Annotated in this window: 54 protein-coding genes (2 of these 54 cut by a window edge); 33 read left to right on the forward strand and 21 right to left on the reverse strand. The window is 65.9% G+C overall.

Annotated elements, in window-relative coordinates; all coding sequences use genetic code 11:
- Together DT069_RS11200 and DT069_RS11205 are read right to left on the reverse strand one after the other, a co-directional pair.
- Positions 1-1,138 carry the beginning of a transglycosylase domain-containing protein gene (locus DT069_RS11200; RefSeq protein WP_119460458.1) on the reverse strand. It extends 1,883 nt beyond the left edge of the window, so the window shows 1,138 of its 3,021 coding nt (coding positions 1-1,138); the start codon lies at positions 1,136-1,138; the stop codon falls past the left edge of the window.
- 195 nt (positions 1,139-1,333) lie between these two features.
- Positions 1,334-1,693: a response regulator gene (locus DT069_RS11205; RefSeq protein ID WP_119460387.1), complete on the reverse strand. Its 360-nt coding sequence runs from the start codon at positions 1,691-1,693 to the stop codon at positions 1,334-1,336.
- Between the two features lie 260 nt (positions 1,694-1,953).
- Between DT069_RS11205 and DT069_RS11210 the strand changes: the two genes are divergently transcribed.
- The 4 genes from DT069_RS11210 (at position 1,954) to DT069_RS11225 (ending at position 7,138) form a co-directional block, all read left to right on the forward strand.
- Complete coding sequence (locus DT069_RS11210; RefSeq protein ID WP_119460388.1) at positions 1,954-2,841, forward strand: N-formylglutamate amidohydrolase; 888 nt, start codon at positions 1,954-1,956, stop codon at positions 2,839-2,841.
- Positions 2,838-3,398, forward strand: coding sequence for a GNAT family N-acetyltransferase (locus DT069_RS11215; RefSeq protein WP_119460389.1), 561 nt, complete (start codon positions 2,838-2,840; stop codon positions 3,396-3,398). Before DT069_RS11210 ends, DT069_RS11215 begins: the two co-directional genes overlap by 4 nt.
- 459 nt (positions 3,399-3,857) lie before the next feature.
- The gene (locus DT069_RS11220) at positions 3,858-5,939 is read left to right on the forward strand and encodes a sensor histidine kinase (protein ID WP_162913134.1); all 2,082 of its coding nucleotides are present in this window, start codon (positions 3,858-3,860) and stop codon (positions 5,937-5,939) included.
- 26 nt (positions 5,940-5,965) lie between these two features.
- Entirely contained in the window at positions 5,966-7,138 is a 1,173-nt protein-coding gene (locus DT069_RS11225) for an aminotransferase class V-fold PLP-dependent enzyme (protein ID WP_119460391.1), read from the forward strand.
- A gap of 5 nt (positions 7,139-7,143) precedes the next feature.
- On the opposite strand, the gene DT069_RS11230 is transcribed toward DT069_RS11225, so the two are convergent.
- The 4 genes from DT069_RS11230 to DT069_RS11245 all read right to left on the reverse strand — a co-directional run bounded on the left by DT069_RS11230 (position 7,144) and on the right by DT069_RS11245 (position 10,567).
- Positions 7,144-7,884: a hypothetical protein gene (locus DT069_RS11230; protein WP_119460392.1), complete on the reverse strand. Its 741-nt coding sequence runs from the start codon at positions 7,882-7,884 to the stop codon at positions 7,144-7,146.
- The gene (gene dgcA, locus DT069_RS11235; protein ID WP_119460393.1) at positions 7,881-8,891 is read right to left on the reverse strand and encodes an N-acetyl-D-Glu racemase DgcA; all 1,011 of its coding nucleotides are present in this window, start codon (positions 8,889-8,891) and stop codon (positions 7,881-7,883) included. The genes DT069_RS11230 and dgcA overlap by 4 nt, the downstream gene beginning before the upstream one ends.
- Before the next feature lie 14 nt (positions 8,892-8,905).
- Positions 8,906-9,907 (reverse strand): N-acetyltransferase DgcN, encoded by a 1,002-nt coding sequence (gene dgcN, locus DT069_RS11240; protein ID WP_119460394.1) that lies wholly within the window; start codon positions 9,905-9,907, stop codon positions 8,906-8,908.
- A gap of 201 nt (positions 9,908-10,108) precedes the next feature.
- On the reverse strand, positions 10,109-10,567 hold the full coding sequence (locus tag DT069_RS11245; protein WP_119460395.1) for a hypothetical protein: 459 nt from the start codon (positions 10,565-10,567) through the stop codon (positions 10,109-10,111).
- A gap of 227 nt (positions 10,568-10,794) precedes the next feature.
- Here DT069_RS11245 and DT069_RS11250 point away from each other — a divergent pair, with 227 nt between their 5' ends.
- From DT069_RS11250 to DT069_RS11270, 5 genes are all read left to right on the forward strand, one after another.
- Positions 10,795-11,280 carry a YajQ family cyclic di-GMP-binding protein gene (locus DT069_RS11250; RefSeq protein ID WP_119460396.1) on the forward strand — a complete coding sequence of 162 codons (486 nt, stop codon included), beginning with the start codon at positions 10,795-10,797 and terminating at the stop codon, positions 11,278-11,280.
- Between the two features lie 2 nt (positions 11,281-11,282).
- Positions 11,283-11,627, forward strand: coding sequence for a hypothetical protein (locus tag DT069_RS11255; RefSeq protein ID WP_119460397.1), 345 nt, complete (start codon positions 11,283-11,285; stop codon positions 11,625-11,627).
- Between the two features lie 27 nt (positions 11,628-11,654).
- Positions 11,655-12,647, forward strand: coding sequence for a hypothetical protein (locus DT069_RS11260; RefSeq protein WP_119460398.1), 993 nt, complete (start codon positions 11,655-11,657; stop codon positions 12,645-12,647).
- A gap of 99 nt (positions 12,648-12,746) precedes the next feature.
- Positions 12,747-13,667 carry a glycosyltransferase family 2 protein gene (locus tag DT069_RS11265; RefSeq protein ID WP_162913135.1) on the forward strand — a complete coding sequence of 307 codons (921 nt, stop codon included), beginning with the start codon at positions 12,747-12,749 and terminating at the stop codon, positions 13,665-13,667.
- A gap of 121 nt (positions 13,668-13,788) precedes the next feature.
- On the forward strand, positions 13,789-15,009 hold the full coding sequence (locus tag DT069_RS11270; RefSeq protein ID WP_119460400.1) for a glycosyltransferase: 1,221 nt from the start codon (positions 13,789-13,791) through the stop codon (positions 15,007-15,009).
- 40 nt (positions 15,010-15,049) lie between these two features.
- On the opposite strand, the gene DT069_RS11275 is transcribed toward DT069_RS11270, so the two are convergent.
- Positions 15,050-15,859, reverse strand: a complete 810-nt coding sequence (locus DT069_RS11275) for an alpha-1,2-fucosyltransferase (RefSeq protein ID WP_162913136.1) — start codon at positions 15,857-15,859, stop codon at positions 15,050-15,052.
- Between the two features lie 752 nt (positions 15,860-16,611).
- Between DT069_RS11275 and DT069_RS11280 the strand changes: the two genes are divergently transcribed.
- The 4 genes from DT069_RS11280 to DT069_RS11295 all read left to right on the forward strand — a co-directional run bounded on the left by DT069_RS11280 (position 16,612) and on the right by DT069_RS11295 (position 19,458).
- Positions 16,612-16,965 (forward strand): response regulator, encoded by a 354-nt coding sequence (locus DT069_RS11280; RefSeq protein WP_119460402.1) that lies wholly within the window; start codon positions 16,612-16,614, stop codon positions 16,963-16,965.
- Positions 16,966-17,190: 225 nt separating this feature from the next.
- Positions 17,191-17,892: a Crp/Fnr family transcriptional regulator gene (locus tag DT069_RS11285; RefSeq protein ID WP_119460403.1), complete on the forward strand. Its 702-nt coding sequence runs from the start codon at positions 17,191-17,193 to the stop codon at positions 17,890-17,892.
- A gap of 216 nt (positions 17,893-18,108) precedes the next feature.
- Entirely contained in the window at positions 18,109-18,867 is a 759-nt protein-coding gene (locus tag DT069_RS11290; protein WP_162913137.1) for a sensor histidine kinase, read from the forward strand.
- 147 nt (positions 18,868-19,014) lie between these two features.
- Positions 19,015-19,458, forward strand: coding sequence for a hypothetical protein (locus DT069_RS11295; protein WP_119460405.1), 444 nt, complete (start codon positions 19,015-19,017; stop codon positions 19,456-19,458).
- Between the two features lie 7 nt (positions 19,459-19,465).
- Here the strand turns inward: DT069_RS11295 and DT069_RS11300 are convergent, their stop codons facing one another.
- Together DT069_RS11300 and DT069_RS11305 are read right to left on the reverse strand one after the other, a co-directional pair.
- Positions 19,466-20,359 (reverse strand): phytanoyl-CoA dioxygenase family protein, encoded by an 894-nt coding sequence (locus DT069_RS11300; protein WP_119460406.1) that lies wholly within the window; start codon positions 20,357-20,359, stop codon positions 19,466-19,468.
- A gap of 64 nt (positions 20,360-20,423) precedes the next feature.
- A complete protein-coding gene (locus DT069_RS11305) occupies positions 20,424-21,713 on the reverse strand; it encodes an MFS transporter (RefSeq protein WP_119460407.1) in 1,290 nt (429 codons plus the stop codon).
- A 121-nt stretch (positions 21,714-21,834) separates the two neighbouring features.
- Here DT069_RS11305 and DT069_RS11310 point away from each other — a divergent pair, with 121 nt between their 5' ends.
- Positions 21,835-22,752, forward strand: coding sequence for a transcriptional regulator GcvA (locus DT069_RS11310; protein ID WP_119460408.1), 918 nt, complete (start codon positions 21,835-21,837; stop codon positions 22,750-22,752).
- Here the strand turns inward: DT069_RS11310 and DT069_RS11315 are convergent.
- Positions 22,708-23,115, reverse strand: a complete 408-nt coding sequence (locus tag DT069_RS11315; RefSeq protein WP_119460409.1) for a hypothetical protein — start codon at positions 23,113-23,115, stop codon at positions 22,708-22,710. The two genes, DT069_RS11310 and DT069_RS11315, sit on opposite strands and share 45 nt — an antisense overlap.
- A gap of 132 nt (positions 23,116-23,247) precedes the next feature.
- On the opposite strand from DT069_RS11315, the gene DT069_RS11320 reads away from it, so the two are divergent.
- The 8 genes from DT069_RS11320 to DT069_RS11355 all read left to right on the forward strand — a co-directional run bounded on the left by DT069_RS11320 (position 23,248) and on the right by DT069_RS11355 (position 32,073).
- Complete coding sequence (locus tag DT069_RS11320; RefSeq protein ID WP_119460459.1) at positions 23,248-23,700, forward strand: MarR family winged helix-turn-helix transcriptional regulator; 453 nt, start codon at positions 23,248-23,250, stop codon at positions 23,698-23,700.
- A 72-nt stretch (positions 23,701-23,772) separates the two neighbouring features.
- Positions 23,773-25,185, forward strand: coding sequence for an amidase (locus DT069_RS11325; RefSeq protein ID WP_119460410.1), 1,413 nt, complete (start codon positions 23,773-23,775; stop codon positions 25,183-25,185).
- A gap of 419 nt (positions 25,186-25,604) precedes the next feature.
- Positions 25,605-26,396, forward strand: a complete 792-nt coding sequence (locus DT069_RS11330; protein ID WP_162913138.1) for an IclR family transcriptional regulator — start codon at positions 25,605-25,607, stop codon at positions 26,394-26,396.
- A gap of 85 nt (positions 26,397-26,481) precedes the next feature.
- Complete coding sequence (locus DT069_RS11335; RefSeq protein ID WP_119460412.1) at positions 26,482-27,168, forward strand: cyclase family protein; 687 nt, start codon at positions 26,482-26,484, stop codon at positions 27,166-27,168.
- 247 nt (positions 27,169-27,415) lie between these two features.
- Complete coding sequence (locus tag DT069_RS11340; protein WP_119460413.1) at positions 27,416-28,801, forward strand: short-chain fatty acid transporter; 1,386 nt, start codon at positions 27,416-27,418, stop codon at positions 28,799-28,801.
- 70 nt (positions 28,802-28,871) lie between these two features.
- Positions 28,872-31,235 carry a molybdopterin-containing oxidoreductase family protein gene (locus tag DT069_RS11345; protein ID WP_119460414.1) on the forward strand — a complete coding sequence of 788 codons (2,364 nt, stop codon included), beginning with the start codon at positions 28,872-28,874 and terminating at the stop codon, positions 31,233-31,235.
- A gap of 284 nt (positions 31,236-31,519) precedes the next feature.
- Entirely contained in the window at positions 31,520-31,678 is a 159-nt protein-coding gene (locus DT069_RS11350; protein WP_119460415.1) for a YqaE/Pmp3 family membrane protein, read from the forward strand.
- Positions 31,675-32,073 (forward strand): DUF4112 domain-containing protein, encoded by a 399-nt coding sequence (locus DT069_RS11355; protein ID WP_119460416.1) that lies wholly within the window; start codon positions 31,675-31,677, stop codon positions 32,071-32,073. The genes DT069_RS11350 and DT069_RS11355 overlap by 4 nt, the downstream gene beginning before the upstream one ends.
- Positions 32,074-32,088: 15 nt before the next feature.
- Here the strand turns inward: DT069_RS11355 and DT069_RS11360 are convergent, their stop codons facing one another.
- The 5 genes from DT069_RS11360 to DT069_RS11380 all read right to left on the reverse strand — a co-directional run bounded on the left by DT069_RS11360 (position 32,089) and on the right by DT069_RS11380 (position 41,393).
- Positions 32,089-34,782 carry a phosphoenolpyruvate carboxylase gene (locus DT069_RS11360; protein ID WP_119460417.1) on the reverse strand — a complete coding sequence of 898 codons (2,694 nt, stop codon included), beginning with the start codon at positions 34,780-34,782 and terminating at the stop codon, positions 32,089-32,091.
- A 23-nt stretch (positions 34,783-34,805) separates the two neighbouring features.
- Positions 34,806-35,693, reverse strand: a complete 888-nt coding sequence (sucD, locus tag DT069_RS11365; RefSeq protein WP_119460418.1) for a succinate--CoA ligase subunit alpha — start codon at positions 35,691-35,693, stop codon at positions 34,806-34,808.
- A gap of 13 nt (positions 35,694-35,706) precedes the next feature.
- Entirely contained in the window at positions 35,707-36,888 is a 1,182-nt protein-coding gene (locus tag DT069_RS11370) for a malate--CoA ligase subunit beta (RefSeq protein WP_119460419.1), read from the reverse strand.
- A gap of 324 nt (positions 36,889-37,212) precedes the next feature.
- Positions 37,213-40,284, reverse strand: coding sequence for an efflux RND transporter permease subunit (locus DT069_RS11375; protein ID WP_119460420.1), 3,072 nt, complete (start codon positions 40,282-40,284; stop codon positions 37,213-37,215).
- A 5-nt stretch (positions 40,285-40,289) separates the two neighbouring features.
- A complete protein-coding gene (locus tag DT069_RS11380; RefSeq protein WP_119460421.1) occupies positions 40,290-41,393 on the reverse strand; it encodes an efflux RND transporter periplasmic adaptor subunit in 1,104 nt (367 codons plus the stop codon).
- Between the two features lie 138 nt (positions 41,394-41,531).
- Between DT069_RS11380 and DT069_RS11385 the strand changes: the two genes are divergently transcribed.
- Positions 41,532-42,107, forward strand: coding sequence for a TetR/AcrR family transcriptional regulator (locus DT069_RS11385; protein ID WP_119460422.1), 576 nt, complete (start codon positions 41,532-41,534; stop codon positions 42,105-42,107).
- Positions 42,108-42,129: 22 nt separating this feature from the next.
- On the opposite strand, the gene DT069_RS11390 is transcribed toward DT069_RS11385, so the two are convergent.
- Positions 42,130-43,131 carry an inorganic phosphate transporter gene (locus DT069_RS11390; protein ID WP_119460423.1) on the reverse strand — a complete coding sequence of 334 codons (1,002 nt, stop codon included), beginning with the start codon at positions 43,129-43,131 and terminating at the stop codon, positions 42,130-42,132.
- 8 nt (positions 43,132-43,139) lie between these two features.
- Positions 43,140-43,793 carry a DUF47 domain-containing protein gene (locus DT069_RS11395; RefSeq protein ID WP_119460424.1) on the reverse strand — a complete coding sequence of 218 codons (654 nt, stop codon included), beginning with the start codon at positions 43,791-43,793 and terminating at the stop codon, positions 43,140-43,142.
- A 215-nt stretch (positions 43,794-44,008) separates the two neighbouring features.
- Here DT069_RS11395 and DT069_RS11400 point away from each other — a divergent pair, with 215 nt between their 5' ends.
- The 4 genes from DT069_RS11400 (at position 44,009) to DT069_RS11415 (ending at position 46,137) form a co-directional block, all read left to right on the forward strand.
- The gene (locus DT069_RS11400) at positions 44,009-44,497 is read left to right on the forward strand and encodes an EF-hand domain-containing protein (RefSeq protein WP_162913139.1); all 489 of its coding nucleotides are present in this window, start codon (positions 44,009-44,011) and stop codon (positions 44,495-44,497) included.
- A gap of 114 nt (positions 44,498-44,611) precedes the next feature.
- The gene (locus DT069_RS11405; RefSeq protein ID WP_119460426.1) at positions 44,612-45,202 is read left to right on the forward strand and encodes an RNA polymerase sigma factor; all 591 of its coding nucleotides are present in this window, start codon (positions 44,612-44,614) and stop codon (positions 45,200-45,202) included.
- Positions 45,199-45,648, forward strand: a complete 450-nt coding sequence (locus tag DT069_RS11410; RefSeq protein ID WP_119460427.1) for a hypothetical protein — start codon at positions 45,199-45,201, stop codon at positions 45,646-45,648. The genes DT069_RS11405 and DT069_RS11410 overlap by 4 nt, the downstream gene beginning before the upstream one ends.
- Before the next feature lie 3 nt (positions 45,649-45,651).
- Entirely contained in the window at positions 45,652-46,137 is a 486-nt protein-coding gene (locus DT069_RS11415) for a periplasmic heavy metal sensor (protein WP_119460428.1), read from the forward strand.
- 44 nt (positions 46,138-46,181) lie between these two features.
- Here DT069_RS11415 and DT069_RS11420 read toward each other — a convergent pair whose 3' ends face one another.
- Entirely contained in the window at positions 46,182-46,679 is a 498-nt protein-coding gene (locus DT069_RS11420; RefSeq protein ID WP_119460429.1) for a PAS domain-containing protein, read from the reverse strand.
- Positions 46,680-46,757: 78 nt separating this feature from the next.
- On the reverse strand, positions 46,758-47,534 hold the full coding sequence (locus DT069_RS11425; RefSeq protein ID WP_119460430.1) for an alpha/beta fold hydrolase: 777 nt from the start codon (positions 47,532-47,534) through the stop codon (positions 46,758-46,760).
- A gap of 151 nt (positions 47,535-47,685) precedes the next feature.
- Between DT069_RS11425 and DT069_RS11430 the strand changes: the two genes are divergently transcribed.
- A complete protein-coding gene (locus DT069_RS11430) occupies positions 47,686-49,167 on the forward strand; it encodes a M20/M25/M40 family metallo-hydrolase (RefSeq protein ID WP_162913140.1) in 1,482 nt (493 codons plus the stop codon).
- Between the two features lie 28 nt (positions 49,168-49,195).
- Positions 49,196-50,767, forward strand: coding sequence for a S10 family peptidase (locus DT069_RS11435; protein WP_119460432.1), 1,572 nt, complete (start codon positions 49,196-49,198; stop codon positions 50,765-50,767).
- A gap of 26 nt (positions 50,768-50,793) precedes the next feature.
- On the opposite strand, the gene fhuF is transcribed toward DT069_RS11435, so the two are convergent.
- Positions 50,794-51,531, reverse strand: coding sequence for a siderophore-iron reductase FhuF (gene fhuF, locus DT069_RS11440; RefSeq protein ID WP_162913141.1), 738 nt, complete (start codon positions 51,529-51,531; stop codon positions 50,794-50,796).
- A 60-nt stretch (positions 51,532-51,591) separates the two neighbouring features.
- Positions 51,592-52,512 (reverse strand): GntR family transcriptional regulator, encoded by a 921-nt coding sequence (locus DT069_RS11445; protein ID WP_162913142.1) that lies wholly within the window; start codon positions 52,510-52,512, stop codon positions 51,592-51,594.
- A gap of 183 nt (positions 52,513-52,695) precedes the next feature.
- Here DT069_RS11445 and DT069_RS11450 point away from each other — a divergent pair, with 183 nt between their 5' ends.
- The 4 genes in view from DT069_RS11450 to DT069_RS11465 are tightly spaced (at most 45 nt apart) and all read left to right on the forward strand, a layout consistent with a single transcriptional unit that may run on beyond the window.
- Positions 52,696-53,826, forward strand: coding sequence for a C45 family autoproteolytic acyltransferase/hydrolase (locus DT069_RS11450; protein WP_425450161.1), 1,131 nt, complete (start codon positions 52,696-52,698; stop codon positions 53,824-53,826).
- Between the two features lie 45 nt (positions 53,827-53,871).
- Positions 53,872-54,813 carry an ABC transporter permease gene (locus DT069_RS11455; RefSeq protein WP_119460435.1) on the forward strand — a complete coding sequence of 314 codons (942 nt, stop codon included), beginning with the start codon at positions 53,872-53,874 and terminating at the stop codon, positions 54,811-54,813.
- 14 nt (positions 54,814-54,827) lie between these two features.
- Positions 54,828-55,661: an ABC transporter permease gene (locus DT069_RS11460; RefSeq protein WP_425450162.1), complete on the forward strand. Its 834-nt coding sequence runs from the start codon at positions 54,828-54,830 to the stop codon at positions 55,659-55,661.
- Positions 55,661-56,655: the 5' portion of an ABC transporter ATP-binding protein gene (locus DT069_RS11465; RefSeq protein ID WP_119460437.1), read on the forward strand. It continues 676 nt past the right edge of the window; 995 of the gene's 1,671 nt are visible here — the first part of the coding sequence; the start codon lies at positions 55,661-55,663; its stop codon lies beyond the right edge, outside the window. The genes DT069_RS11460 and DT069_RS11465 overlap by 1 nt, the downstream gene beginning before the upstream one ends.

A 56,655-nucleotide genomic window follows, 5' to 3' on the forward strand; every position in this document is an offset into this window, starting at 1 on the left:
AGGACACCGGGGCCGGGGTCGGCCGGTCCTGACGGAAGCGCAGCTCCGCCGCGAGGGCGGCGTCGCGCAGGCCCTGGTCGATAATGCCGGCATGGGCGAGCAGGCGCAGGTAGGTATCGGTCAGCCTGCGCAAGGCCGCGCCATCAGACAGCAGATAGAAGGATGGCCGCCGCTGCGCCAGCAACAGGCTCAAGACCTGCTTATAGGCAAGCGCGCGCCGCTCGATCTCGGAGCCCGTCAGGGCCAATCCCGCTGGGGCCGGCGCGCGCAGCAGCCGATTGACGGTCTCGAAATCGGCGCCGTACCAGGCCCAAAGACCGTCGCCCAGGCCATGGACCTCGCCGAATCCGGCCCGCGCCGTCAGCGGTGTGGAATTCAGGTAGTCTGTGACGATCCGCCGCCGCACCGTGGTCGTATCCGGACCGTCGAGATAGGCGCGCAGGCTGGCCGACACCATCTGCCGCAGCTTGCCCTCGGCATTCAGGGTCTGCCCCTCGGGGGAATGGCGATATTTCTCGATCTGGGTGGCGAGCGTGCTGCCGCCGGCGATATTCAGCCCCGGATTCCCGATCTGACGCACGAAGTCGACGATCACCGTCGCCAGCCGATCCCATTCGACCGCCGGGTTGCGGTTGGGATGGCGCGGATCGAGCAGCTCGCGGTTCTCGATGAACAGCAGCGTGTCCGTGACCAGCGACGGAACCGTCTCGAAGCTCGGATAGACCCGCCCCGGATAGGACTCGTGAAACAGGGTGGCGCCGCTGCGGTCGAGCAATCGAAGCCCCGCCTGGGTCTTCTCGTGGAAGACCGGAAAACCGCCCCGCGTGATGAAGCTGGAGAGCTGCGGTGATAGCTGCGCCTGCCGATCGATCACGAAACCGCCGGCGGTCAGGGATTGGATGAAGGACGGCAGCCTGGCGTAGCCGAGGCGTTCGTTGTAGGGCCCTGCCGTCGGAAAATATATCGACGGACTCGCGCCCGCCCCGACGGAAAACTCGAAATCCTGAGCGAACCGCGACAGAATCAGGGCTTGCAGCCGCGAAGTGCGAATTTCCGCGGCGATCCCCCAGGCCGACCCGGCGATCACAGCGAGGATCACGCCGAACTTGAACACGTGCCGCCACCCGAAGCGACTCATGACGCCCAACTTTTCTGTTCGGCCGCGTCGCAAGTCGGCGAAATGCCGCCTGAATGTGGCGAACATTCGTCCGCCCTCGGCCAAAATTTATTTCAAATTATAGCAGATCGCCAAGAGGAAGGCCAGAGGAAGGCAAGTAAAACACTTCACGCCAATGCACGCGCCCTGTCGTTAAGGATCTCTAACGAGAGGGATTCAGGCGCAGAGCATCTGGTCGATCTGGCTGACCAGGTCCTTGAGATGAAACGGCTTGGACAGGATCTTCGGATCGCCGGGCATCCCGGAGCGCGCGCGCAGCGCAACCGCGGCGAAGCCGGTGATGAACAGGACCTTGAGGTGCGGATTCTCGCGTGCGGCGCGGCGCGCCAATTCGATGCCGTCGATGCCCGGCATGACCACATCGGCCAGCAGCAAGTCGAACTCCTGCTGCGTCAGGGCGGAGATCGCCTCCAATCCGTTGCCGGCCAATTCAACCTCATAGCCCGCGCGGCGCAGCGAGCGAGCAAGGAATTCCCGCATGCTGTCGTCGTCTTCTGCGATGAGGATCCGCGCCATGGCCAGTCGGGAACAAAATTCGAGAGCAAGATTCGGAAGCGAGATGCGGGAAAATGCGCCGTGGTGAACGCCGAAGCTGCAGGAACTATAGCCTATGAGGTGAGTTTGAAAATATGCTTAGTATTGCAGGGGGTTTCCTCCCGGAACGGACGATCGGCCGATAATCGACGAACGAACCACAAACGGTTTGATTTGGCAGGCGGATTCACGCAACGCTTGGGGAGCCAAGCGCTGCGGGCAGACCACTAGGTGAATCGAGGATGAGCGTATTAACCGACGATGGCGCAGATCTGCGCCCGCCACTGGAACTCTTGATGCCGGCGGAGCAAACCGTCCCGGTCGTGTTCTCGTCGCCCCATAGCGGCATCGAATATCCCGAAGAGTTCATTGCGGCCTCGCGTCTCGATGCGTTGTCGTTGCGCAAATCCGAAGACAGCTTCGTCGACGAGCTCTTCGCGGCCGCGCCGGACCACGGCGCGCCGCTGATCCGCGCCCTGTTCCCCCGTGCATTCATCGACCCCAATCGCGAGCCGTTCGAGCTTGACCCGATGATGTTCGAGGATGAACTCCCCGCCTATGCCAACATAACCTCGCCGCGAGTGGCGGCAGGCCTGGGAACGATCGCGCGGGTCGTCGCCAGCGGCGAGGAGATCTATAAAAAGAAGCTCCGCTTCGCCGACGCCAAGGCCCGCATCGACCGATATTACAGGCCTTATCACGACACGCTGCGACGCCTCCTGCACGCGACGCGGGAGCGCTTCGGCTACTGCCTGCTGATCGACTGCCATTCGATGCCGTCGATCGGCGCTCCGATGGAGCGCGATGCCGGCCGGGAGCGTGTCGATTTCGTTCTCGGTGATTGCTATGCAAGTTCCTGCGCGCCGTCGATCATCGACGAGGTCGAGCGGCTGCTGCGCCGGCAGGGCTATCTCGTGGCCCGCAACATGCCCTATTCCGGCGGGTTCGTGACCCAGCATTACGGGCAGCCGGCCGAGGGAATCCACGCCCTGCAGATCGAGATCAATCGAGCGCTCTATATGGACGAAGCGATCATCCAACGCAGCTCCGGCTTCGACGCGCTGTATCGGGGCATGAGCGAGCTGGTCCGCGAGATCAGCGCCAACGGCTCGACGGTTCTGGCGCAATGAACGCAGCTACGGCACCGAGCCAGACTCCAGGCGGTATAGTTATCGAGGAAGCCACGTCGGAGGACGTCGCCGCCATCCAGCGGATTTATGCCCATCACGTGCTTCACGGCGTCGCCTCCTTCGAGGAAGTGGCGCCGGACGAGACCGAGATGGACCGGCGGCGACGGGAGATTCTCGGGCGCGGACTCCCCTATCTGGTCGCCAAACGCGACGGGCTCGTCCGCGGCTTCGCCTATGCCGGTCCGTTCCGGCCGCGTACCGCCTATCGCTATACGGTGGAAGATTCCGTCTATGTCGCACCCGAGGCGGTCGGACAGGGATTCGGCCGGGCCGCGCTCGGCGGAGTGATCCGCCGCTGCACCGATCTAGGCATGCGACAGATGGTCGCGGTCATCGGCGACTCTGGCAACAGCGCCTCGATCAGGCTGCATGAGAGCCTCGGCTTCCAGCGCGCGGCGCTGTTGCGCTCGGTCGGGTTCAAGCTGGGCCGCTGGGTCGACAGCGTGATCATGCAGCTCAGCCTCGGGGAGGCCAACGACACACTCCCCAAGCGCTGAAAACTGCGGCTCCACGCCATTCCTAGCCGCAAAAAAAAGGGCCGTGCATAAGCACGGCCCAAGTTCAGGGAGGAAACGCCCGAAGGGCGATGCGGCCGGGCAATATGGGAATATTGCCACCATGCCGCGCTGCACAATATGAAGAGTGTCGAGGGTGTTTTCAACCCGCCCCTCCACCTTTTCAGAAGCGCCAGACCTCGCTTCATTTCGCCGATTCCCGCCGAACTGCGGGCAAAATTGCTGCATTGCAAAAGCAGCATCGCGGCAATGCGTTTTGCGCAACCCGGAAACTGGCCGTCGCCCCCGGCTCGGGCTCCGGCCGTCCAGGATCGGATCGGTTTTCTCTTTCCAACCCGCGAACCTGCGGTAAGAATTGCAACCCGACGCCGGCGGCGGAAGACCGCCGGCCGAGGACGTGCCGCTAGTGGGCTGATTCACGCAACGCTTGGATCCCAAGCGTTGGAATCGTCACACGAGGGTCAGGCACGGATATCGCGGCAGGGGGTAAGAAGAATCGGAAAGTACGGACCCGTCGAGCGCAAGCCGATCGCCCGCTGGTCTGTCTTGCCGTTCCTCGGATTGCTGGGGATCGGCGCGGCAGTGATTGGCGGCCTGATCTTCGCCGCGGCGCGCGGCCAGGACATGGTCGCAACGGCAAAATCGATCGAATTGGCACAGTCGCTCCTTACGGCCCAGTCCCGCGACCTCGTCCGGGTCAATCGGGACCATGCCTGGTCGGACGACGCGGTTCGCAACCTCGTCGAGGAGCCGAACGCGGCTTGGGCGCGCGAGAATATCAGTCATGATCCGCATCAAGCCTCCGGGGTCAGCGAAAGCTTCGTCCTCGATTCGCAAGACCGGTTGCTGTTCCGCTTTCATAACGGAGAGCCCGTAACACTCGAATCGAGAGTGAAGCCACCTCGCGGACTCGAGACATTGATCGAGGCGGCACGAGCGGGGCCGTCGACGGGAACATCGGGAGAGCCGACCTCGGTCACCGGCATCGTTCGGATGAACGGGACAATCCATCTGGCCGCCGTTACGCCGATCATGCGCACCAGCGCGGCAGAACCCAGCACGACGCGGGACAGGTCTCATCTGCTGATCTTCGGCAAGGCGCTCGACTCGGCATGGCTTTCCGTGATCGCGGAGGATTACGGATTCGATGACCTGTCGGTCGTTCTCAGCGCAGACGAGTTCGACCGGCCGTCGCTCCCGCTCCTGTCCACCGACGGTAGGCGGCTCGGCGCACTGGTCTGGTCGCCGGATACGCCCGGCAATCAGATGCTCTGGTCGGTGCTGCCGCCGGTCGGCGGCGCCTTCGCGCTGATCGGCCTGCTGGCTTTCGTCATTCTGCGGCAGATCGATCAGGGTCGACGGGAGAACCGGCGCCATCTCGAGGTGATCGCCGCCAAGAACGAGCAGCTCGAGAAGCTCGCCGCGCTCCAGCATGCGACGCTCGACAGCGTCGGCGAAGGCATCAGCGTGTTCGACAAGGATCTGAAGCTGGTTATCTGGAACCGGACCTACGCCGCGATGCACGACTTTCCCGAGACGCTGCTGCGGCCGGGGCTCTCCTTCGTCGACCTGCTCCGGTTCAATGCCAAGCGTGGCGATTACGCCCCGCGACCGGCCGAGGAGGTCATCGCCGAGCGCCTGGCCGCCGCCATGCGCTGCGATCGCACGCCGACGGAATATACGCGCCCGGGCGGGCGGGTTCTGGAACTGCGGCGCAATCCGATGCCCGGCGGCGGCTTCGTTAGTTCCGCCCGCGACATTACCGAACGCAAGCGGACCGAACGGGAACTGATGGCAGCGAAGGACCAGGCAGAGCTGGCCAACCGTGCGAAAACCGAGTTTCTCGCCAATATCAGCCACGAGCTTCGCACACCGCTGAACGCCGTTCTCGGCTTTTCGGAGATCATGAAGGACGAGCTCTTCGGCCCGGTCGGCTGCGAAGCCTATCGCGGCTATGTCCAGGACATCCATTTGAGCGGCAGCCTGCTGCTGGAACTCATCAACGACATCCTCGACCTGTCGAAGATCGAAGCCGGCAAGTTCGAGTTGAACGAGGAGCATGTCGAGCTCGACGAGCTTTTCGCATCGGTCCTGCGCATCATCCGCGAGCGGGCGCAGGCCGCGGGTTTGTCGATAACCGTCGATATCGAGCCTGGACTGCCTGCGGTGAGGGCCGACAAGCGGGCACTCAAGCAGATCCTGCTCAATTTGCTGTCGAACGCGGTCAAGTTCACGCCGAGCGGCGGCAGCATCACGCTGAAGGCGGACCGCGACAGCGACGGGGCCCTTCGGCTCAGCGTTATGGACACCGGGATCGGCATCGCCACCGAGGATATTCCGCAAGCCATGTCGGTATTCGGCCAGGTCGACAGCACGCTGGCCCGCAAATATAACGGGACCGGGCTGGGTCTGCCGCTGAGCCGCGCGCTTACCGAACTTCACCGCGGCAGCCTTCAGCTGGCAAGCCAGCCTGGCATCGGGACCGCCGTCTCCGTCTGCCTGCCGCCCGAGCGCGCTGCCTGAGGCGCAAGGAAACTGGAGCACGCAGGATGATCGACCTCGACCGTGCCCGCCGCGACACACCCGCCACGGCAACGCTGCTGCATTTCAACAATGCGGGCGCCTCGCTGATGCCGCAGCCGGTGCTCGCGGCGCAGATCGCTCATCTGCAGCGCGAAGCCACAATCGGCGCCTATGAAGCGGCGGAAGCCGCGCGCGACGCGATCGATCACACCTACGCCTCGATCGCCCGGCTGCTTAATTGCCGATTCGACGAGATCGCCCTGGTGGAGAACGCGACGGTCGGCTGGTCGATGGCGTTCTATGGCCTGAAGCTCGGACCGGGCGACCGCATCCTGACCGCACGCGCGGAGTATGCGAGCAATTTCATTGCCTTTCTCCAGGTCGCCGCCCGCACCGGGGCCGTCGTGGAGGCCGTGCCGAACGACGAGAGCGGTCAGCTTTCCATCGAGGCTCTGACGTCGATGATCGATGATCGCGTCAAGCTGATCGCGATCACCCACGTACCGACCAATAGCGGCCTCGTGAACCCCGCGGAGGCGGTCGGCCGGGTCGCGCGCGCCCACAATATTCCCTTCCTGCTCGATGCCTGCCAGTCGGCCGGGCAACTGGCGCTCGACGTTGAGGCGCTGGGCTGCGACATGCTGTCGGCGACCGGACGGAAATATCTCCGTGGGCCGCGCGGGACGGGCTTCCTCTATGTTCGCCGCGCGATTCTGGACCGGCTCGAGCCGCCCTTCCTCGATCTGCACGCGGCGCGCTGGGTCGCGGCCGACCGGTACGAGATGCGGCCCGACGCCCGCCGCTTCGAGAACTGGGAGAACAACGTCGCCGGCCTGATCGGCCTCGGCACCGCGGTCGCCTACGCGCTCGACTGGGGCCTGCCCGCGATCGAAGCGCGGGTGACGGCCTTGGCCGCCACGCTGCGCGACCGGCTCGGCCGGATCGCCGGCATCTCGGTGACCGATATCGGCGAACGGCGCTGCGGCATCGTCAGCTTCACGGTCGCGACGAAGACCGCGGAGGAGATGGCCCGTCTCCTACGGGCCCGGCGGATCAACGTCTCCGTCTCCGGCCCGGGCTCCACCCTGCTCGACGCCACGGCGCGCCGGCTCCCCGATCTCGTGCGCGCGTCGGTGCATTACTACAACAGCGAGGAGGAGGTGGAGCGCTTCGCGACAGCGGTGGCGGAGCTGGCTTAAACATCTCACCGTGGGCTTACAAGCCATCGATAGCAGAGCGACATGGCCGTGACGGTCAATCCCCAGTAGAGAATACCCACGGCCATCTCGGCGCCGCGGATCGCCAGATACCAAGGCGAGGATATGTCCGTGGCCGTCGCAAGCATCTGGCCGGCCAGGGCGAGAAGCCACCAACTCACCAGGATCACGGCAAAAAGCCCGATCAGGCGTAGGCTGTTGCCGCGGGCGAGATCCCAAGCGTCGACCAGGCTCAGTGCCTGGCCGGCCGCCGCCGCCGGCAAGACGAGCATCACGCGAACGGCCAGGAAAAACACGAGGAGCAGCGGCGCAAGCGCAACGGCCACCTTGCCCGCCATGGCGGGAACCGCACCCGCCAGAGACACGCCGATGAACTGCGCAACCAGCAAGCCGACCAGCAGAAGCAGGCTGTAACCGAGATAGCGCCATTCGGACCGGCCCAATCTCAACCGCGATCGCCCGTCGATAACGACTCGATGCCATGCCGTCGTGAAGCTGATCAGCGACAGCACATAGGAGATGACGAGAATCGACGTGAACGCGACGAACAAGAGCCCAGTGGATGAGGCTTGGCCCGACGACGCCAGGATCTTCGGCATCACGAACGCCAGGCCGAGCAGCAGAATCGGAAGGGCGGCCAACCGAAGGAAGGTGGGGAAGCGCCCGAAGAGGAACCGAATCGAGTCGGCAAGGATCTGCAGGGGCGGCAGTCTGCGCCCTTCCGTCACCCCCACAGCTCGGGCGGCGCCGGATGGACGAGGCTGCCCTCATAGCGGAGGCCGGGCTCCCGGTCCCGCGCGAGCAGCAGCGGGCCGTCGACATCCACCCAGCGCGCGCCCTGCGCGACCAGCAGCGCCGGCGCCATCGCGAGCGAGGTCGCGACCATGCAGCCGACCATCAGCGCAAAGCCCTGCGCCCGCGCCGACTCGGCCAGCGCCAGCGCCTCGGTCAGGCCGCCGGTCTTGTCGAGCTTGATATTGACGGCGTCATACTTGCCGACGAGCGCCGGTAGGCTCGCCCGGTCGTGGCAGCTTTCGTCGGCGCAGACGGCGATCGGACGATCGAGGTCGGCCAGCGCCGCATCCGCATCGGCCGGCAGAGGCTGCTCGATCATCTCGACGCCGAGCGGCGCCAGCCGCGGCGCCAGTTCGGCGAAGATCGCCGGCGTCCAGGCCTCGTTCGCGTCGATGATCAGCCGCGCCTGCGGCGCGTTGGCATGCACCGCCCGCACCCGGTCGAGATCGCCGGGCCCCGTCAGCTTCAGTTTCAGAAGCGGCCGGTGCGCCTGTGCCCGCGCCGCCTCGGCCATCGCCTCGGCGTTGCCGAGGCTCAGCGTATAGGCGGTCGTTACCGCTTGCAGCGGAGAGAGACCGGCCAGCTCCGCCGCGGACCGCCCCATCTGCTTCGCCGCCAGATCCCACAGCGCGCAATCCACCGCGTTGCGGGCCGCCCCGGCCGGCAGGGCCGCCTGCAGCGCCATGCGATCCATGCCCTGTTCGAGGGCCGGTCGCAGGGCCTCGATCTGCGCCGTCACGCCGGCGATCGTCTCGCCATAGCGACCATAGGGCACGCATTCGCCGCGGCCGATAGCGGCCCCGTGATCGTTCTCCTCCCGCAGGGTCACGACGACCACCTCGGCCGCCGTCTTGCTGCCGCGCGAGATCGCGAAGCTACCGGCGATGGGCCAGCTCTCGGAGGCGACCGTTACGCCCCTACGGTCCTCTCGCTGTGTCATAGTCCACTCCCCGCCTAGACGATCGCGTCGACGATCGGCCCGGCGCCGTTGCGGAAGGGGTCGACCGCGGGCATCCCGAACCGGTCCTCGACCGACGCCAAGTACTCCCCGGCGGCCCGGTCGTCGAGACTCGCGGTGTTGATGCTGAAACCGACGCAGCGGACATCCGGGTTGGTCAGGCGGGCGGCCGCAATGTTCGCCTCCATGCAATCGGCAAGGTCCGGCAGCGCCCGGTCGGGCAGACCGCGCATGTGACGCCGCGTCGGCTCGTGACACATCACCAGAACGTCGGGCTGAGCACCGTGCAGCAGGCCCAGGCTGACCCCGGCGAAGGAAGGATGGAACAGCGAGCCCTGGCCCTCGACCAAGTCCCAATGGTCGGGATCGTTGGCCGGCGAGAGCCATTCGACCGCGCCGGAGATGAAATCGGCCACCACCGCATCGATCGAGACCCCGTCCCCCGCGATGAAGATACCGGTCTGGCCGGTAGCGCGGAAATCGGCCTTCATCCCGCGCCGGCGCATCTCGCGTTCGCAGGCGAGCGTCGTGTACATCTTGCCGACCGAGCAGTCGGTGCCGACCGCCAGCAGCCGCTTGCCGGGACGCTTGACGCCGGTGGCGACCTCGAAGTCCCGCGCCGGGTGGCGCACGTCGAACAGTTGCCGGCCATGGGCCGCCGCGGCCTCCCGCAAGGCTGGAACGTCGCTGAGCCGCCGATGCAGGCCGCTGGCCAGGTCCATGCCCTTCTCCAGGGCACGGACAAGGACCGGGATCCAGCTTTCGGATATCCGGCCGCCCCGGTTCGCTACGCCGACGATCACCGTCTTCACCCCAGCCTCGGCCGCCTCATCGACGGTCATGTCGGGGAGCTTGAGATCCGCCTTGGCGCCGTCGAGACGAAGCTGCCCCGCGCACCAGTCTCGGCGCCAATGCACGATGCCCTGCGCCGTCTTGGCGGCGAGCTGGTCCGGCACATCGCCGAGAAACATCAGATAGGGATGCTGAATTGTTGCCATGATCGACCCTGCCTCACGCGATTTTGGCGGCATCCTATCTAAAGGATCGGCGTTTGTCGGCAGGGATTTCTCTTAAGGGCGGAGGGCGTTGAGCGGCGGCAGACGGCGGGACATCGGACCTCCGACAATCCTCACGCGTCCTGCCAACCGAAACGCGTTCGCCGTCAAGCGCGACAATGACGGAATCGCCTCGACCTCTGGTCAGGCGAGGCGCGCCGCCACGGCGAAGGCTCCAAGCATCGCCGCGCAGGTGATGAGGTCCAGCGGCAGCCGCCAGAAACTCTGCCGCGTCCAGCGGCGCGCCGTCCCTTCGGCGATCGTCGCCGGGGCGGCGCGCTCGAAGGCGAGAGCCTTGGGGATGAAATGGAACGCCGACCAGATTCGCATGATCGCATGGCTGGCGAGGCCGGCCAGCAGCCACAGACGGATCTCCGGCTGCGACCATGTGACGGTAAGGGCGACGACAAGCGCCAGCTCGAACACGATATGGGCCGGTATCCAGAACCTTCGGCGGGAGACGCCGCCGCGTTCGGGCTGAATGAGCTCGGGACGGCGCGGCCAGGCAGGATCGACGACCCGAAATTCATAGAGACCGCCGCCAAGGCTGACGAGCGCGAGCGCACTGGTCAGCCCGGTCGCGACGAGGGATAGCGTAAGCATGATTGCCCCAGCGGAATTGAGTCGGGAATATCCTTAACTAAAAGGCTTTTCCGGCACGGGAAGGCTATCCGCGGCACGTTTAAAGGGGATTAAGAGAGCCTAACCCGCGCTCGCCCAGGCCCGCAGACCATGGATCGGCGATGTTGGGCACTCTAAGAGGCGATGCAGAACCGGCTTGGCTGTGGCAGAGTGACGGCCAGGAATCTCAACGACGACGGGAACGACTCATGCCTTCTTTCGACATCGTCTCCAAGACCGACCTCGCCGAGGTCGACAATGCTCTGAACGGCATGAAACGCGAAATCGACACGCGGTTCGACTTCAAGGGCAGCAAATGCTCCGTCGAGCGCAAGGAGGAGACGATCACCATCCTCGCCGACGACGACCTCAAGCTGAAGCAGATGCACGAGCTTCTGAAGGGCTATTTCGTCCGGCGCAAGCTCGACCCCGGCGCGCTGGAGTTCAAGGACCCGGAGAAGGCGTCAGGTAATACGGTGCGTCAGCAGGTGATCGTCAAGCAGGGCATCGATTCGACGCTCGCCAAGCGCATCGTCAAGGAGATCAAGGACCGAAAAATGAAGGTGCAGGCCGCGATTCAGGGCGACGAGCTGCGCATCAGCGGCAAGAAGCGCGACGACCTGCAGGACGCGATCGCGCTGGTCAAGGACATGAAGATCGAGCAGCCCCTGCAATATGTGAACTTTCGGGACTGATCATGCCTCCGAAGAAGAACCCCCTGAACCTGAACCCGCTGCAGCTCAAGACGCTGACCCTGCTGCAGGAGCTGGCGCGGCTCGACGAGCATGCCGTTCCGGCCGACGAGCCCGGCCATGTGCTGGTCTCGGACCTGCCGCGGCCGCATGGCGACCATTTCCATCTCGGCGCCTCGGTCGTTCTGTCGCGCGACGCCAGCGGACTGAACAACGAAGCGGTGTGGCTCGCGCTTCAGCGCAAGGGGCTGATCCAGTCGCAGTTCCCGGTCGCGGCGATCCTGACGCCCGCCGGCCTCGGCTATGAGACCGGTCTGCGCGACCAGATCCTGCATTCCAGCCACCACTGAGCGGAACCAGCCGCAAGGAGTGCCGCGATGTTCGCCGAGCCTATGACGTTCCCGAGCAGGACCCCCGTCGACATGGCCCCGGTCGCCGAGGCGGTGGTCTTCGATCCGCATCGGCATCTGGCCCTGGAGCGGCCCGTCCGGGCCGTTCCGCTCGAGGCGTTGGGCTATAGCGAGGAGGACATCGCCGCCTGCCCGAGCCGCGTCGCGATCACCGCGCCCTTCCGCCTGCTGTCCGATGAGGGCGCGTCCGCGCTGCTGGAGGTCTGCCGGCAACTTCGGCTTCATCGGGTCAGCTGCGAGCGGATCGAGAACATGGTGCGCGGCGGCACATACCGCTCCCGCTTCCTGCGGGACCTCTGCCTCTGCCCGGAGGTGACGGCGTTCCTGTCGGACGTTTTCGGAGCGCCCCTGGCGCCGCACACGATGCCGTTGCAATTGGGCCACCTGAACTTCGCGCCGGACGATTTGAGTCGCGCAGTCGACAAGTGGCACCACGACACGGTCGGCATCGACTATGTCATGATGGTCAGCGACCCCGCGACCGTTCGCGGCGGGGCGTTCCAGTATTTCCTCGGAACGAAGACGGAGGCCGCGGCGCTTGCGGCGGAGGGTCGGACGCCGCCGGAAGATCGCGTGGTCAGCGTTCCCTTCGCCCGGCCGGGAGAGGTCGTGCTGATGCAGGGGAATATGGTCGTGCATCGCGGCGCCAAGCTCGAGCAGCCGACCGAGCGAATCACCATGGTGAACGCCTATGTCCCGCGGGCCATCGGGCTTCCCGACCCGACCCGCTTTCCCGACCTGAGAAAGGTGGACCCGCACCATGTCCTATTTCCGGAATGGGCACGGCACAAGGCGTGGCTCGCCCGCGGCAAGCTCGACCGCCTGATCGAGGAACTTCCCTTCACCACCGACCGCGCCTTCATCATCGCCGCGCTGCGCGAGGCGATTTCAGACATCGACCACGCCATCACCGATCTGGAAGACGAGACCGACGGCGGGCTGGTCCATTACGGCGGGTAGGTTTCAGGCGGGCGTTCGATGCGCGCCAGGGCCGCCGCGTTAACCATTTCTTGACCGAACCCTTACGTAATTCTCCCATCGTCGGGAATGGGAGGATCAATGACAAACGGAGCGGATCCGCGCGTGTCCGTAGTCATGGCGGCGCACAACACCGAACGGTGGATCGGCGCCGCCATCGACAGCGTTCTCAGGCAGACTTTCGCGGAGTTCGAGTTGCTGATCGTCGATGACGGCTCGACCGACAGCACGCCCGAAATCATCGCGCAGTATGACGACTGCCGCATACGCGTCATGCGACCCAGCCGCGTCGGCGTCGTCGAGGCGCGCAACATGGCGATCCGCGAGGCTCGGGGCGAGTATGTCGCGATCATGGACTCCGACGATCTTTCGATGCCCGATCGCTTCGAAAAGGAAGTGGCGTTCCTCGACGCCAGCCCCGATGTTCTTGCCGTCACAGCCGGAATGGCGATCATTCACAGCCAATTGGGGGCGCCGAACGATCTGAGCGGCCTCAAAACCCTCACGCCGCCGGACGGTCCGGTCGGATGCCTCGATGGCTTCAGCCTGACCTACAAACCGATGTTTCACCCACCGGCCATGTTCCGCCGAACGGCGCTGCTCGAGGTTGGGCTTTACCGATCGCTCTTCACGCATGCCGAGGATGCCGACCTGTTCCTGCGGCTCGAAGAAATCGGCTCGGTGCGCCGCCTTCCCGAGATTCTGTGCCTGTATCGGCGGCATTTGGAGAACACGTCCTTTCGCTTTCCTTACGCGCAGATCGAGTCGACTGTCCTGGCGCTGCTACTAGCCCGGCGGCGGCGACGGGGGCAGCCTGACCGGGCCGGCGCCCGCAAACGCCCGTTTTGGCGACTGTTCCAAATCGGGCTGACGCCGGCCGAAATCGCCCATGCCCTCGTTCTGACCGGCCTTCGCTGTGTCCGGAAGACGTTCAAGCAGCAGAAACGACACCGTCGGCTCACCCCTATCCTTGCCCCGGCCCCGCCGGTCCGATCGCTTTGATCTCATCCGTCTGCACCGTTCGGAAGCGATTCGAGATGACGGATCGGCCTTTATTCCAACCTTGCCCAAGGCATCCATTCACGCCTTTCCATTCCCGAAAAGCCTAACGAGGAGGGGGAACTTGCATATCGCACTGTTTATCCGATCGCTCGCAGGCGCAGGCGGCGAGCGCTGCATTGCGAATTTGGCAACAGTGCTGGCCGACCGTGGGCTCCGGGTCGATGTTGTCTTGGGACGGGCAAAGGGGCCGTTCCTGTCCGAACTGCCGCCTGCCGTGCGAGTGGTCGACCTCAAAGCCCGAACAGCGCTTCAAGCGGTCGGAGCGCTGACCGCGTGCCCGGCGGATGTGGCGGCACTGTCACCCGTGATCATGCGACCGAAATCGCCTTGGGTCCTGGGAAGCATTCCCGCCCTGGCCCGGTATCTTCGCAGAGAACGCCCAACCGTCATGTTCTCGGCGCTGGATTACAGCAATATCGCCGCCATCTGCGCCACCGCGGCATCGCGAACCGGGACCCCTTTGGTCATCAGCCAGCATTGTCATTTCACATCCAATGTCCTGCATGCCCGAAAAGGCCGCGTGCGACGGCTGCCGCCGCTGGCTCAACGCTTCTATCCACGGGCCGACGGCATCGTGGCTGTTTCCGATGGCGTCGCCGAAGACCTGTCGAAGGTGACCGGCATAGCCCGCGAACGCATCCGCACCGTCTACAATCCTGTCGTGACAGCGGATCTGCTTGACCGGGCAAAGGAGCAGCCTGAGCACGATTGGTTTCGGCCAGGGGAACCGCCCGTGATCCTTGCCGTAGGAAGCCTCAAGTCGCATAAGGGGTTCGCGTCACTGCTTCAGGCATTCGAGCGGGTGCGGCGCGCTCGCCCGGCCCGGCTCGTCATCCTGGGAGAGGGGCCGGAGCGGGGCCGGCTCGAAGCTCTGGCGCGGGAGCTCGGCGTGGACGCCGACGTGCATCTGGCAGGATTCGTCGGCAATCCGTATCAGTACATGGCGCATGCCAGGGTCTTCACGCTCGCATCGCTCTACGAGGGCCTGCCGACCGTCATCATCGAGGCGATGGCCTGCGGCTGCCCGGTGGTCAGCACCAACTGCCCGAGCGGCCCGGCCGAGATCCTGGAGAACGGCAAATACGGCTCGCTGGTGCAGGTGGGCGATCACGAAGCGTTGGCCGGCGCCATCTTGGCGACCCTGGACCGGCCTCCCGATCGGGATCGGCTGCGCGACAGGGCGAACCTCTTCACAGGCGACCGAGCGGCCGAGCAGGTGATCGGCTTTCTCGAAACGACGCTCCGTACCAGAGTGCGATCCGATCAGGTTGGATCAATGTGATCGGATCAGGCTTCAGGGCCGCGCTGCAATAATCGGCCCGCTACAATGTGATCCACTCGTCGGGTATCAAGTCGACGGTGTTCAGCCGCAGCATGGCATCGCGCCGGAACCAGCGGCGCGGTGCGATCACCGTCTTTGACCGGCCGGGATTGAGCCATGCGCCCCACCAGCTGAAGCTGGAATTGGCGACGATGTTGTCGCGACAGGCGGCCATGAGCGTCATGTCTTCCCACGGACGGTCATCGTTGCCCGACACGATGGTCTGGCGCGGTAGATCGCCAAGCACCTCGTCCACGGCCTCCGGCTCGTCGGAGAAGACGAAGTAGTGCGCCCGCTCTCCGCTCAGGGCATCGAGGAGACGTACGGCCCGACGGTAATAGTCCGGCGGACAGGTGCCATGCACCTGGTTGGTGTGCGCGCTGGCGACGTAATCCCCTCGGCGCAAATGCAGGGCCACCGGCCAATCCGCGGCTTCAATGAGCCGCAGCATTCGGCCGCTGTTCTCCGACAGAGGCCGGCGCGGCTGGAACGCGGCGCGCAGCTCAGCCCCCAGGTCTGCAAAAAATGCTTCCGTCTGGAAATAGCCCGCGAGCAGGACTGGTGGACGGCAAGCCGCGATGCCGGGATCGTAATGGTGGCCCGGCTGGCGGTAGACGCGGCCAACCTGGGCGCGCGGCCGTAGTGCCCGGTCGAGGAGTGGATTGCGCTGTCGCCACTTTCGTTTTGGAAATATGGCGAGTTCCTCAACCGTGGCCATGGGCACGTCGACTCTCCATGCATCCAGCATATAGGAGCGGTCGGTATCGGAGGGGTTGGCGACAGTAGCGAACCAAGATGGATCGATCTTCAACGGGCAGCCACAGCGCTTTGCCACGGCAAGCCCGGCCGCGTATTGAAACATCTGATTGCCGAGGCCGCCTTTGAGCCGAACGAAGACGGCATCATCCGCGCGGGCGCAAGCGCTTACACTCTTAGCACCAATCGTGGCGTTCATGCAGTGAGTCCGTTGGTCGAACGCACCAGACACCGGCCCGGCAGCCTTGACCCCCTTCGCAACACGTCAACCGGATAGCATGTGATCTGCAGCGGATAGAAAGCAGTTACGAACATTAATAGCCTGAGAGCTTCGCGAACGCGGACAAACCTATACCAAGGCAGTTCTAACACAAATCTAATACAAGCCTCGTAAGGGGCCTCAGTCCTCATCCCGGAGTGTGGTCGCCGTCGCTGCTCTGGCTACTCGAGATGGTGGAGACACCGCCCTATCCAGAGTCGAACAGCTGAGAGGCGGCCGAGCCGCGCGGTTGTAGATGCAAAGGGCGGAGGCCGTCCCACTCGAGGTGTCAGCCTATGGGAGGTTCTGGAAATCGCCGCCGCGTCGGTCGGCTGTTCCGGTGGTGGCCTCCAACGGGACGACTCCGATCCGCTGGCTTCAGCGATGGAGCTGGAGCCGAACCGGCCGACCGGCTAAATCTTTGGCTTCGTCAGTACAGTTTCGTACAAGGCGCTACATAAACCCTTCCAAATCGACGAAATTCATTTTCCGTCCGGGAACGATCACGCCAAGCTGGAGTTTGCTCCTAAACTGGTAAGGGGCGCGCCGTGCACGCTCTCATCATCGAAGACGATCTCCTGATCGCCCTCCTTCTGGAAGATCTGTTGCGCGAGCAAGGGTACGAGAGTTTCGCAGTTGCGGTCACCGAAGACCAAGCGGTCGCGGCTGCCGATCGGGCCTGGCCCGATCTGATCACCGCCGACCTGCATTTGCGGGCGGGCAGCGGCATCGCCGCGGTCCGGCGGATTTGCAACGGGCGAGCGCCGGCCGTGGTCTACGTCACGGGCAGCCGGCCCGACCTGGACGGTGTGCCCGGCGCCATCATCGTTGACAAGCCGATCCAAGAGACCACCCTCAGGACCGCTGTCGATCGGGCGCGGGCCGCCGCCCCGCGCCACTGACGCCGTCCAGACTCGCCGCGCCATCCCGCCTCGAACGGCTCGTCGGCGCTGGCGCCCATGTCATCGTCCTGGCGTTTCGATCTCGATCTGCAACGGGCACGGCGCACCGCTTGTAACCTGTGCCGCAAGACCTCATCTGGGAGACACCACCCACAACGGCGCAGTCCCGGGCGCAGGTGGTTGAGAGAGGTGATGTGCTCTTGCCCGAGCTTTTCGGAGGAGCACATGCCAAGCTCAGACTTCACCCACAATCAGCTTCTCGCCGCTCTGCCGTCCGCGGACCTCGACCGCCTGCGTCCGCACCTCGAGCGCGTCGACTTGCCGCTCAAGCAGGTTGTCCACGCGCCCGGCGCGCCGATCGAGCATGTCTATTTCCCCGATGCGGGCATGGTCTCGCTGATCACCGCCGCGGACGAGAACCATGCGGTCGAGGTCGGCACCGTCGGCCGCGAAGGCCTGGTCGGCACGCCGGTTGCCCTGGGCACCGACCGTGCGCCGGTCAAGGCGCTCGTCCAGATCCCCGGCACGGCGCAGCGGCTCCCGGCCGGGCTGCTGCGCGACGAGATGAACGGGAATGCAGCGCTCCGGGATCTCGTGCTGCGCTATGTCCAAGCCCTTTTCGTCCAGGTCTCGCAGACCGCGGTGTGCAACCGTCTTCATACCGTCGAGGAGCGCCTGGCGCGCTGGCTGCTGATGGCGCACGATCGCGCGGAAACGGATCGCCTGCCGCTCACCCAGGAATTCCTCGCCATCATGTTGGGCGTGCGGCGCGCCGGCGTCACGGTGGCGGCGGGCACCCTGCAGAACGCCGGGCTGATCCGCTACAACTACGGCCGCATCACGGTGCTCGACCGGGCCAGCCTCGAGGCGAGTTCGTGCGCCTGCTATGGTCTCGCCAAAGACGAGTGCGACCGCCTGCTCGGCTGAGACGAATCTGGACCAAGGCCACCGCCCCGAATCCGCTTCCCGGATACACTGTTAAGAACAGTACCATTGGCAATGTACGCTTCCGTACAAAGTAATCGTGCTGAATTCTATTCGATTTGGATATGCGCATCCTTGACAATGCTTCATAATGCGGCCATCTGCGGTTATCCACTCACCCGGAGTCAGTTTAGCTTCGACAGGTCGGCAGAGAGCCCTATGGAGCGCAAGCGAAATGCGGACCGGCCGAGCGCACAGGTGACGAGCGTGTCTGCCGGGTCAGCCATCCGGCAGGTCAATGGCGAACGGCGGCGCACTGATCGCGTTCGTGCACTGGAACGGGAACTGGAAGTCCACAAGATCCTGCTGCGCGAGCTGCAACACCGGGCCAAGAACAGCCTGCAGCTCATCGCCGGGCTATTAAGCCTACAGCGATCACAGGTGAGCGATCCGACAGCCCGGGCGCAATTGGCCGAGGTCGGGAGCCATGTCCTCGCATTGGCGAACGTGTACCGGCACCTGGATGGAACGAACATCGACCGCATGGTCGCGTTCGACCATTACCTCCACGATCTCTGTGCCGATCTCGAACGCTCGCTCACTGCCATCCACCGGCCGCGGACGATCACGGTCGTGGCCGATCCTGTGACGCTGACGCTTGAGCGGGTTCTGCCGCTGGCGCTGATCACCAACGAGCTGATCACGAACGCCTTCAAATATGCCCATCCCGACAGCACGTCCGACGAACAGATCACCGTCATGCTGCGCGCGGCGGCGGGTGGCTCGGTGACTCTCACGGTCGCCGATGGCGGAATCGGACTCCCCGATCACTTCGATCCCCACAGGAGTGGAAAGCTCGGCATGAAAGTCGTCACCTCGCTCGTGCAACAGCTCGGCGGCACGCTCTCCTTCGAACGCTTGGCGCCGGGGACCCGATTCAGCGTGACCCTCGGTACCCCCGGCCATTGCGCCGAATGACGTTCCGCCGATAGATCCCCCCGGCCGACGAGCGACGGACAGCCGTGCGTGCGGAAGCAAAGAGTGGCGTCAATGGACGCGGCGGGGCAGCTTGATCAAGACTATGGCAGCGGGGGTCTTGCCCGCTAATTGCGGAGACGGCATTCCATGACACGCGACCTGCATAACCTGACCGATATTCTCAAGCGGCTCTCCGGCGTACTGGGGCCACAGGGCGCCGCCCTGCGACTCAATCAGGAGCGCTTCGACGACAACGGCGAGCTCATGCTGAAGGTGCAGGCCCGGCTGTCCGGCCGCCCGTCGGAAGCGGATCTGGTCGGGATCCTGGAAATGGGGCGGCGCATCGTGCGCGAGACCGGAACCGACGCCATGTTCTGGACCGAACTTTCGGGATCGAACGTTGTCGACTTTTGCTTCGCGGCACCCTCCCGCATGCGTCCGAAGAGCGATCTCGCGACGACCATAAGGGGCGAATCAGTTATGGCCGCGGCGCAACCGCTCTTTGGCGGGCTATCGGCGCCCGCCGCGGTGGAAGAGCGCTCTCCTGACCTGGAGGGCGGGTTGTCCGGAGCAGTCCCGAGGCAACGCTGAATTTGGATCAGTCTCCTGCGGCCAGGTAGTTGAGCGACCTGCCCGCGGCCGAGCCGCGGCACATATAGTCGTCGAGCCAAGCCGTGCGATAGCCCTCGCGCGTCCATAGGACCGGGAAGAAGCTTTCATCCATCGAGTCGTCGCCGACGCGCTTGTAGCGGCTGTAGATATAGCTGACCTCGGTCGTGTGGAACCGGGCGTCCGACGACATGCAGTGCGCCACCGCCGAGCGGCGCGGGCGGTCCGCGCGGTTCCTGTCCGAGCCGTGCCAGGTCCAGCCATGGTGGAAGGCACAGCCGCCAGCCGGCACCTCGACCGGCACGATCTCCGGCGTCCGCCCGACCTCGGCCGCAGCGGCGGCCAGCTCCTTCCTGTAATCCTCGGGCGCGTGGAACTGCGCGATCGGCGGATAGCGGCCCCAACGGTGGGAGCCGCGGACATATTCGATGGTGCCGCCGGCAGCGCTGGTCGGGTCGAGGGCGATCCAGCAGGTCAGCATCTCAGCTGGGACGATCCAGGCGTTGTAGCTGTTGTCCTGATGGAAGCCGAGCGGCTTCGCCCCCGGCGGCTTCCAGATCACATTGTCCTGGGCTATCCGGGCACCAGGCCAGCCGGCGAGCGTGGCGCAGAGCCGGCCGATTTCCGCGCGGAGCACCAAGCCGGCGACGGTGTGGTCAGACTTCCAGCCATTGCAGATCTGCCGCGTGCGGTCCGGGCTGTCGCGCCCCTCCTGCCAGTTCCACTCGTCGGGATAGAGGCCGGTCTCGAACCGGCCGCGGAACAGACCTTCGAACCGCGCCGCCACGCGCGCCGCATCCTCCGGCGCGATCAGCCGGTTAAGAATCAGAAAACCGTCCTCGTGAAATTGCGCGATCTGCGCGTCGCTCAGATCAACCGTCATGCTTTAGCTCTCTGTTGCACGCTCACGTCCTGACAGAGTGATGCGGCGGGCGAAGGCCGTCCACTCAATTGACGACATCCGTAACGCCCGGCATAGCGGGCTCGCGCTCGGCGACGTCCTCGCCCTCGCGCGGCAGGATGATCGACAGCAGGCCCAGGATGACGGCCGAGACCGCGATCGCGACATAGATCCACAGGAACGTGTCGGTCAGGTTCTTCAGCATGCCGGCCAAGTAGTTGCCGGTCATGCCGCCGATCCCCAGCGTCACGTTGGCTACGCCGAAGATGGCGGTCGCCGCCGCGCCCTTGGCGGTCTTGGCCACATAGGCCGGGACCAGGCCGAAGATAGGATAGAAGGCGATGGCGAACAGCACGCCTGCGACCACCGGCAAATGGCCCACCGGGGCGGCCACTAGAATCATCGCCGACAGGAAGACGCAGACATAGGCGAACAGCAGCGCGAGCCGCACGCCGGTCTTGTCGGACAGCCAGCCGACGACGAAGCCGGCGAACATGCCGATGAAGCCGATGACGCCCCAGACGGAGGCCGCGAAATCGACGGCGAAGCCCAGCTCCTCACGCAGATAGGGTGACAGATAGTTCTGGAACGGCAGGGTCGAGAAGCCGTTCATGAAGGTAATCGCCCAGATGACCAGTACCCACGGCACCATCACCTCGCGCGCGCCGGCCAGCATGCCGCGCCTGCCTTCGACGGCGGCCGGCCGGCCGCTCCTGCCTTCCGGTTCGCGATGGAACAGGCCGAGGCGCCAGAAGGTGAACAGCGCGATGACGGTCACCATCAGCGTGCCGAAGCCGACCGCGTACCAGACGCCGCGCCAGTTATCGTTCAGCACGAAGATCGGCACCAGCAGGCTGTTCGCGAACACGCCATAGCTCGTGCCGCTGGAAACCAGGCCGAGAACCTTGCCGCGGTGCCTGTAGGCGATGGCCCGCGACACGATCTCGACCATCGGCACCCAGACCGAGGCGGCGGTGCCGCCCAATATGGTCAGCAGGAGCCCTATGACCAGAATGCTGTCGGTCATCGGCAGCAGAACCAGGCAGGCGCCGCACAGCGCCACCGAGCCGATCACCACTTGGCCCCCGCCGATCCGCGGGGCCAGCCACGCGCCGATCATCGCGAAGACGAGGAACCCGAACTGGCCCGCGGCGGTGATCGTTCCTACGACCTTGTAGTCGAAACCGAGATCCGCGCGCATGTCGGTGACGAGCTGCGAAAACAGATAGATGCCGAAGCCGTAGGTCGCCGCGACGAAACTCGTCAGCTGCACCGTGATCAGGAGTCCGGTCAGCGCGCTCGGGCGCCGCTCCTGGATGGGAATATCGGTCATCATGGCCCTCTCGCCAATTCTGCTCTGAACATTGAATTCTGCTCATGTATGCCGAAATGCTTAGGCCATTGACAAACAAGTAAACCTCAGATGATCATGAATTGTATTCATAGATGCAAATGACATGCGCCGCCTGCCGCCCTTCGCTTTGGTACGGGCCTTCGAGGCCGCCGCCCGCCATCTGAGCTTCACGCGCGCCGCCGAGGAACTGGGCCTCACCCAATCGGCTGTCAGCCATCATGTGAAGGGGCTGGAGGAGTATCTGGGCGTGCGCCTGTTCCACCGGCGCAACCGGGCGATAACCCTGACCGAGGAGGCTCGCGCCTATCTGCCGGCTGTCACGGCCGCGCTCGATCAGCTCGAGGCGGCGACGGCACATGTCCGAAGCCGTCGAGCGACGGGCAACCTCACCGTCAGCCTGCTCTCGACGTTCGCGGTGCGCTGGCTGATCCCGCGGCTGCCGGGCTTCGCGGCCGCCCATCCCGACATCGAGGTGCGGCTGACCACGTCGCTCCGGCTCGTCGATTTTCGCGACGGCGATATCGACGCGGCAATCCGCTGGGGCCGTGGCGGCTGGCACGGGCTGCGCTGCGACCCTTTGATGACCGAGGAGATTTTCCCGGTCTGCAGTCCGCGTCTGCTCGACCCGGCGCGGCCGCTGCGGGAGCCGCGGGACCTCCTGCGTTATCCGCTAATACACAACATGCTGCATCCGGACGAATGGCCGTTATGGTTCCACGCCGCCGGCCTGGAGCCGCCGGATGTCCAACGCGGCCTGCGACTCGAATCCTCGGAACTCATCCTGACGGCGGCGGCAGACGGGTTCGGCATCGCGATCGGACGCCGCCCGCTGGTCGATGCGGACTTGGCGGCAAACCGCCTGATCGCCCCTCTCGACGTCCGCCTGACCAGCGGCGTGCGCTATTACCTGGTCTGCCCCGAGGAGACGGCGGACCAGCCGAAGATCGCGGCGTTCCGGCGCTGGCTGCTGGAGGAATCAGACGGCACGCGCCACGGCCATGCAGACGACCGTGACCGCTAGGAGGCCGGCGGCGATCCGCTGACCGGTGGCCATGCGGGCGCGCAACCGCGCTGCCTCTGTCGCAGCGGCGCTCACGAGCTTGCGACGGGCCGACCCAACCGCTGCGCCTTGGACGCCAGCGGCGACGAATGCCGCCAGGATGCCGATGGCCAGGACCAGCTCCGACGACCCGAACGCCGAGCCATGTAGGAGATGCCAAAGCACCGCGCCAGTGAGCAAGGCGAAGGTGGCCGCGCCCATCTGCGGACCGAACAGGCGCTCCGCGTTCGCTCCCGCGGTCCGGGCCAGAGTGAAGGTCGAGCCGGCCCAGAACACGCCGGCCAGAACGTGCAAGGCGAGCGTCAGGATGAGGATGGTCTGCATCGCGGGATCTCCCGATGGCTATTGGCGAGTCGCCCGGCACAGGCCCAGGCTCGATCACGGGCGGATGGTAGATATCGAATCATTCGATGTCAAATGATTAGATATCTGCTATATTCGTGCTATTCTCGCATCATGCCGCGACCCGCTGGACAGCCGATCGGCCTCAATCTCGCCCGCACCGCCAAGTCCGTCAGCCGCGCCTTCGACGACGCGCTGGCCGCGGCGGGCGGGTCCCTGCCGACTTGGCTGATCCTCATTTCGCTCAAGACGCAGCGGCTGGGAAACCAGCGCGAGCTCGCCGACGCTGTGGGCATTCAAGGCGCGACCCTGACCCACCACCTCAACGCCCTGGAGGCCGATGGGCTGCTCACCCGCCGCCGCAACCCGGCCAACCGCCGCATCCACCTCGTCGAACTCACCGACCGCGGCGAAGCCATGTTCCACCGGCTACGCACGGCAGCCATTGCCTTCGACCAGCGGCTGCGAGTCGGCCTCGCCGATGAAGACATCGCCACCCTGGAGCGCCTGCTCGCCCGGCTGCGCGAGAACTCCACCGATGGCGGCGCTTCCGGCCGTGCGGATTAGGCCGATGTACCAACGTCCGATGAAAATTGATACTAGCATCAGTCGCGCACGCCTTGACTTGGAGCCATCTCGATGACCGATCTCGACCTTGCCTACACGCCCGCCACCGAACTCGCCCGCCGCATTCGCGCGCGCGCGCTGTCGCCGGTGGAGGTCGTCTCGAACAGCCTAGCGCGCATCGCCGAGGTCAATCCGACGCTCAATTGCTTCTGCTTCGTCTATCCCGACGAGGCTATGGCCAAGGCGCGCGAGGCGGAGCAGGCGGTGATGGCGGGCAAGCCGCTGGGACCCCTGCATGGCGTGCCGATCGCGATCAAGGACCTGACCCCGACCCGCGACAAGCGGACCACCCTCGGCTCCTATGCCTACGAAGACTGGGTGCCGGAGGCGGACGCGCCGATCGTCGAGGCGCTGCTCGGCGCCGGCGCGATCCTGGTCGGCAAGACGACGACGCCGGAATTCGCCTATTCGGGCTTCACCGAAAGCCCGCTCTGGGGCATCACCCGCAACCCCTGGAACAGCGAACGCACGCCCGGCGGGTCGTCCGGCGGCTCCGGCGCCGCGGTCGCGTCCGGCTGCGTGCCGCTGGCCGAGGGGTCGGATATGGGCGGCTCGGTGCGCATTCCCGCCGCGCTCTGCGGCATCGTCGGGCTGAAGCCGAGCTTCGGGCGGATCCCCTTCACCATCCTGCCCAGCCAGTTCGACCAACTCTCGCATTTCGGGCCGCTGTCGCGCACGGTGGCGGATACGGCCCTGTTCCTCAAGGTGACGCAGGGGCCGGACGAGCGCGACATCCAGTCGCTGAAGCCGGCCCTCGACATCCCGATCCCACCGCCGCATTCGGTCGACGGCCTGAAGCTCGCGCTGAGCCCAGATCTTGGCTTCTACGCCCTCCACCCGGAGGTCGAGGCGAACATGCGCCACGCCGCCGCGGTGCTCGCCGATCTCGGCGCCACCGTCGAGGAGGTGGAGCTGCGCTGGACAAAGGAGATGGTCGACGTCTGGACCGCCCATTGGGGCGTCTATCTCGCGACCTTCTTCGGCGACAAGCTGCCGGAGTGGCGGCACAAGATGGACCCCAATGTGGTGGCCCTGATAGAGGCCGGCCTGGCCATGGACGCAGTGTCGTTCAAGCGGCTGGAATTCCTCCGGACCGAGCAATGGAAGGCACTTGCCCCGATCCTGGAGCGTTACGACGCCCTGCTCTGCCCGACCATGGCGCAGCCGGCGCCGCCTGTCGGCGGGAGAGACGAGAACTATGACCGGGTGGACGAGGCCGGCCGCTATCACGGGTTCGACATCACCTCGATCTTCAACCTGGTGAGCCAATGCCCAGCCCTTTCGGTGCCATCTGGCTTCACCGGCGACGGCCTGCCGACGGCGCTGCAGATCGTCGGTCGCCGGTTCGACGACCTGACCGCACTGCGCATCGGCGCCGCCTTGGAAACTGCACGGCCCTGGACCGGGAAGCGGCCACCGGTCTAATGCTTTTGAGCGGATGACCTGACGCAGGTTGCTCCATAAGCTTGCTTTTTGGTTGCCGCAGCAGGACCGGGGCCTAAGGTGTGCTATCGGGTCGCCGGCCTTTCGCCGAGCCGCTTCAGCCCATCCTGATTGCGAGCAGCCTTCTCATTCCCACCGGATGCCGCCTGCCCTGCGCAGAGCTGGACGATGCCCCGCCGAAATTCACTGAGGCCAGTTCTCCGGTGAGAGCTCGCGCGGCAGCAGAAGGGTTCGAGGACTTATACCGCCGACGGCAGCGATTCCTCCCCGACCACCATTAGACGCGCCACACCGCGTCACCTGCCGGCAGAAGAATCCCGATCGCGCATTGACAGGCCAACGCGTCGGGCGCATGATTCGATTCTATGAAACAGCCATTTCATATAAGAAACAGTAAGAAGTTGGCGCATGGACCCAAAGTGGCGCCGTCCGGCTCGGTCCTGAATGCGCTTGCGATCCTCGAATGCTTCGACCGGCGGCACCCGTCACTCGCGCTCGCCGAGATCAGCCGCCGCCTCGATATTCCGAAGGCGACCGCCTATCGCAACCTAGCGGCACTCGAGCAGTTCGGCTATGTCACCTGGGACCGCCAGCGAAACACCTATTCGCTGGGCGCGAAAGTGCTGGAACTCTCCCGCCGATTTCTCGACCAGTACGAGATCCTGACCGTCGCGCGGCCCGTGTTGGCCGACCTCGCGGCGGAGACGGGCGAGACCGCCCATATCGGTGTGCTGAACGGGACAGACGTTGTCTATGTGGACATCGCCGAGAGCCCGCAGCGGGTCCGCGCCTATGTGACGCGCGGCGACCGCCTCCCGGCGCACTGCGTCGCCTCCGGCAAGGCCATTCTCGCCTATGCCGATGAGGCGACCGTCGAGGCCGTGCTCGATGCCGGCCTCAAGAAGATGACCGCCAAGACACTCGTGAGCCGTGAGGATGTCCTCGAGGATCTCGCCCGCACCCGCAAGCGCGGCTACGGCCTTAACCTCGGCGAATGGATGGACGAGGTCGCCGCCGCCTCGGCGCCGGTCTTCTCGCACACCGGCGACGTCATTGGCGCGATCGGAGTCGCAGGCCCCCTGTCGCGATTGAGCCCGCGAAAGGCCGACGCCGTTGGCCGGGCCGCGCGCAAGCACGCCGACCGAGTCTCGACCGTCCTCGGTGCGCCGATTCCGCTAAAAGACGCCATCTGAGGCCAACCAGTCGGGGAGAAGGAAAAGCAACAGAATCGGTGCCGATCGCAGGCGCCGACGCCACAGAGAAGGAGAAGTCCGCTTCATGCCAGAGATCATCGATCTGTCCGTTCCCGTTCGCCACGGCGACGGGCGCCTGGGATCCACGGTCGCGTTCGACACCCCTTATCGCTTCGACGATGTCGGCTGGCAGGGCTCGACCTTCAGCATGTTCTGCCACTACGGCACGCATGTCGACGCGCCCAATCACTTCATACGGGACGGCAAATCAATCGACCAAGCGCCGCTGGGCAAGCTGCTCGGCCCCGCGGCCGTCATCGACCTGTCCGATCATGGCGAGGAGCGCGAGATCACCGGCGATGCTCTGGAGGATCGGGGGCGTCACACTCGACGCGGCGACATCGCAATCCTGCGGACGGGCTGGAGTGATCGGCACTGGGGCACCGATACGTTCTGGAAGCAGGGGCCGTATCTCGGTGCGCAGGGCGCCGACTGGCTCGTCGAGCGCGGCGTGAAGGCGATCGTCTACGACTTCTCCGAGGAGTATGTCGTGCGTCAGCCCGGCTTTCAGGGCGACGACTGCATCATCCATCACAAGATCCTCGGCCACGACATCTACAACATCGAATACGTCCACAACCTCGGTCAGATCGCGCGGCCGCGGGTCACCATCATCGCCCTGCCGCTTAAGCTGGTCGGCCTCGACGGTTCGCCCTCCCGCGTCATCGCGCTCGAAGGCGCCGACCTTCCGGCCGAGTTCACCGTCAAATAGCGATGCACGGACTCGTGCTGAGCGTCAGGGTTATTCCCGGGTCGGTTGCGCCGGCCCGCCAACGCGTTTCCGCTTCCGACCAAAATCGGCGTTGCGAGCCACGGCTCGATCCTCGACACGCCTACCGTCCGCCGAGCGTGGACCGTCGCGCGGCGGCCCTCTCCTTTCACATGCCCGCATCGCGGTCGCCGCCCTAGGCGCCGCACGAATCGAATTGGTCAGAAAAAAGCCTTTCAGGGAGGTAGCTATGCCAAGCGATCGTCAAGACGTCCAATCCCCGCCAGCCGCCGGAATCCTGCCGAAGCAGACCCTGTTTACGGTGCTCACGCGCACCTGCGACAGAGCCGTTCGTCGATATCTGCCGGACCCCCTCGTCCTAGCTATCCTGTTCACGATGGTCGTTTTCGTGCTCGGAATCGCGCTCACCGACACAACACCCGTGGAGATGGTTGCATATTGGGGCGACGGTTTCTGGGAACTCCTCACCCTGGCGATGCAGTTTGTGCTCGTGCTCTGCACGGGCTTCATCCTGGCGATCAGCCCCGCGTTCAAGAAGCTTCTGGGCGCCCTCGCGCGTCTCTCCAGCACGCCGGGCAGCGCGATCGTCAACGTCACGCTGGTCGCCCTCGGGGCAAGCTGGATCAACTGGGCGTTCGGCCTGGTGATCGGCGCGCTCTACGCGAAGGAGATGGTGCGGCAGGTTCCGACCGTGAACTACCGCCTCCTGATCGCCAGCGCCTATTCGGGCTTTATCGTCTGGCATGGCGGTCTCGGCGGCTCGATTCCACTGCTGATCAACACACCCGGCCACTTCGCCGAGGGCGTTATGGGTCTTATCCCGACGAGCGAGACGATCTTCTCGGGCTACAATTTGTTCATTGTCATCGCCCTCTTCATTCTCGTACCGATCGCGAACCGGATGATGGGGGCCCAGTCTCTCGACAGCGAGACTGCCGGGCCCGAGGTCGACGCCGAATCTGACGCGGAATCCGAACAGCCAAAGGCGGTGCAAAGCCCGGCGGAGAGGATCGAAAACAGCATGGTCGTGTCGATGCTGGCCGGTGCTCTCGGATTTGCCTTCCTCGTTTATTACTTCGCGACCAGCGGCTTCAACCTGAACATCAATATTGTGAACTTCGTGTTCCTGACGCTCGCCATCGTCTTCAGTGGCACGCCGCGCCGCTTCCTCGACGGCCTGCAGATGGCGGTCAAGGGCACCGGCGGGATCATCGTTCAGTTCCCGTTCTATGCAGGGATCATGGGGATGATGGCCGGCTCCGGCCTGGCGGCGATCATCTCGAGCTGGTTCGTCTCGATCTCCACGGTGGAGACGCTGCCGCTGTTTGCCTTTCTCAGTGCCGGCTTCCTCAATGTGTTCATCCCGTCGGGTGGCGGGCAGTGGGCGGTGCAAGGGCCGATCATGCTGCAAGCCGCGCAGGAGCTCGGCGTCGACCTGTCGCGGGCGGCGATGGCGGTTGCCTGGGGCGATGCCTGGACGAACATGATCCAGCCCTTCTGGGCCCTGCCGGCACTCGCCATCGCGGGCCTGAATGCCCGGGACATCATGGGTTACTGCCTGATGATCCTGCTGATAAGCGGGATCGTCATCGCAATCGGGCTCTCGTTCCTCTAGATCGGTGGCGGAGGGCGACCCAGCCGCCCTCCGGTCGCGATCGATCGTGCGCAGGGCAAAGGAGGAGAACTTGGCCGAGAAGATTCGCGGATGGTGCGCTCTGTGCCGCTCGCGCTGCGGCTGTATCTCCGTCGTCAAAGACGGCCGCCTCATTGCAGTCGAGCCGGATCCGTCGCATCCGACCGGCGCCGCGCTCTGCATCAAGGGCCGCGCCGCGCCGGAGCTCGTCCATCATCCCGATCGCCTGCTCCACCCGCTGAAACGCACGCGGCCGAAGGGTGATCCGGACCCGGGCTGGGTCCGGATCGGCTGGGACGAGGCGCTCGACATCTCCGCCGCGGGAATCCGGCGCCTCTCGGAGGAGCACGGTCCGGAAGGCGTCGCCTTCGCGGTCACGTCGCCGAGCGGAACGGCACTCTCCGATTCCATCCAGTGGATCGAACGGCTGATCCGCGCGTTCGGCAGCCCCAACACCGTCTACGCGACCGAGGTCTGCAACTGGCACAAGGACTTCGCGACGCGCTTCACCTTCGGCGCCGGTCTGCCGACGCCGGACTACGCCAACACCGGCTGCATGCTGTTGTGGGGGTTCAACCCGAGCACGTCCTGGCTCGCTCAAGCGCAGGCTGCGGCCAAGGCTCGGGCACGCGGCGCCCGCCTCATTGTCGTCGACCCGCGCCGCGCCGGGCTGGCCGCGAAGGCGGATCTCTGGCTGCGGGTCCGGCCCGGCACCGACGGCGCGCTCGCGCTCGGCATCGCCGGCGTCATGATCGAGAACGGCTGGTACGACCGAGCGTTCGTCTCACGCTGGACCAACGGACCGCTTCTCGTCCGCAGGGACACGGGACGATTCCTTCGAGAGTGCGACCTGATGCCCGGCGGCAGCGCCGATCGGCTTGTCGCCTGGGACGAGTCCCGAAGCCGACCCGTGGTCTACGATTCGCGGAGCCGATGCTACGACGACATGGACGGTTCGCGTCTCGCACTGTCCGGAGAACTCCCGATGCAAACCGCTGAGGGCACCGTCGTCTGCGAGCCGGCGTTCGGTCTCTATGCTGCCCTGTGTCGGCGCTTTCCACCCGAGGCAGTCGAGCACATCACCTGGGTTCCGGCTGAACAGGTCCTCGCGGCGGCCCGACTTCTCCACGAGGCGCGGCCCATCTCCTACTACGCGTGGACGGGCGTCGGCCAACACACCAACGCAACCCAGACGGATCGCGCTATCGCACTCCTGTACGCCCTTACCGGCTGCTTCGATGCACCCGGCGGCAACGTCATTCTCGATCGCCCGGCAACCGCGGACGTCTCCGGTTGGGATCTCATGCCGGAGGCTCAATGGCACAAGGCGCTCGGGCTCGCTCGGCGCCCGCTCGGGCCGCCGGCCTCCGGCTGGGTCACGGCCGCCGATTTCTATACCGCGGTCCTCGACGGGGATCCGTACCCCGTGCGCGGGCTCGTCGGCTTCGGTGCCAATCTGATCCTGGCACATGCCGACGGCGAACGCGGACGCCGCGCGCTCGAGGCGCTGGCGTTCTTTGTTCATGCCGACCTCTTCCTGACCCCGACGTCTCGGTTCGCCGATGTGGTACTGCCCGTCACGACGCCATGGGAGCGTGAGGCCTTGCGCGTCGGCTTTGAGATCAGCGCAGAGGCCGAAAGCCTGATTCAGCTCCGGCCCCGCGCTGTCGAGCCGGCTGGCGAGGCCCGCTCGGATACGGAGGTCGTGTTCGCGCTCGCAGATCGGCTCGGCCTGGGCACGCACTTCTGGAATGGCGACATCGAGGCAGCCAATCGGCACCGCCTTGGCCCTTCCGGCGTGACGCTGGACGATCTGAAGGGATCGCCGTCCGGCGTCCAGGTCCGATGCATGACGCGGCACCGCAAGTATGAGCAAGCGCCGGGGTTTGTCACACCGACCGGCATGGTCGAGATCTATTCCGAAAACCTGTTGGCGGCCGGGCAGTCGCCGCTGCCGAGCTATATCGAATCGGCATTCAGTCACAGCTCGCGACCGGACCTCGCGCAGATGTTTCCACTGGTCCTCACCTCGTCGAAGACGCCGCACTTCTGCCACAGTCAACATCGCGCGATCCCGAGTCTTCGCCGTGGCGTTCCTCATCCGATCGTCGAGATTCATCCGGATGCCGCGACGGCCCGCGACATCGGTGACGGCGATCGCGTCGAGATCCGAACACCGAAGGGTCGCGCCTCCATGGTGGCACGGTTCAACACCGCGCTCGACCCACGCGTCGTCAGCGCACAGCACGGCTGGTGGCAGGCCTGCCCCGAACTGGGCCTACCGGGCTACGACCCCTTCGGGTCCGACGGCGCGAATTACAACCTCCTGATCGGCAATGACGTGATCGACCCTGTCAGCGGTTCGGTGCCGCACCGCTCTTACCTTTGTCAGGTGATCAGGCACGAAGACGGATGAGGCCGAACGAGGCCATAGATCTCATGCTGTACCCAATTAGTCGGCCGTTCAAAGAGACGGTTTCTGCCGGACAGTGAGCAATACAGAAGACAAACTTGACGTGATTGTCGTCGATTTCGAATTGTCTTGGGCGAAGCAGGAATCAAACGCTGTCGAACAAGCCGCTCGGTGCGGCTCGCCCCGATCCGATCGGGACCGGAACCTCTGTCCGCCGTTGGCGGTTTAGACCCTATGGCGTAGGGCGCGGCTAACGCCGCTCGTCACCGAAATCTGGAAAGGGTCCGATGGATATCATCCGCGTCATCCTCGCCATCCTGCTGCCGCCGCTCGGCGTTTTCCTGCAGGTGGGCTTTGGGCTGCAGTTCTGGCTCAACATCCTGCTGACCCTGCTCGGCTATATCCCCGGCATCATCCACGCCCTCTGGGTGATCTTGAGGAAATGAACGCTACCCCCCGCGGCTGGACAGACCGTCGGTCCGACCGGGCGGCATCCGACGACTCGCGGCTGGAGCAGCTCGAGCGTCTGGCGCATCTGCTCGACACGCGCTGGCAGGTTCCCGGAACGGGCTGGCGGTTCGGGATCGACGGCATCGCGGGGCTGCTGCCCGGTGTCGGCGATACCGCGACCGGGCTCGTCTCGGTCTATCTCATCTGGCAGGCGAAGCGGATGGGCGTGCCGCCGGGGTTGCTTCTGCGCATGGCCGGCAACGTCGGACTCGACGTCGTGCTCGGCAGCGTGCCGGTCCTGGGAAGCATCTTCGATTTCGCTTTCAAGGCGAATAGGCGGAACCTCCGCCTGCTCCGCCGCCATCTGGACCGTAAGACGCCGCGCAACTGAGCGGTACGCGACCGATCATCCCGTCCAGCCGAGGCCGGCGGCGATGCAGTTCATCGACAGCAGAAGCGGCACGAGATCGTCCTGCCGGCTCTTGCTGCCGGTCGCGGCGCCGCGAAAGCGGCGGATCAGCATCACCTGGTGCCGGCTGACCTGGTTGATCGCGGGCAGGACACGCGCCAGCCGCCGGCGGAATGCAGGAAACCGCTCCGCCAGTTCCGCGCCGCCGCTGATCCGCAGGACGTGGACGACGGTGCGCCGATGCTCGGCCTCGATCATCGAGAACAATTCGTCGCGCACCGCCTCGTCCGTCACCAGCCCGGCATAGTCGCGCGCAATGTCGAGATCGGTGAGAAATAGCGTCTTCTCCACCTCGTCCATGATCAGGCGGAACAGGCGCGAGGCCTCGAACATTCGTGCCAGCAGGCGCGCGCCGTCCTCGCCACGGATCGCGAGGAAGCTTTCCAGCGCCGATCCGACGCCGTACCAGCCGGGCACGAGGTGGCGGTTCTGGCTCCAGGCGAAGACCCAAGGAATTGCGCGCAGATCGCTCAGCGACTGTGCGCCGAAGCGCCGGGTCGGCCGCGACCCCAGCTTGAGGCGGGCCAATTCCTCCACCGGACTCGCGGCCTGATAATAGGCGAGCAGGCCGGGATGCTCGATCAATCGCCGATAGGCGGCATAGGACGCTCCGGCGAGCGCCTCCATGGCCTCGTCGAACTCCGGGTCGGGCCGGAGCGCCTCTTCCCGTCCCGATTTCAGCGTATGCTCGAGCACGCCGGCGGCGAGCAGCTCCATCTGGTACTGGGCGGTGCCGCGATTGGCATATTTCGACGACACGACCTCGCCCTGCTCGGTGAGCCGCATGCGCCCCTGGATCGAGCCCGCCGGCTGCGCCGCGACGGCACGGCCGGTCGGCGCCCCGCCCCGGCTGACCGATCCGCCGCGGCCATGGAAGAAGCGAATCGGAATCCCGCACTGCTCGCCGACCTGGACCAGCTTTCTCTGCGCCTTGCTCAACTCCCAGTTCGAGCAGAAAAAGCCGCCGTCTTTGTTCGAATCGGAGTAGCCGATCATCACTTCCTGCACGCCGCCGAGGTCGCGGATCGTGCGCCGCACCGCCGGCACGGCGAGCAGCTCGCGCATGATTGCCGGCGCCTGCTGAAGGTCGTCGATGGTCTCGAACAGCGGGACGACGAGAAGCCTGGAGTTCTCGACCCCCGGACCATCGGCGAACAGGCCGGCATATTTCGCCAGCAGATAGGCCCCCAGCAGATCGCCGGAAGATTGCGTCATGCTGAGGACGAAGGCGCCGATCGCATCGCGGTCGAGGCCGCCCTTCACCTCGCCCGCCAGCCGGAACATTCCCAGCGTCTGCTCGGCCTCCTCCGGCAGATCGGTGAAGCGCGGCAAGCCGTCCAGGGGACGCTGCAGCTCGGCCAGAATCCAGTGCCGCCACGCCTCCGTATCGGGGGCCGGCGTGTCCGATTGCTTCCGGCCCTGGCGCCAGATCGCGGCGAGGGTGCGATTGATCACGGTCGAGTTCTGCCGCAGATCGAGGCTCGCCGTCCGGAAACCGAAGGCCTCCACCTCGCGGCGCAGCGGACGCACCATGCGGCGCGCCAGCGCATGACCGCGGATCGCCTCGAGGCCCGCCTCCATCTCCAAAAGATCAGCGACAAGCTCGTCGGCGCCGCGATAGCCGGGCGCGGCACCGTCGATAGTGCCGTCCAGCTTATGCAGGAGGCAGGCCGCATATTGGCGGAACAACTCGCTCGGGTTGCGCGCGGCGATCGCCGGCCCCTGCCCGCTTTCGGCGAGCTTGCCCGCCAGCGTTTGCCGAAACGGATCGGGGATCGGGACGACGTTCTCGGTAATACTGAGGGTTTGCCGCAAGGCGGCGAGGCGCTGCCGGTAACGCGCGAGGCAGGCGCACCGGTTGGCGGCGAGGGTCGCGCGCGTGATCTCGTTCGCCACGAACGGGTTTCCGTCGCGGTCGCCGCCGATCCAGGAGCCGAACCGGAAGAAGGTCGGGACGGTGAGGCGATCTTCCGGATAGTGCCGCGCGAGAGCCCACTCCAGACTCTCGAGCAGTTCGGGCACTCGGTCGAACAGGACCTCATCGAAGAAATGCAGGCCCCAGGCGACCTCCTGCTCGACCTTCGGCCGCTCCATCCGAATCTCGCCCGTCGTCCACAAAAGATCAATCTCGTTGCGAAGATCGCGTACGAGCGCCTCCCGCTCGCGCGGCGTCCAGCGCGGCGATTCGAGATCGACGAGGCGACGATAGATCCGGCGGTGGATCTCGAGCACCGTCACCCGCTTCGCCTCCGTCGGATGCGCCGTGATCACCGGCCGGATATCGGCTTGGTTCAGCACCTCCTGAAGCTCCGCGGCCGGGATTCCCGTGGCCGCGGCATCCGCGATCACGTGCGCGAAAGTGCCGGGCAGGGCGTCGGGGCCGGCTTGGCGCTCGATCCGCCGGCGCGCCCGCATCGCAAGGTTCTCGTCGGCGATGCTGAGGAGCTGAAACCAGATCCCATAAGCCTGCAAGGTGGAGAGCAGCAGCGCGCGATCGTCGCCGGGCACTGGAGCCTGGCCGCGCAGAACCGGCTCGACCTCCGGCCGGCGCGCCCGGACGACGCCGAGCAGCAGGCCGAGAAGAAAGTCGGTCAGGTCGTCGGCGTCGATCGGGGTCGTTGCATCTGTCATTGTCCTCGCACCCGCCTGCAGTGTCAGGCGGCCTTCAGCGCCTCGGCGACCGTGGCGCCCAGCTCCGCCGGGCTGGGAGCCACGCGGACGCCGGCGTCGCGCAGGATCTCCACCTTTTCCGCGGCGCTTTCCCCGAAGGCCGAGATGATCGCACCGGCATGGCCCATGCGGCGGCCCTTCGGCGCGGTCAGCCCGGCGACATAGGCGATGACGGGCTTCGACATATGGTCGCGCACGAACAGCGCCGCCTCGGCCTCCTGCGGGCCGCCGATCTCGCCGATCATCATCACGGCCTCGGTCTCGTCGTCGCGCTCGAACAGTTCGAGGATGTCGGTGAAGGAGCTGCCGTTGATCGGATCGCCGCCGATGCCGACGCTCGTCGACACGCCGATGCCGGCCGCCTTCATCTGCGACGCCGCCTCGTATCCCAGCGTGCCGGACCGGCCGACGATCCCGACCGGGCCCTGCTTGTAGATATGGCCGGGCATGATGCCGAGCAGCGCCCGGCCCGGACTGATGATGCCGGCGCAGTTGGGGCCGATGAGCTGCATCCGCTCTTCCCGCCGATAGCGGCGCATGTAGCGCTTCACCTGCATCATGTCCTGCGCGGGGATGCCGTCGGTGATGGCGACGCAGATCCGGATGCCGCCGTCGGCCGCCTCCATGATCGCATCGGCGGCAAAGGGTGGCGGCACGAAGACAATGCTTGCCGTCGCCCCGGTTTCGCGCACCGCATCCTTGACCGTGCTGAAGACCGGCAGGCCCAGATGCGTGGTCCCGCCCTTGCCCGGCGTGACGCCGCCGACGATCCGGGTGCCGTAATCCAGCATCTCCTTGGCGTGAAAGCTGCCGATATTGCCGGTGAAACCCTGGACGATGACCTTGGTCGTCTGATCGACGAGAACGCTCATGATTTGACCCTCCTCAAGCCCGGTCGGCGCGCGATTGCCGCCAGGCGTCGACGACCTTGTCGGCGGCCTCGGCGAGCGTGTCCGCGGTGATGATCGGCAGGCCGCTGGTCTCGAGGATCTGCCGGCCCTCCTCGACATGGGTCCCGGCGAGGCGGACGACGAGCGGCACCGTCAGGTCGATCTTCTGGACGGCCTGCACGACCCCTTCGGCGACCCAGTCGCAGCGGTTGATGCCGGCGAAGATGTTGACGAGCACCGCCTCGACCTTCTCGTCGGAGAGAACGAGCCGGAAGGCCTTGGCGACCCGATCGGGCGAGGCGCCGCCGCCGATATCGAGGAAGTTCGCCGGCTCGCCGCCGGCATGCTTGATCATGTCCATGGTGGCCATGGCGAGGCCGGCGCCATTGATGATGCAGCCGATATTGCCGTCGAGCCCGACATAGCTGAGGCCGCGATCGGCCGCCTGGGTCTCGCGTGGGTCCTCCTGCGACTTGTCGCGCAGTTCGGAGATGTTCGGGCGGCGGAACAGCGCGTTGTCGTCGAACGTCATCTTGGCGTCGAGGGCCAGCAGCCGGCCGTCCTCCGTGACGGCCAGGGGATTGATCTCGACCATGGTGGCATCGAGATCGCGGAAGGCGCGGTAGCAGCCAAGGATCGCGGTCACCGCTTCGCTGGTGAGCGCCGGATCGAGACCGAGGCCGAAGGCGATCTCGCGGGCCTGGAAGGCCTTCATGCCGACCGCCGGCTCGACGCTGACGCGCAGGATGGAGTCCGGCCGCTGCTGCGAGATCTCCTCGATCTCCATCCCGCCGGACGCCGACGCGACGACCATCACGCGCTCCGACTTGCGGTCGAGGACGAAGCCCAGATAGAGTTCCGTGCGGATCGGCGTCACCGCCTCGACATAGAGCCGGTAGACGACCTTGCCCTGCGGCCCGGTCTGATGGGTCACCAGACGCTTGCCGAGCAGCTCCTCGGCCGCGTTCTCGACTTCGTGCGCGTCCTCGCACAGCTTGATGCCGCCCGCCTTGCCGCGGCCGCCCGAATGGATCTGGGCCTTCACGACCCAGCGGTCGCCACCGATCTCGCGGGCGCGGTAAGCCGCCTGCTCCGGGCTGTAGGCTAGGCCGCCGCGGGGAATCGGCACGCCGCACTCCGCCAGCAAGGCCTTGGCCTGATATTCGTGGATATCCATCCCTGCCACCTCCCCGTGCTCTGGCCCGTTTTCTGGCCGTTCAGCCCGCCGCGCGACCGAGGTTCGGCTTCGATCGTCGATACGTGTCGAGACGGAGTTTCGGAGGGGCCCCCGCGCCGCGGCGTCCGAAGACCCCATTTCATTCCGTCGGCCGAAGCGACTCCGGCGCAGCGTTCGTCAGGCGCTGACGAGCTTGTCGTTCAGACTAGCGCCTTCTTTTCGGTCGTGGGAATGCCGGATCGGGTCTGTGCGTCAAAGAGACGCATCTGGACGAGCGTCCGGCGGCGGCACGCGATGGGCGAGGCCGCCACCGGACGAATACCGTCATACGGTGTCGGGCAGGGCCGACGGGACGTCCTTCTCGCTTGGGTCGGGCTTCGCGACGAAGCTGTAGAACATCGGAACGACGAAGAGAGTGAACAGCGTCCCGATCGCCAGTCCCGCCGCGATCACCAGGCCGATCGAGAAGCGCGCGGCCGCGCCGGCACCGTTGGCGATCAGCAGCGGCGAAACGCCCAGCACCATCGCCGCCGTCGTCATCAGGATCGGGCGAAGGCGCACCCTCGCCGCCTCTTCGATGGCCTGACGACGGCTCATTCCCTGCGCGCGGAGGCCGTTGGCGAACTCGACCATGAGAATACCGTGCTTGGTGATCAGCCCGACCAGCGTGATCAGGCCGACCTGGGTGTAGATGTTGAGCGTGGCGAGGCCCAGGTTCAGCGGGATCAGTGCGCCGAAGATCGACAGCGGCACCGACATCATGATGATGAAGGGATCGCGGAAGCTCTCGAACTGGGCCGCCAGAACCAGGTAGATCACGATGACCGCGAGCCCAAATGCGAGTGCGATCGAGCTTCCCTCCTGGATCGTCAGCCGGGATTCGCCGGCGAAATCCTCGAAGAAGCCTGACGGCATCGTCTCCTGCGCCACGTCCCGGAGGACCTGAAGACCCTCGGCCGACGTCACGCCCGGCATCGGAATGGCCGACAGCGTCGCGGCATTGAGCTGGTTGAACTGCTCGATCGCCGCCGGCGCCGCGCCGGTCTCGATATGGACGACCGCCGACAGCGGAACCATATCGCCGCTGGCGCTGCGCACGTAATAGCGCCCGAGGCTTTCGGGATTCAGCCGGTATTCCTGCTCGGCCTGCGGGATGATGTCGTAGCTCCGGTCGTCGCGATCGAACTTCGAGACCCAGCTCTCGCCGAGCAGAACGTTCAGGGTCGTTCCGATCTCGCTGATCGCCACGCCGAGCGCGGCCGCCCGGTCGCGATCGACGATGACCCGTGCCCGCGGCGATTCGTAGGACAGGGAGTTCTGGACCATGATGAAGCGGCCCGTCGCCTGCGCCTTCTGGCGGATGGTCTCGGCGACCTCATAGACCCGCTCCGGCGAGCTCGTCGACTGGATCACATACTGGATCGGCATACCGCCGCCGGAGCCCGGAAGCGATGGCGGCGCGAAGACGAAGGACTGCACGCCGGCGACCTGGCCGAGCTCGGCCTGGATCTGCTGCTGCATCTCCTGCTGGCTGCGCTCGCGCTCGCCCCAGGGCTTGAAGGTCCAGACGGCGATGCCGGACGCGCCGCCATCCATGCCGGAGATCGTGAAGGACGCGTCGCGCTCCGGCAGACGATCGTTGATTGCCGCGAACTCGTTCATGAAGAGCGTGGTGTATTCCGAGGTCGCGTAGGGCGGCGCCTGAACCATCGCGAAGAGCGCGCCCTGATCCTCCTCCGGAGCAAGCTCCGACGACGTCTTCAGGAAAAGGTACCCCATCGTGCCGAGCAGGGCCACGACGACGAACAGGGTGATCGAGCGGTAGTTGAGCGACCCGGTCAGGCGTCGTCCGTACCAGTTGCCCAGCCGATCGAAGCTCCGGTCGACGATCCGCTGGAACCGGCTTCCGCCATGCTCGCCATGGGCGTTGAGGAGGCGCGACGACATCATCGGCGACAATGTCAGAGCGACGATGCCGGAGATGACGACGGCACCGGCGAGGGTGAAGGCAAACTCCTTGAAGAGCGAGCCGGTCAGACCCTGCGCGAAGCCGATCGGCGCATAGACGGCGGCCAGCGTGACGGTCATCGCGATCACCGGTCCGGTGATCTCCTTCATGCCCTTGATCGCCGCCGGAATCGGCTTCAACCCCTCCTCGAGGTGGCGATGGATGTTCTCGACCACCACGATCGCATCGTCGACGACAAGGCCAATCGCCAGAACCATGGCGAGCAGCGTCAGCGTGTTGAGCGAATAGCCGAGAAGATAGAGGAAGAAGCACACCCCGATCAGCGACAGCGGAATCGTGACGATCGGAATGACCACCGACCGGAAAGACCCTAGAAACAGTAGGATGACCAGGACGACGATGAGGACGGCCTCGCCGATCGTCTTAAACACTTCCTCGATGGAAGCCTGAATGAAGGTCGAGGCGTCATAGACGATCCGGACGTTCATGCCTTCCGGCAGGCTATCCTGGATCGAAGGGAGGATGTCGCGCACCGCCTGCGCCATGTCGAGCGGGTTGGCGGCCGGCGTCGGGAAGATGCCGATGAAGGTGCCGTCCTCGCCGTTGAAGGAGACCTTCACCTCGTAGTTCTCGCTGCCGAGCTCGACGCGGGCGACGTCGCGCAGGCGCACGACGTCGTCACCGTCGGCGCGGATCGGGAGCGCGCCGAAGGATTCCGGCGTCTGCAGCGTGGTCTCGGTTTCGACGGCATAGGCGACGAGGTCATTCTTCGTCTTGCCCGGCGCGGCCAGGAAGTTGCTGCCGCGAATCGCGGCCGCCACCTCGGCGGCGGTCACCCCGCGCGAGGCGAGCTTGATCGGATCGATCCACACCCGCATCGCGAAGGTCTGGCCGCCGAGCACCTGCGCGTCGGCGACCCCGTCGACCGTCGAGAGCCGCGGCTGGATGACCCGAGTCAGGTATTCCGTCACCTGCTGTGGGGTCATGCGGTCGTTGGTGAAGGCCAGATACATCAGGGCGAAGGACTGGCCGGTGCCCTTCTGCACGATGGGATCCTCGGCATCCTCCGGGAGCTCGCCGCGGACCTGCTGGGTCTTCGCGATGACTTCGGTCAGCGCCTTATCCGGGTCGGTGTTGAGGCGCATATGGACCGAGACGGTGCTCGTCCCGAGCATGCTCTTCGACGTCACATAATCGACGCCCTCGGCGCTCGCCACGGCCTTCGCGACCGGGGTCGTGATGAACCCCTGCATCAGATTCGCGCTCGCGCCGGGATAGGCGGTGGTGACCGTGATGACCGTCTCGTCGACTTCCGGATACTGGCGGACGGACATGTTCATCATCCCCTGCGCGCCGAGCAGGAGGATGAGCAGGCTGACGACCGTCGAGAGGACCGGGCGACGGATGAAGAGCTCGGTGAAACCCATGGACCTTACCTCGCTGCGGCGGCCAATTCTGCCGGGTTCACAGTGTTGTCGATGCTGACGACGGTTCCGTTGTCGAGCTTGTTCTGCCCCGAGGTGACGACGGTCGAGCCGGGCTCGAGCCCGTCCACGACCTCGATCAGGCCACCGTTGCGCCGCCCGGTCTTCACGAAGACCTGCCTGACCGTCTGCGTCTTCTCCGCACCATCCTGGACCACAAAGACATAGTCGCCATAGAGGCTGGCGATTACGGCCGTCTGCGGGACGGCGATCACACCGGTCTCCTCGGGAAGGTCGACGCGGACGCGGACGAACTGTCCGGGCCGGAGCCGACCCTCCGGGTTCCGCACTTCCGCCCGAACCGCCACGAGACGGGTCGTCGGATCGGTCTTGGGCTCGATGCCGGTGATTCGGCCATGGAAGTCGAGCGCGCCGGCCTCGGCCCCGAAGGCGGCGGTCTGGCCGATCGACAAGGCGCCGACACGCTGCTCCGGCACCGAGAAATCGATCTTCATCGTATCGATATCCTGAAGCGTAGCGACGAGCTGGCCCGGCTGCACATAGGCGCCGACGTCGATCCGGGGAATGCCGATGACACCGGCGAACGGCGCCTCGATCCGTTTCTGCTCAAGGACCGCCTTGAGACGCTCGAGAGCCGACCGGGAGACGTCCAGCGCAGCCTGCGCCTCATCGAGAGCCGCCGCCGCCGCCGTGCCCCGCCGCCGCAGGGTCTGCACCCGCTCGAGCTGCGTCCGGTCGCGCTCCACCGCGGATTTCGCGGCAAGAAGATCGGCCCGCTCGACGGCGTCGTCGATCTGGACCAGAAGCTGGCCCTTGCTCACCCGGCCGTTCGCCTCGAACGCGATCGACCGCACAACCCCGCTCGCCTCGATCGCGACGTCGACGCCTTGCGAGGCCTTGGCGGTGCCGATCGCCTCAATCCCTGGGTTCCAGGTCACCGGCTCCACCACCGTCGCGGAAACCGTGACCGCGGTCACCGGCATGTTCGCGAAGTAATTCGCGATCGCCTGGTCACGGAAGACGTTGAAGCCGATCAGCCCGCCGCACAGAAGAACCACCAGGACGAGGGCAATCACGAAGCGCTTGATCATGAGGAATCTCGTAGGTTGAAAGGCTCGGCCACCGTCCGCGGTGCTTGAACCGGCGGCTTGGGCGGGCCAATATATGTACCGGATATCCGGTTTTTTCAAGAGGCCAGCGGCATCGTACGAAAGGAAGGTTCAAGTGATATGAACGAAGAGACGGCACGCCGGCGGGGCCGGCCGAGCTCGAAGGAGCGGGCGCTGGATGCGGCGCTGGAAATCGTCCTCGAATCCGGGGCTGGGCACCTGACCTTCGAGGCCCTGGCGGAAAAGAGCGGGATCAGCCGGGGCGGCCTGCTCTATAATTTTCCGAGCAAGCAGGCGCTGCTCAAGGACCTAGTCCGCCGCTATATCGAGCAGTGCCGCCAGGAAATCGACGCGATTGAAGCGGATCGGCCGCCGACACTCAACAGCGCGATTCGCAAGCTGGTCGAGCAGCGCCTTTCCAGCCCGCCGCACGATCGCCGCGCCGCCGGCAGCATGCTGGCGGCCATGGCGGAAGATCCGGCCCTCGTCGAACCGGTGCGGGAGCATCACGAGGAACTGGCGAACGAAATCCGGGCGACGTCGGAGCGGCCAGACCTCGCCTTCGTTGCCTGGATGGCGCTCGAGGGGCTGTTCTTCCAGGAACTCTTCGGTTTGAGCCCGATGAGCAGCGAGGAGAGAGTCAGCCTCATCGAGCGGATCAGGGAACTCGCCGACCCGCCCCGGCCGTCCCCCTGACTCTCCGGCACCAGTCCCGAAATCAGAGGAGACCGACCAGTTCGTAGAACATCGCCCCCACGAGACCGGCCGCCGGAATCGTCACGATCCAGGCGATCAGGATATCGTTGGCGACGTGCCAGCGCACCGCCGCGGTCCGCCGGGCGGCCCCGACGCCGATGATCGAGCCGGTGATCGTGTGCGTCGTGGAAACCGGTACGCCGAGCCCGGTAGCGAGGAAGAGCGTGATCGCGCCGCCGGTTTCGGCGGAGAAGCCCTGCACCGGCTTCAGATGCGTGATCCGCGAGCCCAGGGTGTGGACGATCCGCCAGCCGCCGACCAGGGTTCCCAGGCCCATCGCGGCGTGACAGACGATCACGACCCAGAAGGGCACATGGAACTCGGCGCCGAGATAGCCCTGCGAAAAGAGCAGAACCGCGATGATGCCCATGGTCTTCTGCGCGTCGTTTCCGCCATGGCCGACCGCGTAAGCCGCCGCCGAGGCGATCTGGAGCACCCGGAACCGGCTGTCGACCGCGAAAGGGGTCGAGCGGACGTGAATCCAGGACACGATCAGGACCAGCAACTGCGCGAGAACGAAGCCGAGAAACGGGGAGAACACGATGCCGGCGGCGACCACGCCGAGGCCGCTCCAGACGACCGAGACGAACCCGGCCTTGGCGACGCCGGCGCCGACGAGGCCGCCGATCAGCGCGTGACTGCTGCTCGACGGAATTCCGAGGCGCCAGGTCACCACGTTCCAGACGATCGCCCCCATCAAGGCGCCGAAGATGACCTGCGCGTCGACGACGCCGGGATCGATGATCCCGGTGCCGAGCGTCGTGGCGACATGCACGCCGAAGACCGTAAAGGCGATGAAGTTGCAGAACGCCGCCCCGATGACGGCGGTCCGCGGCCGCAGGACACGCGTGGAAACCACCGTTGCGATCGCATTGGCGGCATCGTGGAGCCCGTTCAGGAAATCGAACAGAAGCGCGATGCCGATCAGCGCGACCAGAATGGGCAGACCGATTGTCGCTTCCACGGCCGGTCCTAGACGTGCTTCGCCGTGATAGTCTGGAGCAGGTTGGCGACGTCGTCGCACTTGTCGACGACATCCTCGAGATGCTCGAAGATCTCCTTGAGGTCGATATAAGCCAGCGTATCGATCTCACCGGCGCGCGCCTGAGCGCGCAGGCGCGTGAGGCCCTCATCGAAGCACACGTCGGCTTCGCCCTCGATCCGGCCGACTCCCGCGCAGAGGTCGGCAATCCTCTGATGCTCCCGCGTCACGGACTCCAGCAGGGGGATGGCCTGATGAAGCAGGTCGGCGCTTCCCGAGACGGCGCCCGCCATCACCCTCATCTCCTCCGAGAAAGCCCGGACCTCATATCGCTTGATCTCCTTCGACGTCTCCTCGATGAGGTCGACGATGTCGTCGAGCTCGTGGGCGAGGCCGAAGATGTTCTCCCGATCGAGCGGCGCATTGAAGGTATGGCCGGCAGCGAGAAAGATCTGCTTCGCTATCTCGTCGGCCTCTCCCTCGATCCGGCGGATCGCCGCGAAGCGATCCTCCGGCCGACCTTCGCCATCGATAAGCCCCTTCAACTCGATGGCCGCCGTAATGACGAGGCGCGACTGCTCGCCGAAGAGATCAATGAATGCCGCCTCTTTCGGCATCAGGAATCCGAAAAGATTCAGGCGCATCAGTCCGTATCCTTGTTTCCCACCCTGAAAATTCTGATGACTTCTCCGGCAACCGCAAGCGCTGACGCTGCTCACCTTCGTCGGCGCCGGCACTTGGGTACCTGCACATGACGCGAAAAATCCCAATCGGCTCGCGACGGAATCGGCGGCCTTCCCCGTTCGATAAGATAGAGCGGCGCGAGAATCGCGCCGCCGTAACCTGGAGAGAGCAAGACATGCTGAAACGCCTTGGATCCGCGCGGCTGCCGCTGGCGATCGCCACCTTTGGCCTCATCGGCCTCGTCGGCACCGGCAGCCTCGCTGCCGACCGCACCGGAACATCCGACACCCGGCATGGGCATTGGGGCGAGAGGATGCTGCTGCAGATGGACAGCGACAAGGACGGCACGATCACCCGCGCCGAGATAGATGCCTCCGCGGCGGCACGCGCCGCCGCGATCGACGCCGACCAGGACGGCACGATTACGGTTGAAGAGATCGACGCCTATCGGGAGAAGCGGCGCGCCGAGCGGATGGCCGAGCGGCTGGCGCGGATGGATCGGGACGGTGATGGCAAGGTGAGTGTCGAAGAGTTCGAAGACGCGCAGACCTGGCGACTTGCAAGGTTCGATCGCAATGGCGACGGAACGATCGAGCGACGCGAGATGAGGCATGGCCGGCACGGGCACGCTCGACACTGGTCAAAGACCGAACCCTCCGAGTAAGACGGGAAGTCGGATCGCACATGGCGGCACGGCACGGCTCTTCCGTGGAGATCATGGAAGGACCGCGGCCATGCGAAACATAGGCCTGAAGGGCCGGAGGGGCCGGAGGACGATTTGGCGGGTGCGCAGCCGACCGGCGAGCCGGCCGAGGACCCGGATCTGGAGCTGGTGCGCCGGGTCGGCGATGGCGATGCACGTGCCTGCGCGGCGCTGGTCGACCGCCTGCTCCCGAAGGTCCTCGGCCTTGCTGGGCGGATGCTCGGGAACCGCGCGGATGCCGAGGAGGTTGCGCAGGAGACGTTCCTGCGGGCGTGGCAACAGGCCGGCCGGTGGCGTCCCGGCGAAGCCCGGTTTTCAACTTGGCTGCACCGCGTGACGCTGAATCTCTGCCATGACCGCCTTCGGCGGCGACGCGAAACCGCGCTCGACGCGGCCGGCGATCCGCCGAGCCTGGAGGCCGCGCCCGGCACCGACCTGCAGCGCGCCGCCGTGACCGCCAGGATCGAAGCGGCGCTGGCCCGGCTGCCTGACCGCCAGCGGAGCGCGATCCTGCTGTGCCATTATCAGGAGCTGGGCAATATCGAGGCGGCGGAGGTTCTGGGAATCAGCGTCGAGGCGCTCGAATCTCTTCTCGCACGCGGACGCCGACGGCTGAAGGACCAGCTGGCCGGAGAGGCGGCGGACCTGATGGGAGAGCTGCAATGACGACGGATCGGATGACCCTGCAGCGGTTCGAGGCGATCACCGCCGCCTATGGCGCGCGGCCGGACCGCTGGCCGGCGGCGGAGCGAGACGCCGCGAATGCACTGCTGGCCGACTCCGCCGCGGCGCGGACGCTGCTGGAGGGAGCTGCGGCGCTCGACGGACTGCTCGACATGGTGCCGGCACCGGCGCCAGCGCCGACGATGCGTGCGGCCATTCTGGCGGCCGCGCCACGCGCCGCGACGCTATCCCTCGCCGGCCGCCTGGCCGAGGCGTGGCGGGCATTCAGCGGCGAGTTTGGCGGCTTTCGGGCGGCCGGTCCGGTTTTAGCGGCTTCGCTGCTGCTCGGGGTCGCCGCCGGCAGCCTGCTGTCCGACGGCGCCGGCGGGGCGTCCGATCCGGACCTGCTGCAGCTTGCCCTGCTGGACGAACAGTTCGCGGAGTACTGATCCATGGCCGGCCGCCTGTCGAAACCGATGCGAGTCCTGCTCGTGCTGTCGCTCGCCCTCAACCTCTTCGGCGCCGGCGCGATCGCCGCTAGCGCCGTCATGGATCGCGGCTGGCTTGCCGGCGCGTTCGGCCTTCATCATCACCGTCCGCCCCGCATCATGGGTATGCCGAATCCGCGGCAACTGCACGCCGTCCTGCCGGAGAGCGGCCGCGTGATCCTCAAGGAGACGCTGGACGCGCACCGCCCCCGGTTTCGCGAAAATCTGCGCGGCTTGTTCGCGGCGCGGCGGGCGGTCGCCGAAGCGATCAAGGCCGACCCGTTCGACCGGACACGGCTGGAAGCCGCCTTCACCACGCTCCGCGACCGCGAGGCGAACGTCGCCACGGCTGCCCAAGCGACTATGGCCGATCTCGTCTCCCGCCTCGATGCAGACGAGCGCGACGCGGTGGCGGAGCTGCTGACGGTACGGCAAAGACGACGGGAATAAGAGTGTCCAACGGCCATTGCACCGGGTCGCCGGCGCTTGGCTGCTTAGATCATGCGGTGATGGGAGTAGATCAGGACCATATCGACAGTCTCGCCGTCGGTCGAAAGCGGCAGATAGAGACAGCCGACCTCCTCAAGCTGGACCTCGGCCGAGCGGATCACTTCCGGGTCGAAGACGATCCGCTTGTCCTCGACGACGAGCCGATAGTTCTCGATGACCTCCTGCGGGTCGACGCCGATGCAGTGCTCGAAGACGCTTTTGCCGGTGGGGTCGTAGCCGCGCGCATCCACCTCGCGCGTGCCGACCAGGCGGTAAGTCAGCCGGAACGGATCGCGCTCGACATCGACCAGGACGACTCCGGGAAGAAACCCGATGATCTCTGCCGGGTCGATGTCCGCGCGCGACGGCATCGGCCGGTTCTGCCGCTTGCCGTCCCAGTAGCGGTAGAACGCTGCGATCCTGGGATGACAATGCTCAAGGAACTCGGGCGCGACATATCGCCGGTACGGCTCGCTTCGATCCCCTGCCCTGGTCTGGCTCATTGAGTAGTATTTAAGCGCGATATCTTGCAGAGAGTCTAATAGAACTTATCCGAACTCTGCGCCGACTTGGCTTCTGGATCATGATCCCCCGAGAAACGGACGCACGATTTCGAGGAACGCCTCGGGCTGCTCGGCATGGATCCAGTGCCCCGCCTCCGGCAGGGTGACGATCTCGGCGCTCGGGAACAGGCGCTTGATGGCGGGATGCTGCGCCTCGCCGACATAGGCCGAGCGCCCGCCGGCGATGAACAGGGCCGGCCCGCCATAGGTCCGATCCGAAGGAAGTTCCGGGAAATCGGACAGACCGGCCATGGCTTCCTCAAGGACCGGCAGATTGACCCGCCAGCGGAACCGCCCATCCTCGGCAACGAGATTCTGCAGCAGGAACAGGCGCACCATCTGGTTCCGAACCGGTCCGCGCAACTGTTCTTCGATTTCGCTGCGCCGGGTCGACGCCGAGAGGTCGACCGCCCGCATCGCCCGAACATATGGGAGGTAGGTCGGCGGATAGGACACCGGCGCAATATCGACGACGACAAGCCGGTCGACCCGCCCACCGTGACACAGCGCTGTGAGCATGGCCACCTTGCCCCCCATGCTGTGCCCGAGCAGCGTAGCCCTGTCCATCCCGTGCTGCTGCAGGAAGGCGCGAACATCCTCCGCCATCTCGGCATAGCGCATGCTGTCGGCCCAGGGCGAAGCGCCATGGTTGCGCAGATCCAAGGCATAGACCCGGTGCGTCGCGGCAAGCCGCTTCGCGATCATCGTCCAGTTGCGGCCCGCACCGAACAGCCCGTGCAGAATCACGACCGGCGGGCCGGCCCCTTGTTCAACCGCGGCAAGTGCGACAGCCATTCTCCGATACCTCAAGTGGTGGTGGCGTTTTCTCGATCCGTCATCATATAGAGACGGAACGAGGGGGCGTTCAGCAGGGCTCGGAGCGGATCCTGCAATTCGAGCACTCGAAAGGATGTCCGGACATTACCTCAGCCGCAAGCATATCCAGATGAATAGGATCCTCCGTAACCTAGGGGCCGTGTCGACGGCCGTGGCAGCGGCCGTGATGCTCGCCACAGCACTTTCGGCCGAAACGGCGACCCTGGCGGACACGGCACCGCTTCGGGAGGCCGTGACCGGCGATGCCGTCTTTCATCACTTGCAGGCTTTCCAGGACATTGCGGACCAGAACGGCGGCCACCGCGCGGCCGGCTCCCCGGGCTATGACCGCTCGGCCGCCTATGTCGCCGATCGGTTGCGCGCCGCCGGCTATCGCGTCGCGTTGCAGGAATTCGAGTTTCCCTATTTCGAAGAAATCGCCCCACCGGCTCTGACCGTCACGACCGCGCCGGGAGCGCCGCCTACCATCGGCGAGACGCGCACGCTGGCCTATTCGGGCACCGGCGATATCGAGGCACCCCTGGCGCCGGTCGATCTGGGTGTGACACCGGGCGAGCCGGCGGAGCGGTCGACCAGCGGCTGCGAAGCGGCTGACTTCGCCGCGTTCCCGCCGGGCGCCGTCGCGCTGGTCCGCCGCGGGACCTGCCGGTTCCAGGTCAAGGTCGAGAACGCGACAGCGGCCGGAGCAACCGGGGTGGTGATCGTCAATACGGGCATTGGCGACGCGACCGGCGCGTTCCGCGGCCAGCTTTCGGCGCCCGCCGACCTGCCGGTCGTCGGCATCGATTACGCCAGCGGGGAAGGCTTCGCCGCGGCGACGGCGGCGGGTACCGTCGAGATCCGCCTGTCGGTCCAGGCGCGCAGCGGCATGCGTCGGACGCACAATGTGATCGCGGAGGCACCCTCCGGCGATCCGAACCATATCATCCTCGTGGGAGCGCATCTCGACAGCGTCCCGGCCGGCCCGGGAATCAACGATAATGGCAGCGGCGCGGCAGTCATCCTGGAGACGGCCCTGCAGCTTGCCGAACGAGGCACCGTCACAGCGAACCGGCTCCGCTTCGCCTTCTGGGGCGCCGAGGAGGTCGGCCTGGTCGGCTCGCGGCATTATGTCGACAGCCTCTCGGCCAAGGCGCTGAGCCGGATTTCCGCCGTGCTCAATTTCGACATGCTCGGATCGCCCAATTACGGCCGGTTCGTCTATCAGGCCGATGCACCCAGCGGCGGCGCAGAGATCGAGCGGATATTCCAAGACTACTTCGATGCGGTCCGCCTGGCGGCGGCACCGACGGACGCCGACAAGAGTTCTGATCACGCTCCCTTCGCCGCCAAGGGGGTCGCGACGGGCGGTCTCTATAGCGGCTCGATGGAGCGCATGAGCAATGAGGAGGCGGCGCTGTTCGGCGGAGTCGCGGGCGGGCCGCACGATCGCTGCTATCATCGCGCCTGCGATACCGTCGCAAACATCAATCGCCAGGCAATCGAAGAGATGTCCGACGCGGTTGCCCATGCCGTCCTGGCTCTGGCGCAGAAGCCATGGCCGCGACGCGACCTCAGGGCTGCGGAGCACGGCGCCACGCCCGGCGCCTGACCGGTTTTCGAGTTCGGAAGGAGGGCCCATGCCGACCCTGTCGCTCCAGCGCCTGCGTGGCCTGATGGCCGCTCTTGCGCTCGTCCCCGGCCTCCTGGTTGCGAGCCCGCCCGCACGGGCCGAGTCGCCGAACGAGCAGGCCGCCGGGCAGACCGAGCCGGCCTCCGCGGCCGCACCCGAACCCGCCCGGCTCGAACCCGCACCGGTAGGGCGTTCGTCCGGCATCCTCGCCCTGCCGGACGAACGCCGGATCCGATATAGGACGACGGCCGAGACGCTTCCGATCGTCGATCGCACGGGCAAGACGACAGCCGACATCTTCGTCGTCTCCTATGCCGCCGAGGCGATGGACAGCGCGACCCGGCCCGTCACCTTCCTGTTCAATGGCGGTCCCGGGGCGGCCTCCGCCTTCCTGATGCTTGGCGCCGCCGGGCCGAAGGTCCTGGTGACCAACGCGGACGGCACCGTGCCGCGCCCGCCCGCTCGGCTGGAGGACAATCCGGCGAGTTGGCTGGCCTTCACCGACCTGGTCTTCGTCGATCCGGTCGGAACGGGCTTCAGCCGCGCGACGGGGGACAAGCGCAACGCCGATCGGCAGTTCTGGGGCGTGGACAGCGACGTCGACGCGCTGAGCGAGATCGTGCGCCTGTGGCTGACCCGCAACGGACGCTGGGCGTCCCCCAAGTTCCTGGCGGGGGAGAGCTATGGCGGGTTCCGCGCAGTGCTGATGGCGAAGGCCCTGCAGCGCAATGAAGGCGTCGATGTCAGCGGCCTGGTCCTGGTGTCGCCGGCGCTCGAGCTGTCGATAACCTATGGCGGTGAGTACGAGGTGCTGCCCTGGGCGCTGCATCTGCCTTCCATGGCCGCGGCAGCGCAAGCCCAACGGAAGGTTCCCGCGGCAACGCCTGCCGAGGTGGAACGGTTCGCCCTGACCGACTATCTGCTCGCCCTGTCGGCCCTGGATCGCCCGGGCGGCGTTGAACTCGCCGCCATTTACCGCGAGGTCGCCGCACTGACGGGATTGCCGGAGGATCTGGTCCGGCGCCACGACGGCCGAATCCCGCGAAGCGTCTTCGCCAAGGAACTACTGCGCGACCAGTATCGCGCGCTGAGCATCTATGACGCGTCGATCAGCGGCCCCGACCCGAATCCGGACGAATCGCAGCTCGGCCCCGACCCGATGCTGGATGGTCTCATCGCGCCCTACGCGACGGCCTTCAACGCCTACGCCCGAAGCGAACTCGGCTATGAGAGCGACGTGCCTTACCGCCTGCTCAATCGAGCGGTGTCGCGGAACTGGACGTGGGATGACGATGGCGGCTCCCGCAGCGACGCCGGCGTGATGGGTGCCCTGGAATCGATCCTGGCGCTCAACCCGTCGCTGCGCGTGCTGGTCGCGCATGGCGCCTATGACTTGGTCACGCCCTATTTCGCGTCGGTCTGGCTGATCGACCGGATGCAACTGCCCGACGAGATCACAGCAAATGTGCGCCTGCGCGTCTATGAGGGCGGGCATATGATGTATATGCGCCCCGCCGAGCGCGCGAAACTGACCGCAGATCTGGAAGCTTTGTATGAGAGCGCCCTGGCTGGCACGTGACCGGCCGGTTCGCCCGACGAGTTCGGTCAGCCCTTGCCGACCGACATGGCGGCGAGGAGTTGCGCCTCGCGGTCGGCCGGATCGATCTTCGGACAGCTGGCACAGAGCTGGTCGGCCTCCAGGCGGTCCCATAGGCAGCACACGCGCCGCCGCCGCGTGACACCGGGATAACCGGGCACCGCTGTCGGCACATAGCCGATCAGATTGGCCATCGGATTGACGACCCCATGCGGGGGCAAGGAGCCTGCGTTCAATATCGCGGCTCGAAAGCCGCGCGCCGCCTCCGCCGTTTCAGGAATGGCCTCGAACCTCTCGATGAGCCAGGCCAGCATGCTCGCGGCATTCGACCAGAAGACGCGAGGCGCGAGGCCGCTTGCCGACACCAGCGCAGCAACGGACCCGGTGACCGGCCCGATGAGAAAGGCCGCAAGGCTGGTTGCATCGGGATCGCCGCAAGGGCCCGACGGGGCCGGAACCACGAATCCCTCCGGCACCCCGCCGGCAACCGCAAGCTTGGGCTCGGCCGGTATCGCGCGTCCCGTCAAGGCGAGCCATGTCGGCCCGGGCAGCAGCGCGGCAAAGAGCGACTTGCTCCACAACGATGCGCTTGCCTGCCGACAGGCGTCGGCGCCCCATTTTACACTGTAGCGATCAAGGGCGGCCGCAAGCTCGCCGGGCGCAAGCAGGGTGCGGAGCCCCAGTTCCTCTTCACCGGACGGCAGCGACCCGGAACGCAAATAGGGGACGACAACATCCTCTGTCACGCGATACATCCGAACACTTTTGTCTTTTGCGAATGCAAAAATCAGATTCGCGACCCGGCGTCAATCGACCGGACGCGCGGGAGACGGACCCGGCACGGCCGCCGCTTGGCGCAGATGACGCCGCATCATGGCCTCAGCCCATTCGGCGTCACCGGCTTCGAGCGCGTCGAGAATCGCCAGATGCTCACGGCAGGACTGCTCGACCCGCTCCCGCGGCAGCCGCTGGAACGCCGCATATTCCTGCAGGCGGCGCAAGCTGTTCTGCTGTCGGATCGCCTGCAGGAAGAAACGATTGCCGGAGCAGGCCGACAGCGTCTCGTGGAACGCGGCATTGACGCGGAACCAAGCCTCGCTGCCGATGCTGCGGGTGGTTCGGGCGAGAATCTCCTCATGCGAGCGGCGCAGCTGACGGAACCGATCGGGATCGACGCGAAAGGCCGGGGACAGCAAGGCGGCGCATTCCACCACGATGCGGAACTCATAGCTCTCGGTGATCGCCTCATGGCTCTCCAGCGTGTCGACGAAGCGCCAACCATGGCCGCGCAGACGCTGCGCCAGCCCTTCCGCGGCGCAGCGCATCAGCACCTTGCGCACCACCCCGCGCGAGACCCCGTACCGCGGAATCAGCTCGGCCTCCGAGACCTCCTGCGGCAGGCGGCCATTGGCGCGGTCGGCCATGATGGCGGCATAGACCTCCTCGCTTTCCGATTTCGGGATCAGCTTGACGACATCGACCCCGTCCGGACAGCGCAGCAGCCCGAAGCCGCGCTTCGGCAGCGGGCCGACCAGCCCATGCTCGGTCAGGAGTTCCAGCGCGGCCCGAACGGGCGAACGCGAGACACCCAGCGCCTGTGCGAGGCCCTGCTCGGAGAGCCGCGCGCCCGGGCTCCATCCCTCGTCACGAATCTTCTCCATGATCTGCCGCGCCAGCTCCCGTTGCAGGGGACTGGAACGCACCAGAGTCTTGGCGGTACCGCTCATCCCGACGCCCTTCTCGAACCGACTCGCCCTAAGAGCGCCTAACATAGCCCCGGTGGATGACCGGGCGCGAGCTTTCGCGACACGAAAGGCCGCTCCGCAACGCCCGCTATGCCGAAAAGCGCTTTTCAGTCGATCAAAATTCTTTATAGTGGTCGCCTGATGCCGCAGCAAGAAGCCATGATAATGACGGAGCCCTCCCCCTTCCCCCTCGTCGTCGTCAGCGGCGAGCCGTTCGAGCGCGGCAGGCAATACGGCGCCGCGGCATCGGACCGCATCGCCCGCTCCGTCGACCTCTATTCCGGGCAGCTCGAGGATCTAGGATGCGGCTGGGCGGAGGTGCGGCGGCTTGTCGACGGCTTCGTGCCGACCATGGAATCCTATGCGCCGGACCTCGTGGAGGAAATGCGCGGGATTGCCGAAGGCGCCGGGTGCGAGTTCGCCGCAGTGGCCCTCGTCAATGCGCGCACCGAAGTGCTTCAGCTTGCGCGGCGCAAAATTGGTCTTCCCGATGACGACGCGGACGGCTGCACCGGCGCGGTGATCCTGCCGAAGGCGAGCGCCGATGGCGTGATCATCCACGGACAGAACTGGGACTGGCGCGCCGAATGCGCGGATACCGGGATCGTCCTGCAGATCCGCCGCGAGGACGGACCGGATCTCCTGACCTTCACCGAGGCGGGTGGCCTCGCGCGCAACGGCTTCAATGCCGCGGGCGTCGCCATCACGGCAAATTATCTGGAGTCCGATCGCGACTACCGCGCGCTCGGCATCCCCTTGCCGCTGATCCGCCGTCGTGCGCTGGAGAGCCAGCACTTCGCCCATGCGATCCGCGCCGTCGCGACCACGCCGAAGTCGGGCTCCAATAATATGATGCTGAGTCACGTCGACGGCTTCGCCATCGACCTCGAATGCGCGCCGGACGAGGCCTTCGCGCTTTATCCCGAGCAGGACCTCCTGGTCCACGCCAACCACTGGGTAAGCCCGGTCGCGCTGGCGAAGCTGAAGGAGGTCGGCATCTCGAGCACGCCGGACAGCTATTACCGCGACGTCCGGGTGCGCGAGGCGCTGGCGGCCCGTCACGGAAAGCTCGGCCGCGAGGATTTGAAAGCGGCGCTGTCCGATGATTTCGGAACGCCCTATGCGGTCTGCCGCCCGCCGCAACCGAATGCGCGCGGCAATCTTTCGGCCACCGTGGCGATGGTGATCATGCAGCCGTCCGCCGGCATCATGGAGATCGCGCCGCTGCCGGCACTCAATCGCAGCTTCACCACCTATAAGCTGGAGATGACGCCGCGATGCCGCGACGCCGCCTGACAGCCGGAAGCTTATAGCCGGCGGAACTCCGAAGAGGCCCCGGGGATGCTCCGCTTCGTCCTGCAGCGCCTAGCAATGGCGATCCCGACGCTCCTCATCGTCGCCGTCACCGTGTTCGTTCTGATGCGGCTGGTTCCGGGCGACCCCGCATCGCTGATGCTGGGTGACCTCGCCAGCGCGGGACAGGTGGAGGCACTGCGCAAGCAGATGGGCCTCGATCAGCCGATCCCGGTGCAGTTCGCCATGTGGTTCGGCAATGTCCTGTCCGGCGATTTCGGCCGCTCCATCAACACCGGCCAGGACGTTCTGCCACTCATTTTCGATCGCTTCTCGGTCAGCGCCACGATCGTGCTGCTCGCGGTGGGGATCGCGGCGCTGATCGGCGTGCCGATCGGCATGATCGCCGCCTGGCGACAGAAAGGCGCGCTCGACCTCGGCATCATCACCGGCGCGACGCTGCTTCTCTCGATCCCGAGCTTCTGGCTCGGCCTCATGCTCCTACTGTTCTTCGGACTGCAGCTCGGCTGGTTGCCCGTCGTCGGCTATGTGTCCTTCGGCCAGGACTTCTGGGCGGCGCTGCTCTACATCGCGATGCCGGTCGCCACCCTGGTTCTGGTCGAGACCGGCGTAATCACCCGCATGGCTCGCGCCAGCACGATCGAGGTGATGCAGCTCGAATACATCACCCATGCTCGCGCCAAGGGCCTGTCGGAGCCGGCGGTGCTCTGGCGCCATGCGTTCAAGAATGCCTTCGCCCCGACCTGGACGATCATCGGGCTCATCCTCGGCAACCTTCTCGGCAGCATTGCGGTCATCGAGACGGTGTTCACCATCCCGGGGCTGGGCCGGCTGCTGGTCGATTCCATCTATGCCCGCGATTACCCCGTGGTGCAGGGCTGCCTGCTCTTCATCGCCGGCATCTATATCGTCGTGAATTTGATCGTCGACATGCTCTACCCGCTCTTCGATCCCAGGGTGACCATATGAGAGGGGGTGACGGCGTGAGCGCGCGCGCCATCGGCTTCTCGTTCGCACAGGCCAACGGGATCATCGGCGGCGTGATCATGGTCGTCGTGGTGGCCGCCGCGCTGATCGGCATGATGTGGACGCCCTACGACCCGCTCAGGCTCGACATCATGGCCCGGCTGCAGGGCCCATCGGCCGCGCATTGGCTCGGCACCGACGAATTCGGCCGTGACGTGCTGAGCCGCCTCATGTCGGGCGCTCGGACCAGCAGCTGGATCAGCCTCTCCACGGTCCTGTTCGCGACGATCGGCGGCACGGCGATCGGCGTCATCGCCGGGTTCCTTCGCGGCTGGGCCGATCGCCTGATGATGGTCGCGAACGACGCGCTTCTGGCCTTTCCGGGTCTTCTCCTGGCGCTCGGCATCATGGCCGTGTTCGGCGCCAGCCGGAACGGCATCATCATCGCCCTGGGGCTGGCCTATATGCCGACGGTGGTGCGCGTCGTGCGCGGCGTGGTGTTGTCGATCCGCGAGCTCGAATATGTCGAGGCGTCGCGCGTCATGGGGAATTCGGAGTTCGTCACCATGGCGCGCCATATCGTGCCCAATTGCATCGCGCCGATCACGGTCCTCGCGACGAGCCTGTTCGGCTGGGTCCTTCTGGCCGAGAGCGCATTGAGCTTCCTGGGCCTCGGCGTGCCGCCGCCCGCGGCAACCTGGGGCAACATGCTGGCGACCGGGCGACCCTATATCGGGCAGGCGCCTTGGCTCGTCATTTTCCCTGGGCTCTGCATCTCGGTGACGCTGCTCGGCATCAACCTGCTCGGCGACGCCCTGCGCGATCGCCTCGACCCCAGGATGCGCCGCTGATGACGACACCGGCGACGTTTAACGGGGCCCCTTCGCTTCTGGAGGTGGATCGGCTGACGGTGCGGGTCGGCGCCGAAGGGCCTGCGGTGGTCGAGGATCTGAGCTTCTCTCTCGCCGCCGGCGAGATCCTCGCCCTCGTCGGCGAATCCGGCAGCGGCAAAACCATGGCGGCACGCGCCGTGCTGGACCTGCTGCCCTCACCGCTCGTCATTTCCGCCGGGCGGATCGGCTTCGACGGCGTCGACCTCGCCCGGCTCGATCCGCAAGCCCTCCGCCGCATCCGCGGCGCGCGCATCGGCATGGTTTTTCAGGAACCGATGGTCTCGCTCAACCCGTCGATGACGATCGGCCGGCAGATGGCCGAGGGGCTGAGACTGCACAAGCGTTTGCCGGCATCGGAGATCCGCGCGCGCTGCCTCGCCATGCTCGAGCGCATCCGCATCGCCGATCCCGAGCGCTGCCTCGCCGCCTATCCGCACGAGTTCTCGGGCGGAATGCGCCAGCGCATCATGCTGGCCTCGGTCATGCTCCTGAAGCCGGCGCTGCTCATCGCCGACGAGCCGACGACGGCGCTCGACACCCTGGCACAGCGCGAGGTCCTGCAGCTCATGACCGAGCTGACGCGCGAGAACGGCACCGCCGTGCTGATGATCAGCCACGATCTGGGCATGGTCGCGCATTATGCGCAGCGCGCCGTGGTGATGCGGCAGGGTCGCGCCGTCGAGATCGGCGACACGCAGCGCGTCCTCCTGGCGCCGCAGGATGCCTATACACGCCGCCTGATCGATGCGCTTCCACGCCGCGGCGCAGCCCGGGCGCCGGCGCCTTCGGACCAGGCACCGCTGCTCGCGCTTCAGGACGTCGTCGTCGACTATGCCGGCCGCCGCCGGCTGTTCTCGCAGGGTGCGGGGACGCGGGCCGTCAGCGGCGTCTCGCTTACCATTTCTGTTGGGGAAACCCTCGCGCTCGTCGGGGCCAGCGGCTCCGGCAAGAC

The sequence above is a fragment of the Virgifigura deserti genome (assembly GCA_003576685.1).
Taxonomy (GTDB): Bacteria; Pseudomonadota; Alphaproteobacteria; order Dongiales; family Dongiaceae; genus Virgifigura; species Virgifigura deserti.

What these genes read in the sequence shown, in the direction of transcription:
- dgcN (WP_119460394.1), bottom strand. Translation starts at nt 9,907, where the DNA reads ATGGCAACAATTCAGCATCCCTATCTGATGTTTCTCGGCGATGTGCCG.
- DT069_RS11290 (WP_162913137.1), top strand. Translation starts at nt 18,109, where the DNA reads ATGGAGCGCAAGCGAAATGCGGACCGGCCGAGCGCACAGGTGACGAGC.
- DT069_RS11400 (WP_162913139.1), top strand. Translation starts at nt 44,009, where the DNA reads ATGCTGAAACGCCTTGGATCCGCGCGGCTGCCGCTGGCGATCGCCACC.
- DT069_RS11360 (WP_119460417.1), bottom strand. Translation starts at nt 34,782, where the DNA reads ATGACAGATGCAACGACCCCGATCGACGCCGACGACCTGACCGACTTT.
- DT069_RS11305 (WP_119460407.1), bottom strand. Translation starts at nt 21,713, where the DNA reads ATGATGACCGATATTCCCATCCAGGAGCGGCGCCCGAGCGCGCTGACC.
- DT069_RS11325 (WP_119460410.1), top strand. Translation starts at nt 23,773, where the DNA reads ATGACCGATCTCGACCTTGCCTACACGCCCGCCACCGAACTCGCCCGC.
- DT069_RS11295 (WP_119460405.1), top strand. Translation starts at nt 19,015, where the DNA reads ATGACACGCGACCTGCATAACCTGACCGATATTCTCAAGCGGCTCTCC.
- DT069_RS11285 (WP_119460403.1), top strand. Translation starts at nt 17,191, where the DNA reads ATGCCAAGCTCAGACTTCACCCACAATCAGCTTCTCGCCGCTCTGCCG.
- DT069_RS11310 (WP_119460408.1), top strand. Translation starts at nt 21,835, where the DNA reads ATGCGCCGCCTGCCGCCCTTCGCTTTGGTACGGGCCTTCGAGGCCGCC.
- DT069_RS11450 (WP_425450161.1), top strand. Translation starts at nt 52,696, where the DNA reads ATGACGGAGCCCTCCCCCTTCCCCCTCGTCGTCGTCAGCGGCGAGCCG.
- DT069_RS11265 (WP_162913135.1), top strand. Translation starts at nt 12,747, where the DNA reads ATGACAAACGGAGCGGATCCGCGCGTGTCCGTAGTCATGGCGGCGCAC.
- DT069_RS11260 (WP_119460398.1), top strand. Translation starts at nt 11,655, where the DNA reads ATGTTCGCCGAGCCTATGACGTTCCCGAGCAGGACCCCCGTCGACATG.
- DT069_RS11215 (WP_119460389.1), top strand. Translation starts at nt 2,838, where the DNA reads ATGAACGCAGCTACGGCACCGAGCCAGACTCCAGGCGGTATAGTTATC.
- DT069_RS11340 (WP_119460413.1), top strand. Translation starts at nt 27,416, where the DNA reads ATGCCAAGCGATCGTCAAGACGTCCAATCCCCGCCAGCCGCCGGAATC.
- DT069_RS11250 (WP_119460396.1), top strand. Translation starts at nt 10,795, where the DNA reads ATGCCTTCTTTCGACATCGTCTCCAAGACCGACCTCGCCGAGGTCGAC.
- DT069_RS11425 (WP_119460430.1), bottom strand. Translation starts at nt 47,534, where the DNA reads ATGGCTGTCGCACTTGCCGCGGTTGAACAAGGGGCCGGCCCGCCGGTC.
- DT069_RS11255 (WP_119460397.1), top strand. Translation starts at nt 11,283, where the DNA reads ATGCCTCCGAAGAAGAACCCCCTGAACCTGAACCCGCTGCAGCTCAAG.
- DT069_RS11370 (WP_119460419.1), bottom strand. Translation starts at nt 36,888, where the DNA reads ATGGATATCCACGAATATCAGGCCAAGGCCTTGCTGGCGGAGTGCGGC.
- DT069_RS11225 (WP_119460391.1), top strand. Translation starts at nt 5,966, where the DNA reads ATGATCGACCTCGACCGTGCCCGCCGCGACACACCCGCCACGGCAACG.
- DT069_RS11350 (WP_119460415.1), top strand. Translation starts at nt 31,520, where the DNA reads ATGGATATCATCCGCGTCATCCTCGCCATCCTGCTGCCGCCGCTCGGC.
- DT069_RS11395 (WP_119460424.1), bottom strand. Translation starts at nt 43,793, where the DNA reads ATGCGCCTGAATCTTTTCGGATTCCTGATGCCGAAAGAGGCGGCATTC.
- DT069_RS11380 (WP_119460421.1), bottom strand. Translation starts at nt 41,393, where the DNA reads ATGATCAAGCGCTTCGTGATTGCCCTCGTCCTGGTGGTTCTTCTGTGC.
- DT069_RS11335 (WP_119460412.1), top strand. Translation starts at nt 26,482, where the DNA reads ATGCCAGAGATCATCGATCTGTCCGTTCCCGTTCGCCACGGCGACGGG.
- DT069_RS11320 (WP_119460459.1), top strand. Translation starts at nt 23,248, where the DNA reads ATGCCGCGACCCGCTGGACAGCCGATCGGCCTCAATCTCGCCCGCACC.
- DT069_RS11415 (WP_119460428.1), top strand. Translation starts at nt 45,652, where the DNA reads ATGGCCGGCCGCCTGTCGAAACCGATGCGAGTCCTGCTCGTGCTGTCG.
- DT069_RS11375 (WP_119460420.1), bottom strand. Translation starts at nt 40,284, where the DNA reads ATGGGTTTCACCGAGCTCTTCATCCGTCGCCCGGTCCTCTCGACGGTC.
- DT069_RS11455 (WP_119460435.1), top strand. Translation starts at nt 53,872, where the DNA reads ATGCTCCGCTTCGTCCTGCAGCGCCTAGCAATGGCGATCCCGACGCTC.
- sucD (WP_119460418.1), bottom strand. Translation starts at nt 35,693, where the DNA reads ATGAGCGTTCTCGTCGATCAGACGACCAAGGTCATCGTCCAGGGTTTC.
- DT069_RS11245 (WP_119460395.1), bottom strand. Translation starts at nt 10,567, where the DNA reads ATGCTTACGCTATCCCTCGTCGCGACCGGGCTGACCAGTGCGCTCGCG.
- DT069_RS11205 (WP_119460387.1), bottom strand. Translation starts at nt 1,693, where the DNA reads ATGGCGCGGATCCTCATCGCAGAAGACGACGACAGCATGCGGGAATTC.
- DT069_RS11355 (WP_119460416.1), top strand. Translation starts at nt 31,675, where the DNA reads ATGAACGCTACCCCCCGCGGCTGGACAGACCGTCGGTCCGACCGGGCG.
- DT069_RS11315 (WP_119460409.1), bottom strand. Translation starts at nt 23,115, where the DNA reads ATGCAGACCATCCTCATCCTGACGCTCGCCTTGCACGTTCTGGCCGGC.
- DT069_RS11210 (WP_119460388.1), top strand. Translation starts at nt 1,954, where the DNA reads ATGAGCGTATTAACCGACGATGGCGCAGATCTGCGCCCGCCACTGGAA.
- DT069_RS11430 (WP_162913140.1), top strand. Translation starts at nt 47,686, where the DNA reads ATGAATAGGATCCTCCGTAACCTAGGGGCCGTGTCGACGGCCGTGGCA.
- DT069_RS11385 (WP_119460422.1), top strand. Translation starts at nt 41,532, where the DNA reads ATGAACGAAGAGACGGCACGCCGGCGGGGCCGGCCGAGCTCGAAGGAG.
- DT069_RS11420 (WP_119460429.1), bottom strand. Translation starts at nt 46,679, where the DNA reads ATGAGCCAGACCAGGGCAGGGGATCGAAGCGAGCCGTACCGGCGATAT.
- DT069_RS11300 (WP_119460406.1), bottom strand. Translation starts at nt 20,359, where the DNA reads ATGACGGTTGATCTGAGCGACGCGCAGATCGCGCAATTTCACGAGGAC.
- DT069_RS11445 (WP_162913142.1), bottom strand. Translation starts at nt 52,512, where the DNA reads ATGAGCGGTACCGCCAAGACTCTGGTGCGTTCCAGTCCCCTGCAACGG.
- DT069_RS11410 (WP_119460427.1), top strand. Translation starts at nt 45,199, where the DNA reads ATGACGACGGATCGGATGACCCTGCAGCGGTTCGAGGCGATCACCGCC.
- dgcA (WP_119460393.1), bottom strand. Translation starts at nt 8,891, where the DNA reads ATGACACAGCGAGAGGACCGTAGGGGCGTAACGGTCGCCTCCGAGAGC.
- DT069_RS11435 (WP_119460432.1), top strand. Translation starts at nt 49,196, where the DNA reads ATGCCGACCCTGTCGCTCCAGCGCCTGCGTGGCCTGATGGCCGCTCTT.